The 57,671-nt window shown below is 52.6% G+C and carries 51 protein-coding genes (1 of these 51 running past the window's edge); 27 read left to right on the top strand and 24 right to left on the bottom strand.

All coding sequences use genetic code 11. From position 1 onward, the window contains the following. The first annotated feature begins 358 nt into the window (after positions 1-358). Positions 359-904 carry a TetR/AcrR family transcriptional regulator gene (locus tag ACO1NT_RS14150; RefSeq protein ID WP_449049360.1) on the top strand — a complete coding sequence of 182 codons (546 nt, stop codon included), beginning with the start codon at positions 359-361 and terminating at the stop codon, positions 902-904. Between the two features lie 119 nt (positions 905-1,023). Further along, positions 1,024-2,733, top strand: a complete 1,710-nt coding sequence (locus ACO1NT_RS14155; RefSeq protein ID WP_449049362.1) for a glycoside hydrolase family 3 protein — start codon at positions 1,024-1,026, stop codon at positions 2,731-2,733. Positions 2,734-2,738: 5 nt separating this feature from the next. Here ACO1NT_RS14155 and ACO1NT_RS14160 read toward each other — a convergent pair whose 3' ends face one another. Genes ACO1NT_RS14160 through ACO1NT_RS14170 form a run of 3 tightly spaced genes read right to left on the bottom strand, consistent with a single transcriptional unit; the run spans position 2,739 to position 5,196 of the window. Further along, a complete protein-coding gene (locus tag ACO1NT_RS14160) occupies positions 2,739-4,298 on the bottom strand; it encodes a glycoside hydrolase family 10 protein (protein WP_449049363.1) in 1,560 nt (519 codons plus the stop codon). A 54-nt stretch (positions 4,299-4,352) separates the two neighbouring features. Beyond that, the gene (locus tag ACO1NT_RS14165) at positions 4,353-4,697 is read right to left on the bottom strand and encodes a DUF2752 domain-containing protein (RefSeq protein ID WP_449049364.1); all 345 of its coding nucleotides are present in this window, start codon (positions 4,695-4,697) and stop codon (positions 4,353-4,355) included. Between the two features lies 1 nt (position 4,698). After that, positions 4,699-5,196, bottom strand: a complete 498-nt coding sequence (locus tag ACO1NT_RS14170; RefSeq protein WP_449049365.1) for a DUF5684 domain-containing protein — start codon at positions 5,194-5,196, stop codon at positions 4,699-4,701. A gap of 191 nt (positions 5,197-5,387) precedes the next feature. Between ACO1NT_RS14170 and ACO1NT_RS14175 the strand changes: the two genes are divergently transcribed. The 3 genes from ACO1NT_RS14175 (at position 5,388) to ACO1NT_RS14185 (ending at position 9,254) form a co-directional block, all read left to right on the top strand. Next, complete coding sequence (locus ACO1NT_RS14175) at positions 5,388-6,815, top strand: L-serine ammonia-lyase (protein ID WP_449049428.1); 1,428 nt, start codon at positions 5,388-5,390, stop codon at positions 6,813-6,815. A gap of 64 nt (positions 6,816-6,879) precedes the next feature. After that, positions 6,880-7,668, top strand: a complete 789-nt coding sequence (locus ACO1NT_RS14180; protein ID WP_449049367.1) for an MBL fold metallo-hydrolase — start codon at positions 6,880-6,882, stop codon at positions 7,666-7,668. A gap of 125 nt (positions 7,669-7,793) precedes the next feature. Further along, on the top strand, positions 7,794-9,254 hold the full coding sequence (locus tag ACO1NT_RS14185) for a S41 family peptidase (protein WP_449049368.1): 1,461 nt from the start codon (positions 7,794-7,796) through the stop codon (positions 9,252-9,254). A 6-nt stretch (positions 9,255-9,260) separates the two neighbouring features. On the opposite strand, the gene lipB is transcribed toward ACO1NT_RS14185, so the two are convergent. Together lipB and hflX are read right to left on the bottom strand one after the other, a co-directional pair. Further along, positions 9,261-9,956 carry a lipoyl(octanoyl) transferase LipB gene (gene lipB / locus ACO1NT_RS14190; RefSeq protein WP_449049369.1) on the bottom strand — a complete coding sequence of 232 codons (696 nt, stop codon included), beginning with the start codon at positions 9,954-9,956 and terminating at the stop codon, positions 9,261-9,263. A 71-nt stretch (positions 9,957-10,027) separates the two neighbouring features. Next, on the bottom strand, positions 10,028-11,242 hold the full coding sequence (gene hflX / locus ACO1NT_RS14195; protein ID WP_449049370.1) for a GTPase HflX: 1,215 nt from the start codon (positions 11,240-11,242) through the stop codon (positions 10,028-10,030). 264 nt (positions 11,243-11,506) lie between these two features. Between hflX and ACO1NT_RS14200 the strand changes: the two genes are divergently transcribed. The 3 genes from ACO1NT_RS14200 to ACO1NT_RS14210 are packed head-to-tail and all read left to right on the top strand — an operon-like array spanning position 11,507 to position 12,781. Next, positions 11,507-11,902 carry a group III truncated hemoglobin gene (locus tag ACO1NT_RS14200; protein WP_449049371.1) on the top strand — a complete coding sequence of 132 codons (396 nt, stop codon included), beginning with the start codon at positions 11,507-11,509 and terminating at the stop codon, positions 11,900-11,902. A gap of 26 nt (positions 11,903-11,928) precedes the next feature. Next, complete coding sequence (locus ACO1NT_RS14205; protein WP_449049372.1) at positions 11,929-12,276, top strand: DUF488 domain-containing protein; 348 nt, start codon at positions 11,929-11,931, stop codon at positions 12,274-12,276. A gap of 10 nt (positions 12,277-12,286) precedes the next feature. Beyond that, positions 12,287-12,781 carry a hemerythrin domain-containing protein gene (locus tag ACO1NT_RS14210; protein ID WP_449049373.1) on the top strand — a complete coding sequence of 165 codons (495 nt, stop codon included), beginning with the start codon at positions 12,287-12,289 and terminating at the stop codon, positions 12,779-12,781. A gap of 64 nt (positions 12,782-12,845) precedes the next feature. Here ACO1NT_RS14210 and ACO1NT_RS14215 read toward each other — a convergent pair whose 3' ends face one another. Then, on the bottom strand, positions 12,846-14,234 hold the full coding sequence (locus tag ACO1NT_RS14215; RefSeq protein ID WP_449049375.1) for an alkaline phosphatase family protein: 1,389 nt from the start codon (positions 14,232-14,234) through the stop codon (positions 12,846-12,848). Continuing rightward, a complete protein-coding gene (locus tag ACO1NT_RS14220; RefSeq protein ID WP_449049377.1) occupies positions 14,144-15,286 on the bottom strand; it encodes an alkaline phosphatase family protein in 1,143 nt (380 codons plus the stop codon). The genes ACO1NT_RS14215 and ACO1NT_RS14220 overlap by 91 nt, the downstream gene beginning before the upstream one ends. Before the next feature lie 189 nt (positions 15,287-15,475). On the opposite strand from ACO1NT_RS14220, the gene ACO1NT_RS14225 reads away from it, so the two are divergent. Continuing rightward, positions 15,476-18,859 (top strand): DUF7133 domain-containing protein, encoded by a 3,384-nt coding sequence (locus ACO1NT_RS14225; protein WP_449049378.1) that lies wholly within the window; start codon positions 15,476-15,478, stop codon positions 18,857-18,859. A 38-nt stretch (positions 18,860-18,897) separates the two neighbouring features. Here the strand turns inward: ACO1NT_RS14225 and pgl are convergent, their stop codons facing one another. The 3 genes from pgl to ACO1NT_RS14240 form a co-directional block, all read right to left on the bottom strand. Beyond that, positions 18,898-19,617 (bottom strand): 6-phosphogluconolactonase, encoded by a 720-nt coding sequence (pgl, locus tag ACO1NT_RS14230; protein WP_449049379.1) that lies wholly within the window; start codon positions 19,615-19,617, stop codon positions 18,898-18,900. A gap of 105 nt (positions 19,618-19,722) precedes the next feature. Then, positions 19,723-21,225, bottom strand: a complete 1,503-nt coding sequence (gene zwf / locus ACO1NT_RS14235) for a glucose-6-phosphate dehydrogenase (RefSeq protein ID WP_449049380.1) — start codon at positions 21,223-21,225, stop codon at positions 19,723-19,725. A 24-nt stretch (positions 21,226-21,249) separates the two neighbouring features. Further along, positions 21,250-21,735 carry an RpiB/LacA/LacB family sugar-phosphate isomerase gene (locus ACO1NT_RS14240; RefSeq protein ID WP_449049381.1) on the bottom strand — a complete coding sequence of 162 codons (486 nt, stop codon included), beginning with the start codon at positions 21,733-21,735 and terminating at the stop codon, positions 21,250-21,252. 202 nt (positions 21,736-21,937) lie between these two features. On the opposite strand from ACO1NT_RS14240, the gene ACO1NT_RS14245 reads away from it, so the two are divergent. From ACO1NT_RS14245 to ACO1NT_RS14265, 5 genes are all read left to right on the top strand, one after another. After that, positions 21,938-22,276, top strand: a complete 339-nt coding sequence (locus ACO1NT_RS14245) for a PadR family transcriptional regulator (RefSeq protein ID WP_449049382.1) — start codon at positions 21,938-21,940, stop codon at positions 22,274-22,276. Next, positions 22,273-22,947, top strand: coding sequence for a hypothetical protein (locus tag ACO1NT_RS14250; protein WP_449049383.1), 675 nt, complete (start codon positions 22,273-22,275; stop codon positions 22,945-22,947). The genes ACO1NT_RS14245 and ACO1NT_RS14250 overlap by 4 nt, the downstream gene beginning before the upstream one ends. A 205-nt stretch (positions 22,948-23,152) precedes the next feature. After that, the gene (locus tag ACO1NT_RS14255; protein ID WP_449049384.1) at positions 23,153-25,606 is read left to right on the top strand and encodes a TonB-dependent siderophore receptor; all 2,454 of its coding nucleotides are present in this window, start codon (positions 23,153-23,155) and stop codon (positions 25,604-25,606) included. Between the two features lie 9 nt (positions 25,607-25,615). Further along, a complete protein-coding gene (locus ACO1NT_RS14260) occupies positions 25,616-26,965 on the top strand; it encodes a PepSY-associated TM helix domain-containing protein (protein ID WP_449049386.1) in 1,350 nt (449 codons plus the stop codon). Then, positions 26,962-27,213 (top strand): hypothetical protein, encoded by a 252-nt coding sequence (locus ACO1NT_RS14265; RefSeq protein ID WP_449049387.1) that lies wholly within the window; start codon positions 26,962-26,964, stop codon positions 27,211-27,213. Before ACO1NT_RS14260 ends, ACO1NT_RS14265 begins: the two co-directional genes overlap by 4 nt. Here the strand turns inward: ACO1NT_RS14265 and ACO1NT_RS14270 are convergent, their stop codons facing one another. From ACO1NT_RS14270 to ACO1NT_RS14285, 4 genes are all read right to left on the bottom strand, one after another. Continuing rightward, positions 27,214-27,855 carry a bifunctional 4-hydroxy-2-oxoglutarate aldolase/2-dehydro-3-deoxy-phosphogluconate aldolase gene (locus tag ACO1NT_RS14270; protein ID WP_449049388.1) on the bottom strand — a complete coding sequence of 214 codons (642 nt, stop codon included), beginning with the start codon at positions 27,853-27,855 and terminating at the stop codon, positions 27,214-27,216. Between the two features lie 67 nt (positions 27,856-27,922). After that, the gene (locus ACO1NT_RS14275) at positions 27,923-28,915 is read right to left on the bottom strand and encodes a PfkB family carbohydrate kinase (protein WP_449049389.1); all 993 of its coding nucleotides are present in this window, start codon (positions 28,913-28,915) and stop codon (positions 27,923-27,925) included. Between the two features lie 82 nt (positions 28,916-28,997). Beyond that, positions 28,998-31,898, bottom strand: coding sequence for a PD-(D/E)XK nuclease family protein (locus tag ACO1NT_RS14280; RefSeq protein ID WP_449049390.1), 2,901 nt, complete (start codon positions 31,896-31,898; stop codon positions 28,998-29,000). Beyond that, complete coding sequence (locus ACO1NT_RS14285) at positions 31,895-35,194, bottom strand: UvrD-helicase domain-containing protein (RefSeq protein ID WP_449049391.1); 3,300 nt, start codon at positions 35,192-35,194, stop codon at positions 31,895-31,897. The genes ACO1NT_RS14280 and ACO1NT_RS14285 overlap by 4 nt, the downstream gene beginning before the upstream one ends. 194 nt (positions 35,195-35,388) lie before the next feature. Here ACO1NT_RS14285 and ACO1NT_RS14290 point away from each other — a divergent pair, with 194 nt between their 5' ends. After that, positions 35,389-36,273 carry a helix-turn-helix domain-containing protein gene (locus ACO1NT_RS14290; RefSeq protein ID WP_449049392.1) on the top strand — a complete coding sequence of 295 codons (885 nt, stop codon included), beginning with the start codon at positions 35,389-35,391 and terminating at the stop codon, positions 36,271-36,273. 47 nt (positions 36,274-36,320) lie between these two features. On the opposite strand, the gene ACO1NT_RS14295 is transcribed toward ACO1NT_RS14290, so the two are convergent. From ACO1NT_RS14295 to ACO1NT_RS14325, 7 genes are all read right to left on the bottom strand, one after another. Next, positions 36,321-37,526: a LicD family protein gene (locus ACO1NT_RS14295; protein WP_449049393.1), complete on the bottom strand. Its 1,206-nt coding sequence runs from the start codon at positions 37,524-37,526 to the stop codon at positions 36,321-36,323. Continuing rightward, positions 37,523-38,248, bottom strand: coding sequence for a 2-C-methyl-D-erythritol 4-phosphate cytidylyltransferase (locus tag ACO1NT_RS14300; RefSeq protein WP_449049395.1), 726 nt, complete (start codon positions 38,246-38,248; stop codon positions 37,523-37,525). Before ACO1NT_RS14300 ends, ACO1NT_RS14295 begins: the two co-directional genes overlap by 4 nt. 77 nt (positions 38,249-38,325) lie before the next feature. Then, a complete protein-coding gene (locus ACO1NT_RS14305) occupies positions 38,326-39,450 on the bottom strand; it encodes a hypothetical protein (RefSeq protein ID WP_449049397.1) in 1,125 nt (374 codons plus the stop codon). 155 nt (positions 39,451-39,605) lie between these two features. Next, positions 39,606-40,253, bottom strand: coding sequence for a hypothetical protein (locus ACO1NT_RS14310; protein WP_449049398.1), 648 nt, complete (start codon positions 40,251-40,253; stop codon positions 39,606-39,608). A 42-nt stretch (positions 40,254-40,295) separates the two neighbouring features. Continuing rightward, on the bottom strand, positions 40,296-41,540 hold the full coding sequence (locus ACO1NT_RS14315; protein WP_449049399.1) for a hypothetical protein: 1,245 nt from the start codon (positions 41,538-41,540) through the stop codon (positions 40,296-40,298). 96 nt (positions 41,541-41,636) lie between these two features. Next, a complete protein-coding gene (locus ACO1NT_RS14320) occupies positions 41,637-41,984 on the bottom strand; it encodes a hypothetical protein (RefSeq protein ID WP_449049400.1) in 348 nt (115 codons plus the stop codon). Positions 41,985-42,349: 365 nt separating this feature from the next. Further along, positions 42,350-42,766 (bottom strand): hypothetical protein, encoded by a 417-nt coding sequence (locus ACO1NT_RS14325; protein ID WP_449049401.1) that lies wholly within the window; start codon positions 42,764-42,766, stop codon positions 42,350-42,352. 279 nt (positions 42,767-43,045) lie between these two features. Here ACO1NT_RS14325 and ACO1NT_RS14330 point away from each other — a divergent pair, with 279 nt between their 5' ends. Then, positions 43,046-43,939, top strand: a complete 894-nt coding sequence (locus ACO1NT_RS14330) for a hydroxypyruvate isomerase family protein (protein ID WP_449049403.1) — start codon at positions 43,046-43,048, stop codon at positions 43,937-43,939. A gap of 106 nt (positions 43,940-44,045) precedes the next feature. On the opposite strand, the gene ACO1NT_RS14335 is transcribed toward ACO1NT_RS14330, so the two are convergent. Next, entirely contained in the window at positions 44,046-44,357 is a 312-nt protein-coding gene (locus ACO1NT_RS14335) for a SelT/SelW/SelH family protein (RefSeq protein WP_449049404.1), read from the bottom strand. A gap of 10 nt (positions 44,358-44,367) precedes the next feature. Further along, the gene (locus ACO1NT_RS14340; protein WP_449049405.1) at positions 44,368-45,429 is read right to left on the bottom strand and encodes an Mrp/NBP35 family ATP-binding protein; all 1,062 of its coding nucleotides are present in this window, start codon (positions 45,427-45,429) and stop codon (positions 44,368-44,370) included. 120 nt (positions 45,430-45,549) lie between these two features. Between ACO1NT_RS14340 and ACO1NT_RS14345 the strand changes: the two genes are divergently transcribed. The 3 genes from ACO1NT_RS14345 to ACO1NT_RS14355 all read left to right on the top strand — a co-directional run bounded on the left by ACO1NT_RS14345 (position 45,550) and on the right by ACO1NT_RS14355 (position 48,734). Next, positions 45,550-47,625, top strand: a complete 2,076-nt coding sequence (locus tag ACO1NT_RS14345) for a transglycosylase domain-containing protein (protein ID WP_449049407.1) — start codon at positions 45,550-45,552, stop codon at positions 47,623-47,625. A gap of 7 nt (positions 47,626-47,632) precedes the next feature. Then, positions 47,633-48,178: a hypoxanthine phosphoribosyltransferase gene (gene hpt, locus ACO1NT_RS14350; RefSeq protein ID WP_449049408.1), complete on the top strand. Its 546-nt coding sequence runs from the start codon at positions 47,633-47,635 to the stop codon at positions 48,176-48,178. A gap of 139 nt (positions 48,179-48,317) precedes the next feature. Next, positions 48,318-48,734 carry a CBS domain-containing protein gene (locus tag ACO1NT_RS14355; protein WP_449049409.1) on the top strand — a complete coding sequence of 139 codons (417 nt, stop codon included), beginning with the start codon at positions 48,318-48,320 and terminating at the stop codon, positions 48,732-48,734. 3 nt (positions 48,735-48,737) lie between these two features. Here ACO1NT_RS14355 and ACO1NT_RS14360 read toward each other — a convergent pair whose 3' ends face one another. After that, entirely contained in the window at positions 48,738-49,073 is a 336-nt protein-coding gene (locus ACO1NT_RS14360; protein WP_449049410.1) for an MGMT family protein, read from the bottom strand. 173 nt (positions 49,074-49,246) lie between these two features. Here ACO1NT_RS14360 and ACO1NT_RS14365 point away from each other — a divergent pair, with 173 nt between their 5' ends. The 8 genes from ACO1NT_RS14365 to ACO1NT_RS14400 all read left to right on the top strand — a co-directional run. Further along, positions 49,247-50,635, top strand: coding sequence for a 3-keto-disaccharide hydrolase (locus ACO1NT_RS14365; protein WP_449049411.1), 1,389 nt, complete (start codon positions 49,247-49,249; stop codon positions 50,633-50,635). Between the two features lie 54 nt (positions 50,636-50,689). Further along, positions 50,690-51,661 (top strand): DUF4271 domain-containing protein, encoded by a 972-nt coding sequence (locus ACO1NT_RS14370; RefSeq protein WP_449049413.1) that lies wholly within the window; start codon positions 50,690-50,692, stop codon positions 51,659-51,661. Between the two features lie 10 nt (positions 51,662-51,671). Continuing rightward, positions 51,672-52,445 carry a uroporphyrinogen-III synthase gene (locus ACO1NT_RS14375; RefSeq protein WP_449049414.1) on the top strand — a complete coding sequence of 258 codons (774 nt, stop codon included), beginning with the start codon at positions 51,672-51,674 and terminating at the stop codon, positions 52,443-52,445. 315 nt (positions 52,446-52,760) lie between these two features. Continuing rightward, positions 52,761-54,068, top strand: a complete 1,308-nt coding sequence (gene porK, locus ACO1NT_RS14380) for a type IX secretion system lipoprotein PorK/GldK (RefSeq protein WP_449049415.1) — start codon at positions 52,761-52,763, stop codon at positions 54,066-54,068. A 42-nt stretch (positions 54,069-54,110) separates the two neighbouring features. Beyond that, complete coding sequence (gene porL, locus ACO1NT_RS14385; RefSeq protein WP_449049416.1) at positions 54,111-54,908, top strand: type IX secretion system motor protein PorL/GldL; 798 nt, start codon at positions 54,111-54,113, stop codon at positions 54,906-54,908. A 41-nt stretch (positions 54,909-54,949) separates the two neighbouring features. Beyond that, positions 54,950-56,485: a type IX secretion system motor protein PorM/GldM gene (gene porM, locus ACO1NT_RS14390; RefSeq protein WP_449049417.1), complete on the top strand. Its 1,536-nt coding sequence runs from the start codon at positions 54,950-54,952 to the stop codon at positions 56,483-56,485. Between the two features lie 9 nt (positions 56,486-56,494). Next, the gene (locus ACO1NT_RS14395; RefSeq protein ID WP_449049418.1) at positions 56,495-57,469 is read left to right on the top strand and encodes a gliding motility protein GldN; all 975 of its coding nucleotides are present in this window, start codon (positions 56,495-56,497) and stop codon (positions 57,467-57,469) included. 171 nt (positions 57,470-57,640) lie between these two features. Next, a protein-coding gene (locus ACO1NT_RS14400; protein ID WP_449049419.1) for a cupin-like domain-containing protein crosses the window boundary here: on the top strand, positions 57,641-57,671 show its 5' end (the start). 836 nt of this gene lie beyond the right edge of the window; 31 of the gene's 867 nt are visible here — the first part of the coding sequence; it begins with the start codon at positions 57,641-57,643; its stop codon lies off the right edge, out of view.

Consider the following 57,671-nt stretch of genomic DNA (forward strand, 5'->3'; position numbering starts at 1 on the left):
ACCGAATCTTTGGCAGTTAACAACCTGATGTTGGCACCTTCGAGTCCGGTATGGGCAGCGCTATCTACTACCCTACCCTTCAGCGGCTGCTGGGCCATTGCCGATACCGTGAGAAAAAAGCCAACGGATAAAAGGATGGTCTTCTTATAAAGATCTTGCATGTATTAGTAACTGTGTTAGTATCTATTTGCATAAGATGACATAAAATACGGTTCGTTTAAATGTAAAGATATTATTACATGGGCGAAGTCAACATACCAATAACAGGGGTGTGTCACATCTTAGCCAAAAAACTTCCATTGCTTACTATTATGGGGTATTTTATCTAAGTTTGCAATTCATTTTTGTACGGACTACGATGAGACAGAAGGCAGAGAGCAGAAAGGAGAAAATCATGAGGGAGGCCCTCTTGCTGTTTGCTGAAAAGGGCTATATCGACACCTCAACCAAAATCATTGCGCAGCAGGCCGGTGTATCCGAAGCGCTTATTTTCAAGCATTTCGGAAATAAGGACAATTTGTTGTCCCATTTGATCAAATCTGGATACAGACGCGTATTGCAACATCACCGGGGCATGATGACCTACCGCGATGCCAAGAGTTTCCTTCAGAACATGATTAACCTTCCAAAAGAACTGGTGAACGAAGACCCGATATTCTGGAAAATGCAAGAACGACTATCGCACCACGGGTTTTCAAAGCAACAGCATGAGCTATTCATCAAGCCGGTCCACCCTGCAATCAACCGGGCCTTTACCGAACTGGGTTACAAAAACCCCGAGCTCGAAACGCAGCTTCTGCTATTGATTATCGAAATACTTTGGAAAAAGGAGGCTAGCGGCGAACTCCATGAGTCGGCAGAATTGGCTAAAATCCTTGAAGGCAAATACGGAATAGAAGGGTAAAGACGCAAAAAAACGCAACAATAACCGATAACACGCATTAACATGCAAAAAAATATGTTTAATATTGGAGGCAGTTCCGATGTTACATTATCGGTATTGTTATTGTAAGCTAAGCTATTATGCTAAAAAAGACCGTTTGCGTATCCATTTTAGTGGCTTCACTTTGCTTTGGTGCCGTTGCCCAGCAGCGTGAGGCGTTCATCCCTTTCATCAATAGCGAACACGCTTGGGTTGACTCCGTGTTTCGAACATTGACCGACCGGGATAAGGTAGCGCAGCTTTTCATGGTACGGGCCCACAGTAATTTGGGCCAGCATTATATCGATTCGGTAGCGGGCGTCGTTCAGCAGGAGCAACTCGGTGGCATTGTGCTTTTCCAAGGCGGGCCTATCCGCCATGCCCAAGTAATCAATCGCTATCAACAGCTTTCTAAGGTGCCCCTGCTTGTGGCGTTCGATGGCGAGTGGGGGCTCGGCATGCGGTTAGCAGATTCAACCATCTCATTTCCCTACCAGATGGCGCTGGGAGCGGTACAGAACGAGGCATTGATTTACCAGATGGGGCTCGAGGTTGCGCGGGATTTCAAGCGCTTGGGGATGAATGTGAATTTTGCACCGGTGGTCGATATCAACAACAACCCTCGCAACCCGGTCATCAATTACCGGTCATTCGGCGAGAACAAATACAATGTAACGAGCAAGGGATTGGCCTACATGCGGGGCATGATGGATGGCGGTATCGTCACGTCGCTGAAGCATTTTCCGGGACACGGCGACACTGATGTCGATTCGCACTACGACCTACCACAGCTCAACTTTACGGCAGGGCATTTGGATTCAATGGAGATGTACCCCTTTCGGGAATTGATCAAGGCCGGCGCCTCGGGCGTAATGGTTGCACACATGAGTATCCCTAGTCTCGACAATACCCCCCACCTGCCCTCCTCATTGTCGAAACACATCATTACCGGCATCCTCAAGGAAAGATTTGGATTCAAAGGGCTTACGTTTACGGATGCAATGGATATGAACGGAGTGGTAAAGCACTTTCAAAACGGTGAGGCCGATGTACGGGCCATCATTGCCGGCAACGACCTGCTTGAGCTCTCGCAAAATAGTGCGCGCGCCATAGACCTGGTACTACAAGCTATTAAACAAGGGCGATTGGCACAACAAGATATCGATGCCCGGGTCAAAAAAATACTGGCAACGAAATACTGGCTCGGATTAAACAACCGCCAGCCGGTCGAACTCACCAACCTATACCGCGATCTCAACCGGCAAAGCACACAAACCCTCAATCAGCGATTGGCGGATGCATCGGTTACGTTACTCCAAGGTGATAGCCTGATCCGGGCGATCAACTATAATCGCCGCACAGCGATTATCAGCATTGGACTCTCGGAATTATCGGAATTCCAGCGCATGTTGGAATGGCGTTTCGATAACCACATGCATTATGTGCTATCGGCAAACGCAACGGCCGATGATGTGGCTGCCGTGGCAACGGAACTCCGTCGATACAGTCAGGTCATTGTGGCCCTGCACGATGACCGCACGCGTCCCCGCAGCACCTATAACTTCAACAGTACGGTACGACTCTTCATCAACGAATTGGCATACCGGAATGCGATCTTCTGCATCTTTGCCAACCCCTACGGCCTCGCCGGGTTACCGGGCATCGAGCAGGCTAAATCCATCTTGGTATGCTACCAAAATGACGACGTTATGCAACGCGCGGCGGCAAAGGTCATCCTGAAAAGGCTGACCCCCTCGGGGCGGCTTCCAGTTACCGTCAACGCCTTTTTCCGGTACGGTGACGGCAAGTAGTGTGTTTATTCGATATATAGCTCACGGGTGTTCGAGGGTAGGCTTTCATTTTTGAGGCGGTCAATGGTGGTCACCACGTATCGGTAGTGCCCCTTCTTCCGCGTCATGTTATCCGTGTACTGCGTTTGGGTACGATCGTAGGTGATATGGAGGATATTCTGTGGGTTTTCCACATCCAGCGGCTCGCCCTCGTTGAAGCGGTATACCACGTATCCGTAAGGTGCTTCTCCATCGGCGGCAGGTGCCCCCGGCTGCCACTGCAAGATGACCGAGGTTCCATTTTCAGCTACCTGTGCCAACAGGCCGAAAGGTGGTTCGGGCGCTATACTATCTAACCAGGGCATCGTAGGGGGGAGCGATTTGTAACGATATAGGTTATATTGCAGCGAGTCGCGCAGGCCGACCACATTATTGGTGATGTGCTTGGCACTGTAATAAATGCTTCCTTGCGCACCTGCGTGTTGCCGTGCGTAGCGTACCTGGTTTGGGATTTGGCTGCGATCGCGCCAGCCGGCACCATTCTCGTCGGCCCGGTAGGCCGCATGCCCGATGTACAAATGGCGTCCGTTTGCATGCTCTCCCCACCAGTCGGCCAACACTTCATAAGGGGCGGATGCGTGGCCAAAAGGAAAATAAATCTGTGGGTTGATGTAATCAACCCAGCCTTCTTCCAACCACTTCAGCGCGTCGGCATACAACTGTCGGTACCCACTAAGGCCCGATGATGCTGAACCCTTCGGGTGGTCCTTCTTATTATCCCAAATACCGAAGGGGCTCACGCCGAATTTGATGTATTTTTTTTCGCGGTGTATGCTCTCTGAAATCATCTGGATGAGCATGTTCACGTTATTCCGCCGCCAATCGGCGATATTTTTAAAACCGTTTGGATATTTCCTGAATGTTTCCGCATCGGGTAAGGCCCTACCGCTCACCGGATAGGGGTAGAAATAGTCGTCGAAGTGGACACCATCGATGTCGTAATTCCGCACGATATCCGTCACAATCCCTACAATGTATTCCCGAACTTCGGGAATGCCGGGGTTAAAGAGTTTTTTTCCGCCATATACAAAAAACCAATCCGGCTTGCGGCGCGTAATGTGGTCACTTGTCGTGTTGGCAGCAACCAGGTCGAACGTAGCTCGATAAGGGTTAATCCATGCATGCAGTTCCATACCGCGTTTATGGGCTTCGTCGATTGCAAACTCCAAGGGGTCGTAAAACGGTTCCGGTGCCTGCCCGGGTTTGCCCGTCAGGAAACGGCTCCACGGTTCGCTGCTTTTGGCAAAGAACGCATCGGCGGATGGCCGTATCTGCAAAAGGATAGCGTTGATACCGGCACGCTGATGATTGTCCAGGTGCCGGATAAGCTCTTCCTTCTGCTGGGCCGTGCTCAAGGTGCTTGCCGAGGGCCAATCGATATTGACCACGGTAGCAATCCATGCTCCTCGAAGTTCCCGCTTGGGAAGCTTATCGCCAGGGGAGCCCGGCCCACCATATCCTACGGAACCAATAAATAGCAAGAAAAAAACAGCAACACAACCGAACCTCACGCGGGTATAACTCATCTCATTGTCATTGTCCGCGGTAAAGATAAAAATAAAATGTTTCCAAACGGCCGGCTATGGATGCGGGGCGTGCCACAATTTCATCACGTACGCACCCAGTACAAACCATCCGCACATGACGGCAAGGACCTTCAACACCGTGTCCCTCCGGTCCAAACGGAATGTATTCTTCAATATGATGTACAGCAGGAGCATGAGCAATGGCACGGTGGGTGGGTAGAGCCTGTAGCTTTCCTGCCATTGGCCCTGCAGCAACGCCAATAATGAGCGCTGGAACCCGCAACCGGGACAATCGATGCCGATCACGATTTTGATCGGGCAGGGCAATAACCACTCCTGCATCCTGGAAAATCCCTCCAGGCTGCACACCACCAACAACCACCGGCTGGCATAGGCCATGCTATACTGGCGGGTTCTGCGGCTTGTCCCTGTCGTCAATCGAATCTTTAAAATTATCGAGGTCCCGTTTCAAGTTACTGAAAGAATCGCCCCCCGTGGCTTCCGCGGCCGTTGGTCCGATATACCTGTCACTCCCGAAACCAATAATCGGAATGGTAACGAAGCCGAAGAACAGGGTCAGCACGGTCCACAGAGGTACTTCCTTACCGAAACTTTTCATCAGTAAATTCATCAGCCAGATACTGAACACGATATTGACGCAAGGCACCAACGCGGCAACAATACCCCACCATATGGGTTTCCCCACAATCTCCGCAATGATAATCATGTTGTAAATGGGAATGAGGGCTGCCCAGCCAGGCTTGCCCGCTTTCTCGAACATTTTCCAGAGACCGGCAATATACAACACAATAATCGCTAGGTAGAACAGCATAACGCCTATGCCCATACCGGCGAAAAAGCCACCGCCTACGGCATCATAATTTCCATAATTGTCCATGGTTTTTAAAATTTGAGTTATCAGTGAAACAGTTATTCAATTGGTATTTGCCTGTATTTCAATCAAAGATAAGGGTTAAATTGAAAAATGCAACACCCTTGTGGGATGAACGTATCACTATTCATACGCATCGCTGTCAAAGCACAAATAAAGCGGTATCTTTGTAACAGCGTTTTTAGTCCAAAATTATGATGATCAAGGAGCAGATTTCGGTTTTCGATATGTTTAAGATTGGCATTGGCCCATCGAGCTCACATACCTTAGGCCCCTGGCGTGCGGCGCAGCGCTTTACACAGCGCTTAGCCACCGGGGGATTGCTCGAAAAAACCGAAGCTATCAAGATTTTGCTCTACGGCTCGCTGGCCAAAACGGGTATTGGTCACGGCACGGATGTGGCGGTGTTACTCGGTTTGAGCGGCGCAGACCCCGTAACCATCGCGATTGACGATGTACCTAAAAAGGTGACCCACATCAAGCAGCAGCAATGCCTGCTATTGGGTGGCACCCACCAGGTGCCCTTCCGGTATGCGGACGATTTGCTGTTCCTATACAGCGAAAGCCTCCCCCTCCACCCCAACGCCGTGACCTTCCAAGCGCTGCTCAATGACGGGACGGCGGTGAGCGAGACTTACTATTCCGTGGGTGGCGGATTTGTGGTACAAGAGGGCGATGATGGTGGGGCACATGAGCCGCTGGACCTTGCGTTCCCCGTGCAGACGGCCAATGACCTCTTGGTGTGGTGCATGAATACCGGTCTAAGGGTCTCCGAACTGGTATTGGAAAATGAGCTGGCATGGCGCACGGAAGAAGAAACCGTACGCGGCATCCGCCAGCTATTCACCACCATACGCGATTGCATCTACCGTGGATGCCATACCACCGGCATGCTACCCGGTGGACTGCAGGTGGAGCGGCGTGCCTGCCGGCTCAACAAAAAGTTGGTAGCGGGGCATCCCTACACTGATTACCATAGCTGGGTAGCGGCCATCCGGGCGGGGGGCGACCATTTTCAATACACGTTGGACTGGGTAAGTTGCTGGGCATTGGCTGTCAACGAAGAGAATGCTTCCTTTGGCCGGGTGGTGACGGCTCCGACCAACGGGGCCGCCGGGGTCATTCCTGCGGTACTGCAGTATTACATTGTGTTCCATGATGGGCTGCAAGAAGATAAGATCATCCGGTTTATTGCCACGGCGTCCGAGATAGGCAGTATCTTCAAAAAAGGGGCTACCATTTCCGCCGCCATGGGCGGCTGCCAAGCCGAAATCGGGGTGTCGTCGGCCATGGCCGCCGGTGCCCTTACCGAATGCCTGGGTGGGTCGCAACGACAGGTACTGATGGCCGCCGAAATAGCCATGGAGCACCACCTCGGCCTCACTTGCGATCCCATAGGTGGTTTGGTACAGGTGCCATGCATTGAACGCAACACCATGGGGGCCATCAAGGCCATCACAGCAGCCCAACTGGCGTTGCAATCAAACCCTAACAAGGCAAAGGTGAGCCTTGATGCCGTGGTGCGGACCATGTGGGAAACCGCCCAAGACATGAACGTCAAATACAAAGAGACGGCAGATGGTGGCTTGGCGGTCAACATTCCGCTCAGTTTGCCGGAGTGCTGACGAACCATCGGATACCGTCCATTTTTTTGTTGCACTTCCTCCTTTTTTAACCGTACTTTGCACCATGCCTCTTTTCATCAGTTCAATCGCATCAGGCAGCAATGGCAATTGCTACTATGTAGGCAATGGCAATGAGGCTATATTGGTGGATGCGGGCATCTCCTGTCGCCAGATTGAGAAGCGCATGGCCAAACAGGGGCTATCGCTGCAAAACGTAAAGGCCATCTTTGTATCGCATGAACATTCCGACCACGTGAAGGGGCTCAGTGTGCTTGCCAACAAGTACCAGTTACCTGTTTTTCTCACCAACGGCACGCGGCGGTCTTGCAAGCTGGCTATCCCCGACCGCCTGCTGCATCCGCTTGCCGATATGCAACGCGTCGATGTCGGCGACTTGGCCATTACCTCCTTCCGCAAATACCACGATGCGGCAGATCCCCACAGCTTCCTTGTTGAGGGTGAGGGCTGTACCATCGGGGTTTTTACCGACATCGGCAGGGTATGCGAGCAGGTCATCCATTTCTTCGGCCGGTGCGACGCGGTATTTCTGGAAGCCAACTACGATGCGGATATGCTGATGCGGGGCCGCTACCCTATTTTTCTCAAAAACCGAATCCGGGGTGGCTACGGGCACCTTTCAAATGCCGAGGCGTTGGAGCTTTTCACCACCCACCGACCATCGAAGCTTAGCCACCTGTTCTTATCGCACCTCTCCCGCGACAATAACGACCCCGACTTGGTATACCAACTTTTCCACCCGCATCGTGGCGATACAGAAATCGTCATTGCGGGCCGATATACCGAAACGGCGGTGTATGAAGTTGGGGCAGTCCCGGTCGGGATAAGCCTATAAAACAAAATGGTCGCTATCCCAGGTTTTCTCGAACGAGGCATCCCAGATTACCAGTGAAATCTCGCAATACTTCACCACATATCAGATATTTTATCTAAGTTTGAATATAGATATACGCTGTACATATGATATTTGATCGCTTTTTACGTCCGACGGCTGGTTTTCTGTCGATAGTACTGTTTGCTTCACTGCTGGTTGTTTCATGTAAAAAGAAAGAACCAACGCCCGAACCACAAGGGGAGGTGACCAATGCCGAGATTAATCAGTGGATTCTCGACACCATGAACTACTATTATTATTGGAACAATGAAATACCCAATGAGGGAAGCTTGAACTTAAATAGTCGCCCTCAGGACTTTTTCGAAAATATTCTATATCGCCCAACGGACCGTTTTTCATGGATTCAGAATGCCACAGAACTTAAAGAACAATCATCGGGCATCATAAAGACGACAGGCTTGGGGATATACTTTGTTAAAAATGAGTATGGCCAAGTGGTGTTGAGCATACGTTATGTCCATAAAGGCTCGCCTGCGGATCTTCAGGGGGTGAAACGTGGAGACATGTTTGTAGGCATAAACGGCGAAGATTGGAAGGTGTCCGGAAATACCATCACCAATGCCGACCCACTGTTCGGAAACGACCCATTTACGCTCCAATACGGGATACTGGACGGGGATGAACTAACTAGTGGAGAAACGGTTTCCCTCACACCGGTTGAAGACTTTCAGGAGAATGCCATCCTTTTGGATAGCATCATCACCACATCAGACGGAACAAAGGTAGCCTACCTCTTCTACAACCGATTCCTAGTCAACCAACTTCAGGAACTCGTTGACGTGTTCAAAACATTTAAAGATGCCGGCGTGACGGAGTTGATTGTAGACGAACGGTATAATCTTGGTGGGCACGTTGTGGCAGCCAGCCTGTTGTCTGCATTGATCCACAAAAATTTCGATATCACCAGTCCGTTCATCCACTACGATATGAATAATAATTTTAAAGATGTGACGGAAACTTACGGCGAACAATTCGGGTATGAGAACGAAGATCTCGTGACACAAATCAACCTAGGGCTAAGTAGGGTGTTTATTTTGGCAACCAATAATTCCGCGTCGGCAAGTGAATTGCTGATTAATAACCTGAAACCATTTCTAGGCCCCAGTAATGTCATCCACATCGGCAGTACCACCATTGGCAAGGACGAATTTTCTTCACCCTTTGAAAGTTCTTCACCACGATTAAAAGCAAACGACGATACAGATTGGGGAATCCAGCCCATTATCGGAAAATATAAGAACGCCAACCTTGAAGGTGATTTCGAGGCGGGGTTGAAGCCCCAATATGATGTCCTCGAAAGTAATTACCCCTATGTCCCCATGGGTTCATCGGAAGACCACCTTGTGGCAACGGCGTTGGCCATCATCGATCCCAACATGGCAGCCCAGCTGAACAAGCAGATGAGTCTACAACCGCACCGCACAGGTGGTCGCGCACTAAAAGAGGTGAATGATCAGCTGCAAAAACCTTATAAACCACTTGAGGTTACCCCACTACATGAACGGAGACCAGTAAAATTACATTAGCTTATATTATAAAAACTCCATCCCGAATAAATCGGCAATATGGCTTTTTAACCGCGTTTTTACGGCCTCAATATCCTGCAACGCACCCAACTCGCGTTGCATCGAAGTCACGTCCTTGTCGTCTATGCCACAGGGTATGATATTGCTGAAATAATCCAAGCCGGCATTGACGTTAAAAGCGAAACCATGCATGGTTACCCACCGGCTTGCCCGTACGCCCAGCGCGCATATTTTCCGGGCCCGGTGGTTGTCGGCATCCAGCCATACCCCCGTGTTTCCCGGGTAGCGGCCCGCCTCGATACCGTAATCGGCCAACGTACGGATTACCGCCTCTTCCAGCGTACGTAGGTACAGGTGTATGTCTGTAAAGAAGTTGTCGAGGTCTAAAATGGGATAACCTACGATCTGTCCTGGCCCATGGTACGTAATATCGCCACCCCGGTTTATCTTGTAGAACGTGGCGTGCCGTTCCCGCAACCCACGTTCATCCAACAGCAGGTTCTCGGATTTGCCGCTCTTACCTAAGGTATATACATGTGGGTGTTCCGTAAAAATGAGGTAATTGGTGGTGGGCAGCGCCATCCCTTCCACCCTATTCTTCGTCTTCTGCGCTACCACTTCGGCAAATAGCACCTCCTGCCTGTTCCAGGCTTCCTGGTAATCGACCAGCCCCCAATCCTTGAAAACAACTTTTTTGTTCATAACCGTTTTTTTTTGCGGTCGCGTCTTTCTGTGTTTTAGATGGCCAGAGTAAACTAATAATCGAACTCAGGTTAATAAAGCAGGTTGTCATACGGATACCGTTTCGTATGCATATCAACGACGGTATCATACAGCAGTTTCCGGAATTCATCCACGTTGGTCTTGTCTATAGCGGATATGAATACAGCCGGACTGTTATGCCGGGCCATCCAACTGCGTTTAAAATCGTCCAATGAAACGGGTCGACGCTCCGTTTCCTCCTCCGCTTCATTATCTGACTCCACTCGTTCCACCGCTTCGCCACGGTACGCATCGATCTTGTTAAACACCGTAATCACGGGCTTATCCAACGCGCCCAGTTCCTTCAGCGTTTCGTTCACTGCGCGGATGTGGTCTTCAAAGCTCGGGTGTGAAATATCCACCACATGCAGCAACACATCCGCCTCCCTTACTTCATCCAATGTGGATTTGAAACACTCCACCAAATGGTGGGGCAGCTTACGGATGAAACCGACCGTATCGGATAGCAGAAAAGGCAAATTCCCGATGACCACCTTGCGTACCGTCGTATCCAATGTGGCGAAAAGCTTATTTTCCGCAAACACATCCGACTTCGAAATCATGTTCATGATGGTCGATTTGCCCACGTTCGTATAACCTACCAAGGCCACTCGTATCAATTGGCCCCGGTTTTTTCGCTGGGTTTCAGCCTGCTTGTCGATGGCTTTCAGCCGATCCTTCAATAAAGAAATCTTGTTGAGGATCATCCGGCGGTCGCTCTCAATCTGGCTCTCACCCGGTCCGCGCATACCGATGCCACCGCGTTGGCGTTCCAAGTGCGTCCACATGCGTGTCAACCGGGGTAGCAGATACTGCAATTGCGCCAGTTCCACCTGCGTTTTCGCTTGGGCGGTCTTGGCCCTGCGGGCGAATATATCGAGGATAAGGTTGCTGCGGTCGAGGATTTTCACCTTCAACTCTTTCTCGATGTTGCGGAGCTGCGAAGGCGTCAATTCGTCGTCAAAAACAACAATGTCTATCTCCTCGGCCTCCACGTAGGCCTTTATCTCATCCAACTTGCCCGAGCCAACAAACGTGGCACGGTCGGGATGTTGGAGCTTTTGGGTAAACACCTCCTTCACAATCCCGCCGGCCGTATCGACCAGAAATGCCAATTCCTCCAAGTACTCCTGTTCCTTCTCCTCGCTGTCCTGCGGCAGGATGATACCTACTAAAATAGCGGTTTCGGGTTGTATAGCGGTGTCAAAAATCTCTTGTCTTGCCATGTAGTAAAAATAAAAGTAAGCAAATAAAAATCATTCAGTACTCATCGAGCACCTAACACAACACGGTGATGCGGTGGGATATTACATGGCTTTTCGGTAATTAACAAAGTGCAAAGGTAAAGGTTTTTGCGAAAAACACGTAATTACATAAAATGAGGTTTGGAGGCAAACCTATTTAAGACAAATTTGTCTTAAATAGGAAGCTTTCGTATCTTTGGAAAATAGATTGGAGAATAGCCGTACATTAACGGCGAATGTGTTGGCATGGAAAAAAGAAAGGACATATCGGATATCGACGATATCAAGTTGTTGGTAAACAACTTCTACGACAAAGTGCGCGAAGACAACCTCTTGAAAGACATTTTCAACCATGTTATCCAAGACCGTTGGCCGGAGCACCTCGAAAAGATGTATCGGTTTTGGCAAACCGTGCTACTGGGCGACCACACCTACTTCGGCAGCCCCTTCGTGCCCCATGCCGAACTGCCAGTACAAAAAGACCATTTCGACCGGTGGATGAAACTCTTCACCGAAACGGTCGACACGTATTTTGTTGGCGAAAAGGCCGAGCGGGCTAAATGGCAGGGCAATCGGATGGCAGAAATGTTTCTTTACAAAATCGAATACTACCGAAACAACACCGCCAAGCCCCTATTATAGCACCGTATACCAACCATTGACAATTTATGAGTGGGTTCAAACTAAAACGCGTCTATGAAACGCCTTCCAAGGAAGACGGCTACCGCATATTGGTAGACCGGCTATGGCCCAGGGGTCAACGGAAGGACGCTGCCCAACTCGACGAGTGGAACAAGGATATTGCACCTTCACAGGCACTGCGCAAATGGTTCGACCACCAGCCGGAACGCTTCCCAGCGTTTTCGGTGCAATACCGCGAAGAACTTGTTGCCAAGGCCGCTGACCTCGACAGGTTGCGCGATATCGCCAAAAAAAAACAGGTAACTTTATTGTACGCGGCAAAAGACGAACGTCACAACCAGGCTATCGTACTAAAGCAAGTGTTGGATTCTTAACTTCACCACGATGACGAACCAAGCCAAGCCCTTAAAGAGAGACCCGCATCTCAAGGCGGTAAGCCGCGACCACCACCACGGTCTGTTGCTATGCTGGAAAATCAAGGAGGGTTTCAAACGGAACGTCGACGTTTCACGTATCAAGCGGTATATCGATTGGTTTTGGACAACCCACCTCGTCGACCATTTTGCTATCGAAGAAAAATACATCTTCTCCATCCTAGGAGACAACAACGAACTCGTAAAAAAGGCCCTCAGCGAACATCGCCGCCTGAAGCGGCTGTTTTCGGATGACACCGAGGTTTGGCGGTCGTTGAACCTCATAGAAGAAGAGCTAGATCGACATATACGCTTTGAGGAGCGGGTACTCTTCAACGAGGTACAAAAAGTAGCCAGCGCCGAGCAACTAGCATTGGTAGAGAAGCACCACAATCACCCTGCCTGCAACCACGACTGGGAAGATGAGTTTTGGGTAAGCCCCGCCGTGCCGACCGCTAAAAAGTAATCCGAGGGGCAAATCCCGGTTCAGATAAACACGACATCACTCACGGACAGGGAAAGCATCGCTTTTAAGATACCATTCCGCCCATCAGCGGATCGGTGGTGCTCGGCCTCCCCGTCTCCACATGGCCGGCGAAACGCCTGTAAAAGCCGGGGTAATCTTCCACCTCCACCATGATATCGTACCACCCTTGGGTAGCCGACAAGTCTATCGTAATCGGTTCCCCCGTAGCCCCTATCCGGTGGCTGGGTCTGTTATACGAGCCATCCCGTACGTGGAGCTTCAACTTACTTTCTGACGCGGTGCACACCACCTTTACGTCACCCGTATTTCTATCCCCCACAGCCTCTACCCGCAAATCCGGATCGAGTGCATTCCCTTTGAATTCGCAGAAAAATCCATTGGGCCCGTGCACCTGAAGGTGGTACACCCCTTCTGCAAATTCGGCCAGCGGCCAGCGGTATTCCAGCGATTCGCCCTCGCGGGCCACAAAATTCCACGTCCGGCCCGGAAGGGTTTCCAGTGAATAAGGGGTCGCAGCACGCACCTGAAAGGGTATCCCTATCGATTTTGTTTTCGCCATACTACCCATCGCCTCAAACCGCATGGTGAGGCGCTTACGGTCTCTATCCAATTGGGCCGTAACCTGGGGGTTGTATGGCAATGCGCACGCCGGTTTGGTGCCCGGTTCCTGCTGAGGCCATTGCGGATCGGCCGGGTCAACCAATTTGTAATTCCCAGGCAACCCCTTCTCCCGCGCCCGATAAATACGCTCGACATACGCGTCACGGCCAAGCGACTCCAATGATGGGGTGTCGACAGCCGTGGCCGGCCGGAAAACGGAGGTAAGGTCGCCACACACCAGCCGGCGCCAACTGCTGATGTTTGTTTCCTTCACCTGCTTACCGGTCTTTTTTTCGAGGAAGTGTTCCAGAAATTGCAAACAGGAGGTATGGTCAAACACTTCCGAATTGACCCATCCACCTTTCGTCCACGGTGAAGCGACCACCAAGGGTACCCGGAAACCGAGTCCAATCGGGCTATCCAACGTGGCTTCCGGATTATCGGTCCTGATTTTTTCCTGTACTGCGGTGACATAATCATCGCGGGTATCCACCCCCCGGGGTACGACACCCTCCTCAGGCCGATCTGTATGCGGTGGTACAAACGGTGGCATGTGATCGAAATAACCATCGTTCTCGTCATACGTGAGAATGAAAATCGTTTTTTTCCATACCTCCGGGTTTCGGGTAAGGATGTCCAACGCTTCAGACACATACCACGCACCAAACCAAGGTGCACCAGGGTGATCGGAATAGTTGCATGGCGCCACTAACCATGAAACGGCGGGCAACTTACCGTCATCTACGTCTTTGCGGAATTGGTAGAAGATGTCCCCTTTGGGCACCTGAACACTTTTCTCCCCCATCTCGTCGGTATAGTGGATGGTTTCCAATTCGTGATAATGCGGGTCATCGGTGTTGGTGGCGAACGCGCGTAGGTGGATTTCACGCTCCTGCCGAGACAGTGCTTCGAAGTTGGAGCACTATACCGTTCCATGTCCGCTTTCCATTGAGCGATCTCCTTTTTGGCTTTCGCTACAGTTTCCGTATCCTCAACCGGAAATTCAGCAATCGCTGCTTCCAGCTCATTGATACGTTTTTCCAGATAGGCACGGTGTGCCGGATGGAAACGCACGTGGTACTGCTTGTGAAATTCGAGGTTATTATCCGTGAAGTTGGCCAGCCAGTCTTCTTCCTCACCTTCAAAGCCAACAGGCAGGCTCAGCTCGTTTTGATAGACTTTCCAAGGGATGCCCGCCTCCTGCAACCGCTCGGGGTAGGTTTTCCATTTCACATCTTTGTAATTAATCTGCCCGTTATCCACATGGGCCACCGAATCGGGGTTGTGGGCTTCTTCGCGGATGGTACCCGACCAGAAATACGACCGATTGGCACTGGTACCGGTAAGGGAAGAACAGAAATGCTGGTCACATACGGTAAAGGCATCGGCAAAACCATAATAGAAGGGTATATCTTCCCGGTCATAATACCCCATCGTCAAAGGGATGTGCTGGTACTCCGGATTGCCCGCCTTCTTTGCTTCCAGCCACGTATCCATTTTGCCACCGTTGCGCGCATACACCATATCGCGCCATCCATGTGGCAAGGAACCCATCCAGGTGGCTTTCGTATTCTTGATATCCAGCCGGAAGGGGGTATATGTCTCGCCTTTGGCATTGGTTTGTGCCCAAACGGGCAGCCCGTTAGGCAGGGTGATTGCCCGCGGATCATTGAAACCACGGACCCCGCGCAGGCTACCAAAACAATGGTCGAACGAACGGTTTTCCTGCATCAGGAACACAATATGCTCGGCATCGAGATAAGTACTTCCCGCCGGGGCATCGATGGCGAGCGCCCGTTGGATGGAAGGAGGCAACGTATTGGCCGCCGCGGTCGCACCCGCGAGCAGTGCCGCCTTTTTCAAGAATGATCGTCTGGATTCCATTGTAGCTAATTTGCAAACGAAATAACGAAATATTCAGCTACTGCTCAATTAAAAAACAAATTTATGTCGTGGGCAGGGGCAATACTTCTTATATTTAGCCCAGCTAACCGATTAAGTGTTGGTTTTACGATTACCGCGTCCGGGCCCGAAAATGCACGGAACGTATAGTATGAATGAACATCCACATCAATGAAGAAGACCATTATCGCTGCCGCCGTCGCTATCCTCTTGTGGGGCTGCAAGCAAAAAACAGCCGATTTGCCGGCCAAGGAGATGGACCCCGCGAAAACCGCCGAACTGGCAGCCACGATTGAAGGCCAGGTAAATGCGGAGCTTGACAGTGGCCTTGCCCTGAAACTGTGGGGCATTGACTCGCTGGTCATTTCACCCATTGCTATCGACATCGATGACCATGGACGGCTGTTTTATACCACTACCGACCGACAGAAAAACTCCGAGTTCGACATCCGCGGCCATCGCGCCTGGGAAATCCCATCCATCGGCTTCCAGACCGTAGAAGATCGACGGGCATTCCTCCACGAGGAATTATCCCCCGAGAACAGCGAGCGCAATACATGGCTGGCCGACCTCAATGGCGACGGCTCGCACGATTGGCACGACCTCACCATCGAAAAGGAGAAAGTGTACCGGGTAGAAGACCTCTCTGGCGACGGGGTGGCGGACCGGTCGCAGTTGGTGGTCGACGATTTCCACGAGGAGATTACCGATGTGGCTGGTGGTGTTTTCGCCCATGGCGATGACCTGTACCTCGCCGTAGCGCCCGACCTATGGCGGCTCACCGATACGGATGGCGATGGTATCCCCGATAAAAAGACCTCCATTTCACACGGCTACGGTGTCCACGTCGGATTTAGTGGTCATGGCATGTCTGGTGTCAAGATGGGCCCGGATGGCCGCCTGTACTGGCAAATCGGCGATATCGGATTCAATGGCGTAGGGCCCGATGGCACAAAATGGGAGCACCCCAATTCGGGCGTCATCGCCCGTGCCAACCCCGATGGCAGCGATTTCGAGATATTTGCCCACGGCCTGCGCAATACCCATCAGTTTGTGTTTGACGAATACGGCAACATCATCAGCGAAGATAATGACGGCGACCACCCCGGCGAAAAGGAACGTTTGGTATACATCGTCAACGGGTCGGATGCCGGCTGGCGGAGTAACTGGCAATACGGGAAATACAGCGACCCCGATAATAACAGCTATAAAGTATGGATGGACGAGAAGATGTATCTGCCGCGCTTTGAGGGCCAAGCAGCACACATCACGCCCTGTATCAGCAACTTCGTAAGTGGCCCCGCCGGCGTCGTCTACAACCCCGGAACCGCCTTGGGCCCGCAATATAAACAGACATTTTTCGTGGCGGAATTCGTGGGCAATCCGGCGAGCTCGGGCGTGCATAGTTTCAAGCTGAATGCCAAAGGGGCCACTTTTGAGTTGGGCGAGCATAAGAAGGTCTTGGGCGGCATATTAGCTACCGGTCTCGATTTTGGACCCGACGGCGCGTTATATGTGGCCGATTGGATCGACGGGTGGGGTACCCACGACTATGGCCGTATCTGGAAAATGGATGAAGTGGATGCCGCCACACGTGCCATCCGCTCGGAAGTAAAGGAATTGCTCGCGGCCGACTTCAGCGGCAAAAGCGAGACCGAGCTGGGCGGCCTCCTTCAGCATGAAGATATGCGCATCCGCCAAAAAGCCCAGTTTGCCTTGGTAGAGCGGGGCAATAAAGGAATGGAAGTTTTCGAGCACGCGCTCGCACAAACCGACAACCAGCTCGCACGCGTACACGCCATCTGGGGTATCAGCCAATTGGCACGTGGGGATAAGCGGCATGCCGCTGCCCTCGTTCCCTTACTGCAAGACGCCGACCCGGAGATACGGGCACAAGCGGCCAAGTGGCTCGGCGATATCCGGTACGGAGAAGCGGGGAGCGACCTCATCCCACTCTTGGCCGACCCTCAGAGCCGTCCCCGTTTTTTTGCGGCCGAAGCATTGGGGCGTATCCAACATGGACCCGCCATTGCCCCGATTATCGCTATGCTCGAAGCCAACAACGATGAAGATGCTTACCTGCGCCATGCCGGCACACTGGCCTTGGCACGTATCGGCGACGCCCACCCCCTGCTGGCCCTGGCCGATAACCCCTCCAGGGCCCTCCGTATCGCAGCGGTGGTCGCCCTCCGGCGCATGGGCAACCCCGGTATTGCCCGTTTCCTACTCGATCACGACGAATTCGTGGTTACCGAAGCCGCCCGCGCCATCAACGACGACCTATCTATTGAAGGAGCGCTCCCCGCTTTGGCCGACCTCATCAACACAACACCTTTCTCCAATGAAGCCCTCATCCGCCGCGTCATCAATGCCAACCTCCGTGTAGGCAACGAAAGTAACCTTCAACAGCTTCTCCGGTTTGCCCAAAACGGCAGCCACCCCGCCCCTATGCGGGCCGAAGCGCTAGCTGCGTTGAGTACGTGGGCCAAGCCTTCCGTCGTCGACCGTGTAGACGGCAGGTATCGCGGTCGTATCGAGCGTGATGCAGATGCGCTGAAAAGCCACACCGCCACTGCATACATCGACCTGCTTACCGATCGGGAGCTCGCCGTGCGTCTCGGTGCCGCCAAAGCGATCCATAAACTCGGCATCCAACAGGCCGCCCCCGCCTTATTGGTGGGCTTGAAAGGCGACCGGGAGACGGCCATGCGCGTGGAATGCCTATCCGCGTTGGTGGCCCTCGAAGCGCCCCAGCAAGAAGAGGCCATCAAATTCGCGTTGGCCGACCGTGAAAAACCGTTGCGCGTAGCCGCACTCGACCTTCTTGAAAACATGGCCATCCCGAAGCCGGTGATGGTTGACTTACTGGCAGATGTCATCAACACCAAAACAACCGAAGAAAAACAAGCCGCTATCATCACATTGGGTAAAATACCCGTGGAGCATTCGGAAGCACTTTTCAATAAGCTACTTGATGAAATGGAAACGGCCCGTCTAAGCCCGGAGGTTTACCTCGAATTGGGTGAGGCCATCGACAGCACCCATACCGAGTTGCTAATCACGCGCTACAAAGCCATTACCCAACACTTCTCTCCGGACCAGCTCATGGCCTCGTATGCGGGCAGCCTACAGGGGGGCGATGTCCGGCGGGGGCGGCGGGTCTTCTTCCAGCACCAGCAGGCACAATGCATGAAATGCCATGCCTATGACGACCGGGGAGGCAATGCCGGACCGCAGCTCAACGGCGTAGCCGACCGCCTCTCGCGAGAACAGCTACTCGAATCGATTATCGAGCCGAGCAAGCGCATCGCGCCGGGATATGGCATCGTGATGCTTGTACTGAACAATGGCGAGCAGCTATCGGGTATCTTCCAAGGAGAGGACGCGCGCGGCGTAAAAATCAGGAAGGGGCAAGAGCCCGATCGGGTCATCCCCCACAGTGACATCAAGGAAAAGACGTTCTCGCCATCCAGTATGCTGGATATGAAGGATATCCTGTCCAAACGCGAAATCAGGGATGTGGTTGCCTTTTTGGCTACGCTGAAAGGAGGGTAATACGTAAAGTCGGAAAAAGCTGCCGCAAGCAGCTGCATTCACGCGTGTTGTGCGGCCGCTTCGTCAACAAACCACATCACGCGGCCTTCCTCACTCCGATCGATGAGCTGGGCGGGATATTGTTCGATGTTGTGCTCACCGTGCAGCACCTCATGCAGCGCTTCCGCCTTATTGGCGCCATAGGCAATTACCGCCACCTTGGCAGCTTGGTTAACGACCGGTATGGTTAGCGTAATGCGATACATATCCTGGGCTTCGAGGAAATAAGCGGCTACCCATTTGTCGTATTCATGGAGTACCCCGGTATGGGGGAACCACGACGCCGTATGGCCGTCTGCCCCCATTCCCAATAGCACCAAGTCAAAACGTCCGGCAGGTTGGAGATGATCGCGCAGCGTCGCTTCGTACACTTGCGCGAAATCACCCGGCGAGGTACGGTCGGCCCACATAGGGAAAATCTGTCCGCTCGGAACCGGCACATGGTCCAGCAAGGTTTCAAATGCCATCCGCGCATTGCTCCGGTCGTCGGTTAAGGGCACCCATCGTTCGTCGCCCCAAAAAACGAATACCTTTTCCCAGTCCACCGCCTCGCGATAAGGCGTCTTGGCGAGCATTTTATACAATTCTACCGGCGATGAGCCGCCCGTAAGGGCTACGGTAAATCGGCCATTTTTTTCAATCGCTTCGCTAGCCACTTCTATAAATAGTTTTGCCGCCGCTTCATTCAGCTGCGCCAAGTCGTTGAATTTCTTTACCATGATGTTTTTCGTTTTTTTGCTATTTGCCCATCTGCTTTTTTGCTATTTGCTTTTCAATCCACCGTCAAACCGACGGGCACGGGCAGATCGACCAAAGCATATTCCCTATGTATGGAGGTTCAACGCCCAGATATGCCCTTGGCGGGCAATCAGCGCTTCGGCGCTCTCGGGCCCCCAAGTTCCCGCTGCATAATTCGGGAAATCCAATGAATCGCGGCTTTCCCATGTTTCCAATATCGGGGTTATCACATCCCACGCCTCTTCCACCTGGTCAGATCGCATATACAACGTGGTATCTCCCCGCATCGCATCCAGCAGTAAGGTTTCGTAGGCTTCGGGGGTCTGTGTGGAGCAGGTGTCGTAATCAAACACCATTTCCGCGGGGTTCAAGCTCATTTCCAGCCCTTGTTTCTTGGCTGTAAAACGCAGCCTGATGTCCATCGTAGGCTGAATATTGATGGTTAACCGATTGGGCATCAAATTCCCCGCTTGCGACGATGAGAAGGTGGAGTGTGGCACCGGACGGAACTGGATGGTGATGGACGAGGTTTTTTCCTGCATCCGTTTGCCGGTGCGTAGGTAGAAAGGTACCCCTTGCCACCGCCAGTTGTCGATAAACAATTGAACCGCCGCATACGTCTCTACGTTCGATTTGGGATCTACCCCCGGCTCCTCGCGGTAGCCCGGCACCTGTTTGCCCCCTATCCACCCGGGGCCGTACTGCCCCCGAACGGCATATTTGTGCACCTCTTCCGGCTTCAGGCGCCGGATGGCACGCATCACATCCACCTTCCGGTTCCGTATCTCTTCGGCCTGGAACGAGATGGGCGGCTCCATCGCCACCATGCAAAGTACTTGCAACAGGTGGTTTTGTATCATATCGCGGAGCGCTCCCGAATTTTCGAAATAGCTTCCACGATCTTCCACGCCGACCTTCTCGGCGACCGTAATCTGGATATAGTCGATGTAATTGCGGTTCCACAAGGGTTCAAACAACGCATTCGCGAAGCGGAAGGCCAATATGTTCTGTACCGTTTCCTTGCCCAGGTAATGATCGATACGGTAAATCTGCTCCTCTTGGAATGTCCGCCCCAACAACTCGTTCAGGGCCACCGCGGTCTCTTTGTTGTAACCAAAAGGTTTTTCCACGACGATCCGGTCTGATGCCGGCACATCAGCGAGCTTGTACTTGTTGATGTTCAGGGTTGCCGACTCAATAAACTGTGGCGCTATCGACAGGTAAAACAACCGGTTGGCACGTGTCCCCCATTCCTTGTCGAGCGCATCAAGCTGGGCACCAAGCCCCTCGTATGCGGCCGGATCGTTGATGTTCGACTCGAAATACGAAATGGTGGTCTTGAATTGGTCCCATTGCGCATCATCGGGCTTGCCCTTCCGGGAGAACTCCACCAATCCGTTGTGCAGGTGCTCGCGGTACGTGTCGTCGTCGAGCTTGGTACGCCCCAGTCCGATGATGGCAAATTTCTCGGGCATCCATCCATCGATATATAGGTTGTAAAATGCCGGGATTAATTTTCTTTTAGTAAGGTCTCCCGTGCCACCGAAGATGACAATAATTGTGGGAGCCAGCTTTTTATTTGATTTCATGTTGATTGTAAATACACCTTATTCTCACTTGTTCACCGTTCGGCCATCACCGGGTTGCGCCAGCTGCCTTTCCAGTGCAATAACCTTTTGCAGCCGTCGTTCAAAACGCTCGCCGCCGTCATACTCCGCTTGTAGAAAAACAGTCGCCAGCTCCCAGATCAACATCGGGCCAATAACCCGTCCGCCCAAGCAGAGCAGGTTCATATCGTCGTGCTCTACCCCTTGGCGGGCCGAATAGGTTTCCGTAATCAATGCGGCACGCACACCGGGTATCTTGTTGGCTGCCACCGATACGCCCACACCGCTGCCGCACACCGCTATACCACGGGCCACCTCACGGTTGGACACGGCACGAGCCAATGGCACAATGATATCGGGATAATCGTCTGTTGGATCGTATGTCTTCGCACCATAATCGCGCACCTCATACCCGGCGTCGATCAGCTTGGCCATCAGCTGTTCCTTCTGCTCAAAACCGGCGTGATCTGCCGCTATACCTACTGTCATCATCAACGGGTAACCTGTTAATCTGCCGCTGGCGTCTTTACACCTTGCGAAACAGGCGATGAAGATAGCCAAAAAATCAATTTTCGATAACAAATATGCCGTTTTATTTTGAAAATGATTGTACCGTGTCATTTTCAGGCGATCATATATCCAAATCATCATACATAATTTTCTTATGTATGTCAGAAAGTTATATATTTGTAGCATGAGCTCGGCGAAGTTATTAAAAGGTACGCTCCAAACCATTATCCTGAAGCTACTTGAAGACCACGGCAAAATGTACGGCTATGAGATCACGCAAAAAGTGAAACAGCTAAGCAATAGCGAGTTCAAGCTTACCGAGGGCGCATTGTACCCGGCATTGCATAAGCTCGAAGCGGACGGCCTCCTCGAAACGAGTACCGAATTGGTTGACGGCCGGGTGCGCAAATACTATGCACTCTCGGTTGAAGGCAAAGGAGAGGTCAAAGAAAAAATGAGCGAGGCGGCCATTTTCATCGAGAAGCTGCAACTGGTGTTGAACCTTAAACCCACGGTATCATGAAACTCACCCCGCAGCAACTCGATTATATCCGAAGCTTTATCAGCAAGCGCGGATTCACCGCACTCGACCTCCAGATGGAGATTATCGACCATGTGGCCTGCCGGGTTGAAGACATGCTCGCGGCCGATCCTACCGTCGGCTTCGAAGAAGCAGTAGCCCGAACCCACCGCGAATTCGGTGTATTCGGATTCGCCACGTTAGAAGAAGCGATGATGAAATCACTGACCCGTAAATACCGCAACCAGTTCGCCCTTGAACTCAAGCAATGGTTTTCCTTCCCTACGGTGTTCCTCGTGGGCGGTTTTGCTTTCCTGTTGTATCAGCTTTTTTTTCTGGTTGCCACCAACTGGTTGATTGGCATCTTCGGCTTCATTTATCTGGCATTTGCCATAGGGGTAGTCGCATACCATTTCAAACTGAAGCGTCGGTACAAGCGGTTAATGATCATGCGGGTTACAAACAGTTTTGTTTTCCTTCCGACCATTATCTTACAACTTGGTATCCGTCTCCCCGAATTCCCCCAATCCACTTGGCCACTTTGGATACAGGCCGGCATGTTTACTGGGATTATTCTGTTGTTCGCCTTCCTATTCGTCGCGTTCTTCCGGCTCACCCGTTTCGCCATCCGGCAATGCCAGCAATTTGAAGAGCGTTACCCAACTATATCCTAAACCCGGCCTTCCTACAACAATTACATCATTTTAACCTTTGCCCTATCCGCATTCCGTATTGCCTTAAGGTCACGTCAAAATACAACTGTGGTACGACGCATGCCCCACATCCGTGACCTAGGGAGCTTACTTTTTCTTCTAAAGTTTTGATAATGGCAGTTTTTTATCTAAAATTGCATCTTATTTAAATTAAATCCAAATAATAATGCGCTATATTTATACCTTCGCCGTATCCATATTCTTTCTCATGTCGAGCCAAATCAGTTACGGCCAACTCCATGCTGTGGCCGGCCAAGTCCACGCCGCTCTCGACCAACAACCGCTGCCCGGGGTCACCATCCGGATATTGGGCATCTCCCAAGGTCAAGTTACGGATGAAAGGGGAGCTTTTTCGTTCGATGGCCTAACGGCAGGTTCTTACACACTCACTTTTTCCTATCTCGGATACGAGTCATCCAGACTTAACATCAACTTACCTTCGCCCAACAGCACTCGGTTGTCCATAGCGCTCACCCGAACCGAAAATCAATTGCAGGCGGTAGAGATTCTCGGCCGGAAAGAGCAGAGTTACAAAAATACCGCCTCTTTTGCCGGCACCAAAACCGAAACGCCCATCCGGTTTGTTCCGCAAGCCATTTCCTATGTCACTAAAGAAGTCATAGACGATCAGCAAGCGTTCAAGACAAGTGATGTGATCAAAAACATCAGCGGTGTCAATGTATTTTCGTTTTACAACAACGACTTCACCCTGCGCGGTTATCGGGCTAGCAATGCCCTGATCAACGGGCTGCGGAATCCTACCGGCAGTTGGTCGCAATCCTTACTGCCAAATGTGGAACGTATCGAAGTGATCAAGGGACCTGCCTCGGCATTATTCGCCAACACCGACCCGGGCGGAACGGTCAACACGGTCACCAAAAAACCGCTGGATGTTAATCGGCGGTCCATCAACTTCGCCACGGGAAGTTACAATACATTCCGCCTGTCAAGCGATTTCACCGGACCAATGAACAAGGAGAAAACACTGCTTTATCGGCTCAACCTTGCTTACCAAAACGGCCAGTCTTTCCGTGTGCTGCAAGGGGGTGAAGATATGGTCATTGCGCCCTCCATCTCGTTCATTCCCACCGATCGCACACAATTCAATGTCGACTTCGTGTATTCGAAAACGAAATCGCGGTTAGATCGCGGCCAACCGATTTTCGGTGCAACAGCCGGCACGGATCTTTACTCCACGCCCATCTCCTTCGCCATCGGCAAAGAGAATGACTACGCCAACGAACTCAGCTTATACACCACAGCCTCGCTACAACATAAGTTTACCGACCATATCTCTTTCAACGCTTCCTACATGAAATTCCTTTACGACGAGGATTTATTGGAGCACCGCACCTCCAACCGGTATGCTGTCGATGCCGATGGCGTCGAAATCCCTACGCTCATGGAGATGCAAACCATCCGGCGGAAGCGCAAAAACTACAACGATAACATCACGCTGTACCTCGTAAACGATTTCAGTACCGGACCGCTGGTGCATAAGCTATTGGTAGGATATGATTACATCCAGAACGTATCGCCCGTAGGCGGCTCCAATTACAACGCACGCGGATACCGTAACGCGGCGAACAATGGGGCCATCAACGCGTACGATCCGGCTAATCGCGACAGCTACCTCATCCGCGATAACCGACCGGTGCCCAATGTCCCCCATTTCGATCTCACCAATCCCGACTACTCCATCTCCGAAATATCGGGCTATTTCAACGTATCCAGCGCTCAGGCCGTGACCAAGTATTTTGTCAACGGCGTCTACGTGCAAGACCAGATCAGCTGGGGGCCGATACAGGCGCTGCTCGCGTTCCGGCAAGAATATTATACCGATATCCTCAACTATCAAAAAGAAGACGCCGAAGAAGTACAGCAGCAGGCGTTCATCCCCCGCTTCGGGTTGGTATATACACCCTTCGAACCCGTTAGCTTTTACGCCACCTATGCCCAGGGCTACCAACCACAGGGTGCGGGCACTATTGGCGACCCCGACCGCTACGGCGGGCCGTTTGATCCGTTGACCAGCACCATGTATGAGGGTGGCGCAAAGATGGAGTTTCTCAATAAGCACCTGGCCATTAACGCTGCTATCTACCAAATCGAGCAGAATAATATCCTCATCAATGCCAACGACCCGGAAAACCCCGACCGGTTGAGGCAGGTGGGTCAGCAGCGTTCACGCGGCATCGAACTCGACGTGTACGGCCAGCTACTCCCCAACCTAAGTGTTACAGCCAATTGGGCGGTCAACGAGACGATGATTACCGAAAGTGAAAACGAAGCCGAAGAAGGCAACATCCTGCCCAATGCCCCCAAAAACCAGGGCAGTATCTGGGCAAAGTACATTTTCACAAACCGTGTACTCCATGGCATTGGCATTGGTGTCGGCACGAATTACGTGAGTACCCGCACTACCTTCAGCGAAGTTCTCACCTTGCCGTCGTATGTCGTGGCTGATGCCGCGCTGTATTACACCATCGATAAGTTCAGGCTATCGGCCAACCTGAACAATGTGTTCAACAAAACCCACTGGGTTGGCGGGTATGATTTCAACCGGTTGTTCCCCGGCACGCCACGTAACTTCCTTGTTGGCATCGGATACACATTCTAACCCAAGCAAATGACCAAGGGTAACGATAAGGCTGAAACCAGTAAACGTTTTTTTTGGCGGCTCCACCATTGGGTGGGGCTGTATACCGGCATACTCATCGGTGTCCTCAGCATTACCGGCGCCTTGGCCGTATTCATCCCCGAGATCGATGCGCTGATCCAGCGGCATCATTACCATGCGGTCTCAACCGCTTCGACCACCGGCATCCCGCAATTCGGTCAATCGATCGACTCGATCGTTCGCCGTTTCCCCGACTACCGTTCGCTGGCCATCACCCTCCCCGACCAGCCACACCACGCCGTGCAGGTAGATCTGATTACATCTACAGCGGGTATGACTTCGCGTTACGATTTCTTCATCGATGGCGGTGCCGACCAGCTTCTCGGACAACGCAACCACCAGAATTCGCTGGCCAACTACCTCCGCCAGATGCATGTCCGGTTATATGAAGGATACTGGGGCCGCCAATTGGTCGGCATCGGTGGATTAGCCTTGGCCATCGTGGCCATCACCGGATTGGTTATTTACGGCAATTTCATGAAACGGCAGGCATGGCCGGCGGTAAGGAACCGGACCAACATACGCATTGTCATGGCCGACTGGCACAAGCTTATCGGTATCAGCGCGTTGGCCTTCAATTTGGTCATCGCATTGACGGGAGCTTGGCTGGGCCTCCAACCGTGGTTGATGCGATGGCTGGATATCGCAACACCCAACCAGTATACAGCCGCCGTTACGATGGAGCCGGCGGTGGACCGCGCTTTGACAATGGATTGGGCAGCGATGCTACACGCAGCACAGAAAGAATTCCCCGACCTGCAACCCCAGCGCATTGTTCCGTCGACCAACGGGTCGGGCACTGTTACCATTCGGGGCAATATACGAGGAGCCGTATACGAACGCGGCATTAACTTATTGGTGCTGTCAAAAATTGGCAACCGGCCGGTCTTCAAATACGATGTACGCCAACAGCCGTTTGGCCATAAATTTTATTTCATACAGGAAGCGTTGCATTTCGGCGATTTTGGAGGCCTGTGGTTGAAAGTACTCTATGCGTTGCTCGGCCTTACCAGTGGTTTTCTATCCATCAGTGGATTCGTCATCTATCTCTTCCGGCTGAAGAAGAAAAAGCCCCGTCGGGCCGATGCCTTGAAAACCACGTTCGTGTACAGCATGATCGCTATACTTTTTTTGGTAATCATCGCCCTCATCAGCCTGTTTATCGGCTATATGCAGGCATCACTCGTAGCCGGGATTATTGTTAATGTGCTATTGGCAGCACTGATCGGTTATGCGCTTGTACGCTACTTTATACGTATTTATAGCCGAAGAAACCACGTAGCATCGACACACCAATGAACAAACAGGCCGTCAAACAACATAGACTTATCGAGCACTACCTGGTGCCCACGGCGCTATTTGCACTCAACATCGGCCTGGTACATGTCATTTACGCTTATGCCAACGGTACCTGGGAAAATCATTGGCACCTTGCTGCATTGACCGGTTCTCCCGTCGTGTTGGGATTGGCGTTATTGCTCAAGCACCGCTTTCTACTGTTCTTTTCGACCGTCGGCTACCTTGCACTTCTCCTGTGCTGGCCGTAGCTACACATTCACCCAGCCCATCAATTCCCTGCTACGGTCGGCAAGCCAGTCGAACCCCGCTGCCCCTTCGGGCTTGGCAAATAGCTTGGAGCCTAGCCCCACGGCACTCACCCCGGCACCAAACCAACCCGCGATGCTCTCTTCCGTAGGGTTTACCCCGCCGGTGGGCATGAACCGCATGGTTGGGAACAGCGGCTTGACGGATTTGAGGAACCCCGCACCCAGCAGGTCACCGGGGAAGAGTTTCACCAATGGCGCCCCCAGATCTTCGGCCATGCTGATTTCAGTGGGCGTCATACAGCCCGGTACCCAAAGGATTCCCTGCTCAAGGGTCACCTCGGCAATCTCCGGCTTCACCACGGGGCTCACGATAAACTGGGCACCCATTTCGAGGTAGGCGGTGGCGTCCGCAGCGGTTTTGATCGTCCCGATACCCAGTAGCAGGCCCGGCCAGTGCGCTTGTTGGTGCGCTAATAGCCGCGAAAAGTTCTCCGGTGCCTGGTCGCCGCGGTCTACGAACTCAAAAACCCGGATACCGCCCCGGTAGCAGGCGTTTACCACCTCCATGCATGTATGGATATCATCGTTATAATAAACCGGCAATACCGGATATTTCAGGATATGATCAAGTGTATTCTTCATTTTTTGCTATTTGCTATTTTGCTATTTGCTGTTTTGCTATTTGCTGTTTTGCTTTCCTGCCTCTTGGCTACAAATCGCCGTTGCCGAAATCCCCTTTCACAAACAGTTTCTTGAATCCGGCAGCAGTTGCCGTATCCACGACGCCTTGCCCATCTTTCTCCGAAACCAGTGCATAAATCAGTCCAGCCATGAAAGCGTCGCCACTGCCGGTGCGGTCTACCACCACGTTGGTCTCGTGTATCGCTGATATAAAATCACCGGTACGTGTGTGGTAGGTGCCATATAATAGGTTATGGGTAGCCGAATCCATGAAACGGAAAGTATATGCCAGGTGTTTGCATTGGGGCAGGCGCTCGAACACCTCGCTTGCCGACTCCTTAGCGTGTTCAAAATACGTATCGGGCGGCGTATTCCGTCCTAATGTATCCATCACCGTCGTTCCCAACATCTTGTTGGCGGCCCAGATATTACCCATCACCACATCGCAGTCCGGAAGCAGTTCCGGCATCACCTCGATTGGCTGTTTGCCATAATTCCACAGTTTATTGCGGTAGTTGAGGTCTACCGACACCACCATTCCTTTGCGGCGTGCCGCCTCCAGGGCTTCCTTGCATACCGCCGCGAGCGATGCATTCAAGGCCGGTGTGAGTGCACTCCAATGGAACCATGTATAACCGTCGAGCACCCGATCCCAATCAATGGCACCCGGCTGCAACTGGCTGAAGGCCGAATATTTCCGGTCGTACACCACTTCGCCCTTGGTCAGTCCATTGGCCGATAGCAGGAAATACAGTCCCAGTCTATCCCCCTCCAATAAGGTGGTGGATACGTCAACGCCGAGTGCGGTCAATACCGCCAGCGCCTGCGATGCGAGTTCGTTGTCGGGCATCCGGCTTAGGTAGCTGCAGGGTACGCCCCACTGCGCCAACGATGCCACGACATTGGCTTCGGAACCGGCCGGGAAAACGGCCACGGGGCTGTCATTTTCCAAAAATGATGCGCCCGTTGAACTCAGCCGCAACATCAACTCGCCAAAAGAAAGTATACGATGTTTACTCATGGGATGCTAAAGTAGTATTTAAAGTATGAAACCGGAAACGCAGCGCACGAAATACGCTGCACAATCTACGCATACGTTTTCGTTACCCTTCTTCGTCCGCAGGGTATGGGCCGATAAACTCACGGTAAGGATCGTCTGGATACCCTACCGCATCGCCATTATGCCGGAAAGCGATATCGGGGTTAAACAACTCTTCCAGCGTATGGCGCAGGAATTCCACGAACCTGGCTTTGGTATCCTCCAACCCCGCCCCCTCCACGACAAACCCACTACGGCCACCCATGTAAAACAGCGAACCTTCGTTACGGAGTTTCCGGGCTACGTAAAGGTTCGGTTCCACGCCGGCGGCGCCCGTTACCTGTTCATACAACAACGTATAAAACAAGGTTTGTATCATTGCCTTGTTGCTCTTGGCCGATGCCGGGGCGAACAAGGTGTCATAACCGTTGAACTTCAGTTCGTCGCGACCTGTCTTGTAGTCCACGATCCGTGTTTTGCCCGCAACCACATCCACGCGGTCTATGATGCCATATAGGCAGACGGTCTTCGTTTCGCCCGCCACGGTAATCGGGAACTCGATGGCATAATCGCGCTCGTTCTCCAACTCCACGATGTGCAATGGAGCCACCTCGCTGGCATCATGCCGCAGGAATACGGCCGCATACTCCGTGGCGATTTTCAGGAGGATACGTTGCATGCTGTTGGGTGCGAGGCCCTTGCCGGCCGGCATTTTCAGTTCTTTGGCCAGCGCATCGAGGCACAACTGCGGCAATTGGTGGATTTGCTGCCGGATGTGCGCGGCCTCGATGGTGTCGTGCTGGGCACGCAGCCGTTCGTATACCGTTTGCATGGCGCCGTGCACCACGGAGCCCAGCTTATTCAGTTCGAACTCCTCCGAGAGCTTCGGGGGTTCTTTGATTTCGGCGATATATTTCAGGAAGAACAACAGAGGCGACTGCAGGTAGGTGGTGAGGCCCGAGGCCGACAGCCGCAGGCGGTCGGGCGCATCCACATCCACATAACGTTGCATCTTCCGCCACACGGCACCGGTTTTGGCTACGGCCACCGGATCGGGTGGCGACACGGTACGCACCGATTGCCGCTGTACCCGATGATGGCATGCCCAGCTGCTTTCGAAGGTCAACTGCCGCACAAACCTGCTCACCTCACCGCTGTTGCGCTCATCGACCACTTGGTTGTACACTACCGTGACCCGTTCCGGGTGCTGTAGCAGGCGGTAGAAAAGATAGGCCGAAAGGGCGTCCTGGTTTTCGAGCACGGGCAGGCCGTGCGCGCGCCTGATGGAATCGGGGATAAATGTGGGGGCCGCGGTGATTTTAGGCAATGCACCCTCATTGGCACCGATAATGAACACCTCATCGAAGTCGAGGCAACGGCTTTCCAGCAGGCCCATGATCTGAATGCCATTCAACGGTTCGCCTTCGATGGGTGCGCTGACGCCTTGCAACGCTTTCTGGATCAACGAGCAGGCGAAGCCTACCGAGAGATCGGGGTGGCCAGTTAGCCCCTCTTGCAATAGGTTGAGTGCCTTTTTGGTAGCCATCAAGAGGGCTGCCTCGATGTGCTGTAAGGCACTGTCGCGTTGGCGGCGCTCCAGCACACCGTCGAGCAGCCCATGCAATGCCTGCATGAGCGCCCCGCTATTCTTCCGTTCGGCAAAAAACGCCGGGTAACTGCCGGAGCCAAGCGATAGCCCGCTGGCCGGTATCTCCAGCCATTGGTTTGTATTGATCTGCTGTTGGATGCCCCGTCGTTCTTCGGCCGCCACCCCGCATAGCGGGTGGGTCAAGGCAGCTTCCACATCAAGGTGGTGCACCGTACCGCCACCGTGGGTGGCGTAGTGCTGCTGGATGCGCAGCCAGAGGTCGATGTAACCGAAGAGCGTTGACTGCACCAAGGGGTAGCCCACCGTCACGTTGAAGTCGACACCCTCCGGTAGACTCTGCAACAGCGGTATCAGCAGATGCTCGTCGGCCAGGATAATGGCCGTATGGGTCGGCGAAGCCGTACCGGCTGCCGCTGTGGGCAACCATTGGGACAGCATCTTGGCCTGGGCCACCGTGCCCGCGGCTGCGATCACATCCAATCGGCCCTTTTTCGCCGCCAGTACGGACGGAAAATCACCCAATGCATTTGTCAGTCCATACTGCCCCACATTCCTTCGCATGAACAAGCCCGCTTCCTGTAAGTCGTCATCCACATAATAATGGTCGCCATCGAAATAGAACAGGGCTTTACCTTCCCCTTGCCACCGGGCAAAAAGCTTCACCTCGCAACGGCTGAGGGCATTGAAGCCCACAAATGCCACCTGTTGATATACATCGATAAACTGCGGGTTGGCGGCACGCCCCTCCGCGAGGTCGCGGTAGACCGTTGCCGAGGTGGTAAGTCCCTGCCCGGCCAGTTCTGCCTTAAACTGCCGATACAACCGCGGCAATCGCCCCCACAGCTGCAGGAACTTCTGCTGTATGGCCGTTTGTTTACCGACGGAAAACGACTCCCAGAATTGCCGCATGAAACGCTGCTGCTCGGCAGAAAGGTTCGGAAAACGTTGCTGGAGGAGGGCAATGTCGCGCAGCTCGGCATACACCTCGCCGGGGTCCACCAGGTCGTAGTCCAGTTGGGCAAAGTCTGCCAGGATGGTTTCCGCCAGCGGATAGAACTCGTCCGGCGTTTCCTCGGGCAGGCCTTCGTCGCGCAGCAATTGGTTATGCAGGCGGTGCAGGATGAAAAACTGGGCAAGCGCGCTGCCTTGTGGGCGGGTGGACGACTGGGCGAAAAACTCCTGTATGGTGAAAAAGGCCGGGCTCCACAGCGGCTTGCCGGCCAAGTCGGCCAGGTGCTTGCGCAGGAAAACGATGGGCCGTTTGTTGGTGAGCACCACGGCCACGTCTTTCAGGTCGTCGCCGAACCGCGACAACAGATCTGCCGCTACTTGTCGGAGAAAAGGCCCGTTATTCATATGGCAACCAGTTTATTCAACGTTCCGTAATACACGTACCCTTTTACGTTGGGCATACCCAGTTGGCGGAGTACCAGTTGGTAGTCGGCCACCTGTTTGCGGTGGGCATCATCTTCCTGCTGGGTGAATTTAAAATCGAGCACAATGGTTTCCCCGTTGCCTACAAGCACCTTATCCGGGCGCAGGGTCCGCCCAGTGGATAGGATAACGCTTCGTTCGTTCCAATGCTGGTAGTCTCCCCCATACCACGCCTGCAATTGCGGATGTTCCCATGTGGCCAGGGCGAGGGACCGCAGCTCCGCACGCTCTTCACCCCGTACCAGGCCCTGTGCCTGGAGGCTGTCCAGCGCAGCGTCCAGCCCGGCCACGCCCGTAACGGTAGCCATCAACTCATGGAGGAGCTGCCCATTGCGCCGCGCCGCCTCGCGCCGTACCATATCCAGCTCGGCACGCATTTCGGGGCGCACCAACTCCGCTTTCAACCGGCCCGATGTAGGGTAATGGTCAAACGAGAGGCTTCCTTCCGGGCTTTCCGAACTCCCACCGGGGCGTTTGGCCGATGGCCTACCCAAACGGATCCCGTGGTCAAACGCCACACCCAGCTCGCCGGCATGGCCCTGCAACACCTCCCGCAACAGGTCGCCCGCCACCAACGAGCTAATCTCATCTGCGCCTTTTATACCGGGTGCGGTGATATAAAGGTGTTCCCGCGTGCGGGTGGTAGCCACATAGAGCGTATTGAGCGCATCCATGTAGTTGAAAAGCATTTCCTCAAAGTAAGCCTTATATAAGGAAGACCTACCGAGGTCACTTTTATACTTTACCGGGGTTTTATGGAGCAACGCATAGGGCGTGTCCGTGGTATCCACCCAGAAATGACCATTCGGTTTGCCATCTATTGCCCATGCACAAAAGGGGATCATCACGACGTCAAATGCCAGCCCCTTCGATTTGTGTACTGTAATCACTTCCACGGCATCTGCATCGGCGTTGGCGGGCAGCGCCTTGTCTATGCCCTCCTCTTCCCAATACGCTAGGAACGCCGGTATGCCGCGCTCGCCGCCCGCGGCGAAGCCCGCCACGAGATCGCGGAACGCGAAGATATAGGGTAGATGCTGGGGCAGTGCGTGCAGTCCATAAGCGCCGATCAGGGTTTCAACCCCTTCAACCAGTGGCAACTGCACCCACATCGGGGCCTGCTCGCAAAGCGGTTCGGGCAGCAAGCCCACCAGACTGTCCAGGCCGCCCGTGCAGATGTGCAGCCACTCATCGGCAGCTACCGGTTTGCCATGCAGTTGGTTGTACAGCAGTATGCAGTTGGCCCGGTAGAGCGCCGCGTCCGAGGCACCCCCCACGAGCGCCCGCAGCGTATCGACCAGCAGCCGTATGGCCGGGTTGTTGGCCAGCGTCAGCGCTTCGCCGGAAATCACATCAAAAGCAACGCCGGTCTCACGCTGCCGGTCGAGCAGGAACTGGATAACCTCCCGGGCCTCGTTGTTGGTACGAACGAGGATGCCCACTTGGCGGGGCGCATATGTTCCGGTGGCCAGCCATCCGGTCAGCGTATCGGCCATGCGGGCCAGCGCCTCCTCTTTCACCGCACTCGGGCGGTGGCTGTTGCTGTTTACTTCGATGAAGTCGACCTGTACAGCCCCCCCCGCCCGGTCGGCTTGGGGCAACCGCTGGTTACTATCGTGGTACGCGCGGATGATGGTATCGTGGTTGCCGGACGGTTGCCACCATTGCTCATACTGCTCCGTACCCAGTTCCTTCAGCACGCGGTCGTTCAAGCGTTGTTGCAGCCATGCCGGCGCATGTTCAAAAACCAGGTTATTGAAGGCGACGATGCGTTCATGGCTGCGGTAATTGGTATCCAGCGTTTCCTGTCGGATCAGCGATGCCGTGTCGGCCACGTTGAATGCCTGCCCGATCTGCCGCTCGGCGCGGTCGAGCAGGATACGCCAGTCGCCATTGCGCCAACGGTAGATACTTTGTTTCACATCGCCCACCACGAGGTGTTCATGGTGCCGGCCTGTAGCGTTGCCCATGGCGTTGATCAGCAGGGGCCGCAGGTTATCCCATTGCCTTTTCGACGTATCCTGGAATTCGTCGAAAAGGAAATGCCGGAAACGGTTACCCGTTTTCTCCCAGATAAATGTGGGGTCGCCTGATTCGTTGGTGCCGATACTGCCCAGGAGGATCTGCGCATCGCTGATAAGTTGTGCCGCATTGTCGTGCCGCCACTCGGCCAGCAGCGCACTCATTTCCTTGAGCAGGCGAAGGTAATACAGGTTTTCGTCGATCGCCTTGGCAAGGTAATAGTCGGGCGCCTGTTCGGCATACAGCGCTTGCAACTGGTGGAGCAGCGGGTTCAGCGCATCGTAAAGCACTGCCATGCTGCCATCCAGCCCCCCTTTTTGCCATTCGTTGGGTTCATGGACGTATTTCCCCAGTTTTTTTATCGCATCTGCGGGGTCTTCTGCCGAAAATCGATCCAGCTTACCGAGATAGTTGCGCGATTTACCGGCCATGTCCATCACATCCACCCCCGATTTACTGAAAGCGTCGGCTGCGGCCTTGAGCAACTGCCCGAAGGCATCTTCGAATTGCTTGATAGCTGTTTTACAATAGCGGTCGAGGTTAGTAAAAAGCTCCTGCCCCGGAATCTGGGATATGGCCTTGTCGAAGTCCTGGAAATCCTCCTTGAAGATCTCTGCGGCCAGTTCGCTGAGCGCCCAGCGGTAGTTCCAGTTTTCATCGCGGTCGATCTTGGCCTGCGCATAGTCCATGATCCATTGCAGCAAGTCGGGTCGCTCGTCGAGCAACCGGTTCAGGCGCAACACCAGGTCGGCCTTCACCTTACGGATATTCATCTCGAGTTTATACCCGGCATCGATACCCAATTCAAAGGTAAATCCGCGGATCACCTTTTGGGTGAACCCGTCGATGGTACTCACCGCAAACCGGCTATAGTCATGCAAAATTTTGCGATACGTATCCACCGCCCGCTGCTGCAAGATGCCGGCATCCCATTGGGGGTAGGCAGCCAGCAGCATTTCCCGGTATCCACTGGCGGCATCGCTCGTACGCCCGTCACCCGTGGCCAATGCTGCCAGCACTTCCAGTATACGGCCTTTCATTTCGGCAGTCGCTTTATTGGTAAAGGTAATGGCCAGTATCTCGCGGTATTTATGTTCACCGGCAAACAAAAGCGTAAGGTATTGCGCCGTGAGGCTGAAGGTCTTGCCAGACCCGGCGGATGCTTTGAGAATTTTTAGCGGCGGAACGGCAGGCATAACGCAAGTTTTCAGGGGTGAAGATAGGGAAATCTGAGCCGAAAAGAGAAATGATGGGAGCTGTAAAAATTAAAAATTGCTATCTTACCACCATTCGATAACTACCTATTTGAAAAGATGCCCGAAAAAACCTGTTCCACCAATGGCGGGAGACGGTTTCGTCAAGGCCTAGCGCGAAGGATTCCTTCCGTGGGATGCACCTAGCGGTGTTGCAGCAGGCCATGCGGCGGAAGCTCGACCAACAGTTGTCGCTCATCCAGTTCGAAACCCACGACTTCATCCTGTGCGAACTGAAAGGCCTGCCATCGGAGATGATGGCCTTTGCCCTGCCCGCCATGCAAACGGACATACTTTGGCTCTGCCTGCAATTCCACGGCAAGCTATCGTTTCCCGATGGCCACATAGGCCAGCCCGAAACGCTGTTTTCTTTTGCTACCGGTGCGAACGATTATCCCCTTACACTGGCTGCCGAAAAACAATGGGTCCTGCTGCTGGGCCTATCGGGGTCCTCCCGCCAGCTGTTACTGGCCGAGTTGGCCCCGCTGCGGGAGCTGCTCGATAGGCCGGAAAACGCCAGGCCGGCCCACCCTATCACCTTTGCCGACCGGCGCCAGCTGGACGCATTTTCCAAATTATCGTTTGGCCCTTTCACCACCCCTCACCATATCGGCCAGCTACTGGCCCCCCTATACGGGGCCTACACCCAACAACTCGTGAGGCCCCGAGATCCGGGCGGGGAGCAAGCGCTCATCCTGCTGTACCACCGGGCCGTTGCCTATATCCAGCGACACTACATGGACGAGGGCCTGAACCGGGAGACGGTCGCCGCGGCATGCAACTGCTCCGTCAGGCAGCTAACCCGCGCTTTTGAAGGCCGGTCGGTTACCCTCAATACGGCCATTCGCACGTTGCGCCTGCACAAAGCAAGGGAGCTGCTGCGAAAAAAGCCCGAGCAATCGATAGAGGAAATTGCGGTGAGCCTCCATTTTACCGATGCTAAACATTTGGCTAACCAATACCGAAAACAGTTTCACCGGTCGCCCCGCGAAGAGCGGAAAGCGATACGGCCGCGCAAATAGCTTTTTCAGGGTACCACTCACGGGGTGGTCAAACCTGTCCGGTACACCTACAGCATCCTCCCTGTTTCATCTACTTCAATCGCGAGGCTCATTGGCTTGAAAACACTCGCCTTTACCCGATGGGACCACACATAAACTTTGATACGGGTTTTCCACCCCTTGTATTTGATATCCAATATCGTTTTGTAATTATTGGGCAATTTCAACCGGCACCCCTCAAACACAATCGGCTTTGGTGGGAAAAAAGTTGCATGGCTGAGAAAATAGCCATCGCACGTTTCTACCTTTCCATATCCCTTGTCGAAAAAAACCCAAATATCTACGAACGGAAAAAGATAAGGGAATCCCTCAGCCTTTTGCCCAGTTTTGAACCAAAATTTATAATAGGTTTGATTGGTTTTGGGCCACGTCCACGTGCAGGATTCCACATACCCTTCTTGCTCCACCCGCTCCATAAAGGCATCGATATCGGCGGCGTTCATCATCAGGTCGATATCATCGTCCCAAGGCATGATACCGCCGTGCCGAACGCCACCAAGCAAAGTACCCGCATGCAGGAATAAATCGACACCCATCTCTTCCGCAACGTCCGAAAGGTATTTCATAATCGCCACCGCATCTCTTTTTGTTTCTTCTGACCACGCTGAATGCTTAAATATGGCCTCCCTAACCGATCGATTACGCGCAAGGTAACTGGGCGACTCCGACTCATCATATTCAAACCAATCGGTTTTGGAGAAACTGGTATTAATATGACCAGAAAACGACTGGCGTACCAACTCTTCATCCACGGGTTGAATAATCGTATCTAAAGCAATCATTTTTTGGACTCCGCGCCTATGCATGATATAACAATAGCTCCCCCAGAAAAAACCGAATTTGCTGGCGCTGACCTCCAAAACGTCTTTCCTTCCGTCGGCAGAAACTTTGTCGTACGGGAAAAACACATCCCATTCATCACCCATGTCTGCAAAATAGGCTTCGAGGTCTTCTTCACTGATATTCATATGCACCCCTTCTTCCATGACCATGCACACTTCTTCTCCAGAGCCCATGAAATGATGCCACACATTGAAGTGCGCTTGGTAGTTATCGATTTCATAATCGGTTATCCGTACACCGTACGTACCACAGAAAAAATCGTGATCGACAGTCTTAATAGGAATGTTCGGAATAACCGCTTCTTTAGCGGAGGTCTTTATAAATGGGACGGGATGACTGGCTCCGTCTCGCCTGATAACATAATTATTCATTGGCTGGTATACTGTTGTTGTTTCTCAAACATCATCGGATATAGCACCTCTGCCAAAGCCAAGTCTAGGGGATACGTGATTTTGATATTTTCCCGGTTGCCATTGACCACGTGAATTTCTACACCCATATGTTCCACAGCTACTGAATCGTCTCTGAACGTTTCTTGGTATTCCTGATCAAACGCCTTTTTAAGTATTTCATACTTAAAAACCTGAGGTGTCTGAACGATATGTATGTCGGATCGACTATACGTGCGGTCGAGTGCCACGGAACGACCATCGTTATATAAACGTATAGGATTAACCGTAGAGACCGCCGGCACTACCGCGCCGTGTTCCCTCGCTTTTGCATAAGCATTGATGACCACGTCTTGTGAAACGAATGGACGTACACCATCGTGGACTGCTACCAATACATCGCAGTCTTCGGGAATAACGGCCAATGCATTTTTTGCGGAATGGAACCGTTCCTTACCGCCCAAAACAACGGTATGCGGCACGTCGAAATCGTGCCGTTCTACGAGTTCGTGCCAAATCTCAACATAATCGCGATGAAGCGAAAGGATAATCGCTATATCGAGCGGGCAATGATGAAATACGCTCAACGTATGCATCAGAACGGGCTTACCGGCCACCTCGCTAAACTGTTTGGGGAGGCTTTCCTCGAATCGATTGCCCATACCACCCGCAAGGATGATGGCGTAATGCTTTGGTTTATCCATGGCTTGATGGTTGGAATATTTTCTTTAAAACAATATGTTATCCCGCGTTTGGCTCTATTACAAGTATTTCCTTCCCGCTACCACTTATCATTCCGGTATTTAATTGTATCTAGCGATAGGATATTCCCCTTATTGTCTTTACTGTAAAAAATTGTCATTCTTCTCCAACTCATCATTGGACGGCCATTTTGTATTGGAGAAGACCATAGGCATGAATGGCGTTTAATGGCGTTTAATATGCTTTCGTGGTTAGACCTATCCGCGCTCACAGATTTAAGTCCTCCAAGCATTCCTGCCTTAGTCACGACAAATTGAACATTTATGGAATCCGAGACAACTGGCATTAGTGGCTTCACTGCGTAAATCCCCATCGTCGCTCCCAGCTTTTTTAGGTAGACTTTCTCGTTTGGATAAGGTTCGGAATCAATTTCTGTACTAACGAAGATATTCGGATCGTTTGTGTTAAAATCTTCTATGTAACACGGACATGCCGTATCGATTGCCAAGGGCTCTTCAAAAACCATTTGAACCTTACCAGGGGTATACCACTTGTCTTTTTTAAGCACGCCTTGCCTATACTCATTATAGCCCTTCTTATACCGCGAATCTAATAAATGAACGACATAATGTTCCTCGTCAGCAAGTCGAATACGATCAATTTCACCTATGCTCAAACTTATTGGATCAAAGTGGTATATAGAATAATGACCATAGATTACGGTGCCTGTATCAGACTCCCCATAATTACCAACACCGCGCCAATCAACGACAACCTGTTCAAGAGGTAAATCAATATGTTTCTTCAGGAATTCGGATAACGTGATACGCTTAGAAAAGAAATCCTCATCCGTATCGACCTGTATAACGCCCTTATACCGTTTTCCGCCAATTACGGTATCACCTATCGATTTTTCGATCTTATTAAAGAACCTCGGCTTTGACGATCTGATGTCGTATGGGCTAACCTGCCTGCCATTGATGAAGTAGGCAGGATCATCGGCATATTGATCAGACGACACAGGATGCTTCGATGTGTGAAGATATACTACACCAAGATAATCATGTCCTTGAATTGTAGTTGTATACGGAAATATCTTATATATCTTTGCCCCTTCTAGGTCAATTAAATCATCCTTCTCAATGATTTTTCCATCCACTTCAAATGCATAATTCTCAAACTTACCATATCTTATCTCCGACATAATGTCTTTATCAGCACTACGACGTTCGATGTTTTGCCAACATGACTGGATAGCAGGCAATGCCGAAAAAAGAAGAAAGGCCAAATATCTCATGGTTTACTTGATCACAATAAATTATACTATCGATTAATTATACAATTCCTAATTTATCCATTTCAATAGTACACCTTTTTATAGTAAACAATGTCATTAGGATTTTGTGGCTGGTAGTTTTCATTATTATTCGGATCGATATCATCATTGTACGGTTGATAAAACTCGGCTAATGTCATGCCGGTACGAATATAGTATTGCGACCCACCTCCTTTGGCATCATAGGTGTCCGTGGAGGGATTATAAGCCCCTGCATGAGAAACTTCGCTGCCATTATAAATTACAACTAAACTGGCTTGCGATTTATCACATCGTACATAACCAAACTTTTCTTCGATTATATCTTCGTTAATATCAAGAACAATATATTCACCATCCATCAAAGCATAACCTAAACAATTCGATATTGCATTTAGGTCGCTAGGTGGTATAAATTCTTGAGTAATCGGGTCCCTTATTATCTGACCAAATTGATCACGCACGCCGACCGCTTTGTGCACGACTGTAGTCTGTCCATCTGCACCGGTAAATAGATATTTTTCTAGTACCAGGTTGTCACCGTAGTAGGAATAATCTTCTAAAATACCGGTAGCCTGCATCGGCCCATCACTACCCCCACCATGAAAGCCACCCTTTAATGCATAAAGCTCCGGGCCTACAATAGACTCCAATTCATCAGACAGTTTAAGAATGTTTAGTTGATTTTTCATAATTAAATTTCTATTTGGTTTTTATTATGTTACCGCTTGGTATTATTCATCATATCGATATTCAAGGTCATCCAACGAAACTATATTGCCGTTTGGGTCTTTACTGTATATGATGGTCATGTTACGTTGTGTCAACACCGGCCGTCCACTAAACATACCGCGTGACCACGAACAGGAATACCGTTTGATGGCTTGCAATATTTTTCCATCGGTTGGTGAAGGAGAGCCTATCGCTTGGAGCTCGGCGAGCATGCCCGTGCGGGTCACGATAAACTGTACCCGCATCGAATCCCGAGCTGCAGGATTGGCAGCTTTACCAGGTAATCCTAAAAGACGTGATAACTTTTCCAAGTATAATGCGTCGCCTCCGTAGGGCTCCGGTTTTAGTTCCGTCAATTGGAACACATCATCGCCGTTCCGAACAAAATTCGCAACATAGCATGGGCAAGCCGTATCAATTTCCAACGGATTCTCAAAAAGTAGCTGAGCTTTATCACTGGTCCACCTGTTTGTTCGCACTCGCCCCTCTTTATCAATCAAATCACTTCGGCGATAGCCGTGGTCGGCTATGTGAACCACGAACTTCTCATGATGGGCAAACCGGACACTATCAATTGCGACGGCACGAATGCCGGAGGGTTTGATATGGTAGATCGAAAAATGATCTTGGATGATGCGGCCACCATCCTTCTTGCTTCCACTATGCCAATGAACGATTACATCTTGCAATGGCAAGTCCGTATATTTTTCAACGGCTTCCGCGAAGGTGATACGGTCGGCAAAAAAGTCCTCATCGGTATCCACATGCACGGAACCATGGTATCGCATCCCGTCGATGACGGTATCTTTGGTGGATTTTTCAAGCTTGTTGTAGGATTCCGGTATAGACCATCGAATATCATACGGACTCACCTGTATACCATTGACGAAATAAGCCGGGTCATCGGCATAGGGTTCAGGAAGCGCGGACTGTGGGGTATGGAAAAGCACTGCCCCACTGTAGTCACGGCCTTGAAGCGTGGTGTCGTAGGGAAATACCGTATGCAGTGATGCCCCCGCGTAACGGGATAATTCCTCTTGGTCAATGGCTTCTCCATCCAGCACAAAAACGTAATTCTTGAACGCGGATCGTTCGATTACGGTATCTGGCTTTACCGAACGCCTATTCTGGTCATCAGCTGGCGTACTTTGAATGACCGATTCTTCATACCGGTTATCGGGTTTTATTTGTTGGGAGCATGCTAGGAACCCGAATGAAATTAGAAAAAAAAATAGTGGGTATTTCATAATCTTTATCGAGTAGGGCCACCATCGCCGATGATTGTCTCCAGTTCATCAGACAGTTTAAGAATGTTTAGCCGCTTTATCATAATTAGTCAATCCTTAAAAAGCTAGTTTCGGTTTTTGGTTGATTGCCATTTTCAGCATCCGGCTATCGATGATTTTCAGCCAGCCATTCATGAGATGATCCAAGTGCACCAAAAAGGATTTTTTCCATTTATTCATGACCTTTTTGAAGTTGAATGCGGCTGTAGCCAGCATAATATTGATGTCATCGCCAAAGATCCTTTTGTAAAAGTTCCGGTTTACACGGTGGTCCGCTTTAAGGTGGTCGATGACGGGTCCTATCGGAGCCCTTTTGCGGTGGGCTTTCCTGAGTCGCTGTTGCTCGTATTTGCTTTGCCTGGGATTGAACGGCTTGGGTAGCTGTGTCTTCGTATTCCCTATCATTGCCTTCCCTCGGTACCCCCCTGTTCCCAAACCCGTATTCCTTATGTCCCTTCCCTTTGGATATGCATGGCACATCGGGCTCATGCAGGGAATAGATTCCTTTCCTGCACCGTGGTGTCCACATTCACATTGGGAAATGTCTTTTTTCCGGGGTATCATACAAAACAGATTGCAGGATTCATGGCCGGAATATAAGAAAACACGCAATATAAATCAAGGATTTATATACGTAGATTCCTAATAAACAAATGGTGATGTGATTTTAAGGGCTAACTAAGTAGTTACTTATAGCCTCACTGCTAGTTCCGGTGTTGGGGTAGGGAAACTGGTTATTTTGGTCTTTGTGGCCTCCGTGGTAGAGGGGCTTAGACATCCCCTACATGGATTCGGCTGAACCGGAGTATGGATAGCCTAAACCGGAGTACGGATGGCCCAACCCCTACATGGATTCGGCTGAACCGGAGTATGGACAGCCTAAACCGGAGTACGGATAGCCCAACCTCTACATGGGTTCGACTGAACCGGAGTACGGACAGCCCTGACCGGAGTACGGATAGCCCAACCTCTACATGGGTTCGACTGAACCGGAGTACGGACAGCCCTGACCGGAGTACGGATGGCCCAACCCCTACATGGATTCGACTGAACCGGAGTACGGATAGCCCAACCCCTACATGGGTTCGGCTGAACCGGAGTACGGACAGCCCAGACCGGAGTACGGATGGCCCAACCCCTACATGGATTCGGCTGAACCGGAGTACGGGCAGCCCAAACCGGAGCACGGATGGCCCAACCCCTACATGGATTCGACTGAACCGGAGTACGGATAGCCCAGACCGGCGTAGTTAAATGGGTAAAACTAGTCGCTCTCAATCACGACTGTTTTTGGATTACGAGGATTACAGTATAGCGGAGGACGAATGAAATGGATGCCTTGATCGACGATTTCACGGACTTGAGTAACCGCGTGGATGCCTTTTATCATAAAGTCGATGAATTTGATCGCGATCTGTTCTAACCAGCCTCCTTTCTATTTCCGCTATTTTACGTAGGTTTATGGCATGAAACTCGCCCCCAAACTTTTCTCTAGAAGAACCGCCCTGAAAGCGGTGGCGGCCGGCACCACGGCCGTCATGGCCACCGGCATGTTCGCACGCAGCGCTGCCGCACAAAAAGTCGCCGAAAAACCGCTGAAAGGCCGCATCAACCATTCGGTGTGCCGCTGGTGCTATCCCGACATCCCGCTCGCAGACCTCTGTACCGCCGCCAAGGAAATCGGCATCACGGCGATCGACCTGGTCGGTCCCAAAGAGTGGCCCATACTGAAGCGATACGGATTGCATGCGGCGATGCCACATGGCGCGGGGAAAGGGATTACCGAAGGGTTCAACGATCCCTCCCTGCATGACGAGCTGGTGGCCAGCTACGAGGCCCTCATCCCACAGGTGGAAGCGGCCGGATACGACCAGCTCATCTGCTTTTCGGGCAACCGCCGGGGGCTGGACGACGAACAGGGTATCCGCCATTGTGCCACCGGCTTGAAACGCCTCATGGGTACCGCCGAAAAACATGGGGTGACCCTGGTGATGGAGTTGCTCAACAGCAAGGTAGACCACCCCGACTACCAATGCGACCATACCGCGTGGGGTGCCGCCCTATGCGATGCCGTGGGGTCGGAACGGTTTAAGCTGCTCTACGATATCTACCACATGCAAATCATGGAGGGCGACGTGATTGCCACCATCCGCAAGTACCACCCTTATATCGCCCATTACCATACGGGCGGCGTACCAGGGCGCAATGAAATCGACGAAAGCCAAGAACTTAACTATCCCGCCATCATGCGGGCCATTGTCGAAACGGGGTTCAGGGGATATGTGGCGCAGGAATTTATTCCCAAGCGGCCAGAGCCACTCCGGTCGCTGGCGCAGGCGGTTGCGCTATGTGATGTGTAAAGGCAAAAAAAAGATCTCCAAACGGGGAGAATGGAGACCTTTACTAACCAATTATAAACCTAAATTATGATAATGCAAAGGTAGTGTATTTTTCACACTTTGCAAATTATTTTTCATCTTTCCCTGAATCGGGCTTTGCATGCACCCGATCGGAGTGGCCAAGCGATTTATCAGGCGCCACGCGGTCGCGCACCAGTCGCTTCAAAGCCGTGATTTCGGGGAACCCACCCGCAGCTTTACGGTCCACCAGCGGCTCACCGTCAATCGAAATACAGAATTCGCCTGCCGTCTCCGCGGGTTTCAGCAGCACGCCGTTGAGCTCGTCGGCAAAGGTGGTGAGTAGCTCAGTGGCCATATAAGACGACCGCAGCAGCCAGCCGCATTTGGGGCAATACGTGATCGTGATGGTCGGTTTCATATACAGTACGCTACACCGCCGCTTGGTTGATAGCCAGCCGCTGGGCTACCTTGCCGGCAATGTCGAGGAATGCGGCCCGTGCCGGATTATCTTCATCCATCATCACGGGCAAACCATTGTCGCCCGAGTCGCTGATGCTTTTCACCAGCGGGATCTCGCCGAGGAACGGGGCACCGAACCGTTCGGCCAGCCGCTTTCCCCCATCCTTGCCGAAGATGTAATACTTATTGTCGGGCAATTCGGCCGGCGTGAAATAAGCCATGTTTTCCACCACACCCAGCAAGGGGATATTGATGGAGTCCATCAGGAACATGCCGATGCCACGTACCGCATCGGAAAGCGCTACATTTTGTGGGGTGGTGACCACAACTGCGCCCGAGATGGGGAATCCTTGAGCCACGGTGATGTGTACATCGCCCGTGCCCGGCGGCAAATCTACCACCAGGTAATCCAATTCGCCCCATTCGGCATCATTAAACAGCTGCTTAACGGCCGTACTCACCATGGGTCCACGCCAAGGCACCGGCTGGTTAGGGTCGGTAAAGAACCCTATCGACAATAATTTCAGCCCATATTTCTCTATCGGTTCGATTTTTGTCTTGCCATCTTCGGTTTTGGTGGCCTTGGGCCGGGCACCTTCCACCCCAAACATAATGGGGACGGAAGGCCCGTATATATCGGCATCGATCAGGCCGGTTTTGGCGCCCTGGGCTTGCAAAGCCAATGCGAGATTGGCGGCTACGGTCGACTTGCCCACGCCCCCCTTACCCGATGCGACAAGGATGATGTTTTTGATATTAGGCAATTGGTTACTCTGCATCCCGACTACCCGTGAGGTCATGTTGATATCTACGGCAATGTTTTTATCGACAAAAAGTGCGATGGCATTGCGGCAGGCATGCTCGATGTGCCCTTTCAGCGGGCAGGCCGGCGTGGTAAGCACCACGTCAAACCGGATGGCCGACGGGGTGATTTCCACATGCTGGATCATATTGAGGGTCACTAAGTCTTTTTTTAGATCGGGATCATCCACATGGCTCAGTGCATGCAGCACCTGTTCTTTCGTAATCATCGCTCCTATTCACTATATATTATACTGTTACAAAACTAGCGAAAGCCGAACACAAACTTGTCATATCTTTGTTTTTAATCATAATTATCCCTTACTTAGGTCCCATTTAAATCAGTTTTGGTGGCAATCGATATCATTAGGCAATTTTTAAAAAGGATTACCCGGAGGCAGCTTATCATCGGCGGCGCAGTGATCGGCGTATTGGTGGTTGCTGGCATCATCGCCGGGGCCATCGCCTACCATAAGCGGGAGGCATTGTTGGCGGCTACGCTGGCGCGTATCCAATCCAAACTGGCCAACGAATACCAGATCGACCTGGAAGTGGGCAGTGCCCGTTTCTCGGGTCTCACCACCGTAACATTCGAACAGCTGGCCGTGACCCCACGCGGCCGGGACCAGCTGGCCGGAGTCGAAGAGTTGGCGGTTGGCATCAAACTTTGGCCGCTGCTTACCGGCGACGTCCGGTTCGGACGGTTACGGGGGCACAATGCGAAGGTGCAACTCATCAAAAAGGACAGCATCAGCAATTACGACTTCCTATTCCGCGGAACCGATACCCTGCAAGCCCCTCCCGAGGCCGTGGAGAAACCCGCCGACGAACCGGCGGTGAACCTGGCACAGGCCGCAAACCAAATGCTCAACAACGTGCTTTACAAAATCCCGGAAGACATGGATCTACGCGATTTCATTGTGACTTACCGCGACGACAGCACCGAGCAGCGGATCAACGTGCCGCAGGCCGATATCGATAATGGCAACCTTACCGCCTCGGTTTTCCTCAATGACAATGAAGCCGCTTGGCAGGTGTCGGGCAAGCTGAATCCCGACCGGCGCCAGCTGTATATCAAGGTACATGCCAACGGCGAACGGATTGCTTTGCCACTATTGGAGCGCAAGTTTGGCCTGAAGCTCAGCTTCGACACCATCGAAACCCGCCTGCGGGAGGTCTATTGGACCCACAACGAGCTGCTGCACATCAAAGGCGAATGGGCCGTCAAAAACCTGCACATCAACCATTGGCGTATCGCCCAGGAGGATGTGGCGGTACCCGACGCACACATCGATGCCGAAGTCATCGTCGGCGACAGCCATGTGGAGCTATCCAATGCATCCACCGTCACCGTGGAAAAGCTGGTGGTCCATCCCTTTATCCGCTACACCACCCAGCCCAACAAAACGTACGCCTTGGGCTTGGAAACCCCCGAGATGGATGCCCAAGATCTGTTCGACGCCTTTCCGAAAGGGCTTTTCGAATCGCTCGAAGGGATTCGGGTATCGGGCCGCATCAAGTACAAGCTCGACGCATTCCTGGATACGGCCAACCCCGATAGCGTGCAGTTCGACTCGCGCATGGAGCAACACGACTTCCATGTGAATGCTTGGGGAAACGCCAACATCCCCAAAATCAACACCACCTTCACCTATACGCCCTATGAAGACGGACAGCCCGTGCGCGACATTGTGGTGGGCCCCGAAAATGCCAACTTCGTACCCTTGGCCAAGATATCGCCCTACCTCAAAAATGCCATCCTCACCACCGAAGACCCTTCCTTTTTCAGCCATGACGGCTTCGTGGAAGAAGCCATCCGGTCATCCATTGCCATCAATTTCAAGGAAAAGGCCTTCAAGCGCGGTGGCAGCACCATCTCCATGCAGCTGGTCAAGAACGTATTCCTCAACCGCAACAAAACCATCGTGCGCAAGCTGGAGGAAATCCTTATCGTATGGTTGATGGAGAGCACCCAGGCGGTGAGCAAAGACCGCATGTATGAGGTATACCTCAATATCATCGAATGGGGCCGTAATGTGTACGGCATCTCCGAGGCCGCACGTTATTATTTCAGCAAACACCCCTCACAACTCAATCTCGGCGAAAGCATCTACCTGGCCAGCATTGTCCCCCGGCCGAAAACAGGCCTGTATTCCTTCGATTACGAAGGACAGCTCAAACCGTACATCGCCTCGTATTTCAACTACATCGGCAATATCATGGCCCGCCGGGGGCTAGCCCCGGCCGATTCATCGGGCAACTACGGGTTCTACGCCGTGAGCCTGCGCGAGTCGCTGCGCCCCGATAGGCCGGCAGCCGATACGCTACAGCTCGAACTGCCGCCCACCGATTTCGAAAAGGACCTCGAACAGGTACGCGGCCTGCTGAACCGCATCTTCAACACCTCGAACAACGAAAACCCCTGATATACCGATGAAGATAACGATCAATCAGAAGCAATTTGAGCGCATCATAGACTATAACCAGATTAAGAAGCGCATCCGGCTCATCGGCATACAGCTCAACGTGGCCTACGAAAACCAGCACCCCATTTTCATCGGGGTGCTGAATGGCTGCTTCATGGTCATGGCCGATCTGATGAAGCAGATCCATATCGCCAGCGAGATTTCCTTCGTCAAACTTTCCTCTTACGAAGGTACCACCCGCCGTGGCCAGGTAAGCGAACTCATCGGCCTTGAGGGCAATCTGGAGGGCCGCGAGGTCATCATCGTCGAAGACATCGTGGATACCGGCCATTCGCTCAAGCACACCTTGGATGCGGTCCACGCGCAAAAACCGGCTTCCGTGGCCGTTTGCACCCTCCTTCTCAAACCCCAGGCCCTGCAATACACCTTTGACAACATCGCCTACGTGGGCTTTGAAATCGACAACGATTTCGTGGTGGGCTATGGGCTGGATTACCAAGGCATCGGCCGCACCTTACCGGATATCTATCGCGAGATTCCCCCGGCGAAATGACCAACATCACTTTCGTCCCTGCCTAGCCTCATACCCTTTTTCGGCGCGCATACGTTTCTTTGTAGAAAATTTTATAAACCACTGTTTAACAAAAAGTGGAATAAATATTGTATGCTTTCACGATAACGAAAATAGCGCAATGAGCAAAAACCGCCTAATTAACGACATTGTACGCAAAACCGCTTTCACCGTACCGCCAACCGCATACCTCAGCGAAGTTTACCGGCTCATGAAAAACCGATCCCTTGCCCATGTCACCGTACTTGAAAACCATGAAATCGTGGGTATTATCAGCCGCAAGGCCATCAAACAATTGGGGTTCGGCTACGAATTCGATGGCCATGACGATGTCGAAACGGGCATGTTCGATATGTTACAGGCCAACCAGGTGATGGAGCGCAATCCTCCGCAGATTGCCCTGTCGGCCACCGTCGGAGAGGTGGCGGCGCTGATGGCCAAAGGCGCATACACCGCCTTGCCGGTGGTCTACGAAGACCAGCCGGTGGGCATCATCGACATCAACGACATTGTACTTTTCCTGCTGGAGACGCCTTAACGATCAATCATCCCATACGAGCTGCGGATCCCAAAACACCCGCTCGAAATCGACCACCTTGTCATCAACCACCACGACCCCTTCATTGGCGAGCAGTTGCTCCATCATCGTAGGGCTTCCAAATGCCCGTTTGCCACTAAGCAACCCCACGCGATTCACCACGCGGTGGGCCGGCACCGGTGGGTGTACGCCCGCCGCCGCCCGCATGGCGTAGCCGACCATGCGCGAGGAGCCGCCCGCGCCCAATGCGCGTGCTATCGCGCCATAGGAGGTAACACGCCCCTCCGGAATCTGCCGTACGATGCCATACACCAGCTCGAAAAAATTATCGCCCTTCATGGCCGCCAACGCCTCCTTACGATATCGTTTTCGTAAAAAAAGAACCTCGAATCAATATCCATACCTATAAAAACCGTATAATTGGGTGCAAAATCAATGACACAAAGCTAACGGTTTTGGATGAATACGACCACCCGACTTGTTTTTGCCGCGTGTCTACCAATGACAATATGATGGAAATACGTACAACGACAACATCCCGCGCGCCGCTGGCCGCCCTGCTCATCGGTCTCGCCTTTACCGCGTGCAACACGACCCCGGCCGACAACTGGACACCCCTATTCAATGGTGAAACCCTCGAAGGGTGGAAAGTGGTTGGCGGCGAGGCTCCCTACACCATCGAAGAGGGCGCCATTGTGGGCACGATGACCGCCGGCACCCCCAATTCCTTTCTCATCACCGAACAGGAATACGGTGATTTCATCCTCGAACTGGATGTGAAGCTGGAGGGCGAAACGACCAACTCGGGCATACAGACACGCAGCCACCTCGACCAAGCGGCCAATGAAGGCCGGGGACGCGTGTATGGGCGGCAGGTAGAGATCGATCCCTCCCCGCGCGCATGGACAGGCGGTGTTTACGACGAGGCCCGCCGGGGCTGGCTTTATCCGCTCGATCTCAACGAGCAGGCCAAAACCGCCTATAAAAAAGAAGACTTCAACCACATCCGCATCGAAGCCATCGGCAATGAAACCAAAACATGGGTAAACGGCACCCCCGTGGCATATGTGGTCGATACGCTCGACCCCTCGGGTTTCATCGGCCTACAGGTGCACAGCATCGGCGACGAAGCCCTCGCCGGCAAGAAGGTGTATTTCAAAAACATCCGTATACAGACCGAAAACCTGCAACCGCAGGATTTCCCCGCAGGCATCTATCCGGTCAACCTCACCCCGAATAGCCTGTCGGCCTATGAAGAACAAAATGGCTATAAGCTGCTCTTCGATGGAAAAAGCAACGCCGGCTGGGTAGGCGCCTACAAAGATACGTTCCCGGCCCAGGGATGGGAGATCAAAGACGGCACCATTACCGTGCTGCCCGCCGATGGTGGCGAATCGACCAATGGCGGCGATATTGTCACTACCGACCAATACCGTGCATTCGACCTCTCGTTCGAATTCAAACTTACCGAAGGCGCCAACAGCGGCGTGAAGTATTTCGTTACACTCGGCGAGCACAACACCGGGTCGGCCATCGGCCTGGAATACCAGATCTTGGATGATAAACGGCACCCCGATGCCAAGAAGGGCAAAGACGGCAACCGTACGCTGGCTTCGCTGTACGACCTCATCAAGGCCAACAAGACCAACCGGGCACAACGAAAAATAGGCGAGTGGAACAAAGGGCGGCTCGTGGTGCAACCCGATAACACCGTAACCCACTACCTCAATGGTGAAAAAGTGCTGCAGTACGAACGCGGCTCGGAAGCCTACAAGCAGCTGGTAAGCGAAAGCAAGTACAAAGATTGGGATAACTTCGGCCAAGCAGACAGCGGCCATATCTTGCTGCAAGACCATGGCAACCGCGTGAGTTTCCGCAACCTGAAAATTAAGCCCCTATAGAGGCCGTGCAAACATGCGATTTTGCCTACCTTTACCCGCTCATTGAGTAGGTAGATGAAGCATTGGATATTACTGGTTGCTGGGCTATTGCTGTTGGGAGGCGCCGCGCAGGCGGCATCCACGGGCATGGCCGTGCAGCAGCCCCGCTACCGTTCGGTGCAGGATTCGATCCGCCAGGCACAGCTGGCCGAAAAGATACGGCGCGCCGACTCCATCAAGCGGGTGGGCGATTCGCTCGCCATGCAATACATCGGCCTGCCCGACCCCAATAGGCCCAATGCGTTTGCCGACAGCATCCGCAAGCGCGTCATCGTGCAAAACGGCGACTTCATGGCGTGGATGGCATTTGCCAACGAGCTGGAACAAAGCATGGAAACCGATGCCGAACGGCCCAAGCGGGAGGCCTGGGTCCTTGCCGCCATCGGGCTGCTCCTGCTCTTTCTCGGACTGGTCCGCGTAGCCTTTCCCAACCAGGTGCTCTCCATCATCCAGGCATTCTACAATGACCGCATGCTGCTCCAGGTCAATAAGGAAGATACCCTTTACAGCTCATGGCCCTTTGTTTTCCTGTATATCCTATTCGGGTTTGCTGTCGGCCTGTTCATTTACCTATGCAATGCCCATTATGCCGTCGGCTATAGCGGCATCGAGCGATTTCTCGGCATTTCGCTGTTCGTGATGCTGCTGTTCATCCTCAAAATCATCGCCACCCGGCTACTCGGTTTCATCTTCGACCTGCAGCGCGTGGTGCGCGAATACGTATCCATCCTATACCTCAGCTACTTCAACGCCGCATTGGTGTTCCTCCCGATCATTTTGGTGTTGAGCCTGGTGCCCCAGGCGTACGTGGTGTGGGTTGTCCCGGTGGCGCTCATCGCCGTGCTCTGCCTATTCGTGTTCCGTTTCGCGAAGACCGCCCGCAACCTACTAACCAACTATCCGTTTTCAAAGTTTTATTTATTTACGTATCTTTGCTGCCTCGAAATCGCACCCATACTTATCTTGGTAAAAGTATTGGGCAATTAACGTAAGAAACATGCAGGTGCCAGAAGCAGACAGAGCAAAGAAAGTAAAAAGCATATTAGTAACGTTACCGAAGCCAGAGAATGAGAAATCGCCTTATTTCGCTTTGGCGCAGAAGTACAATCTCAAACTCGATTTCAGAGCCTTTATCCATGTGGAAGGGGTATCGGGGCGCGATGTACGCAAAGAGCAGCGGATCAACCTTGCTGATTTCACAGCGGTGATTTTCACCAGCCGCAATGCGGCCGACCATTTCTTCCGCGTATGCGAGGAAATGCGTTACGAAGTCCCGGCAGACCTCAAATATTTCTGCCTTTCGGAAACCATAGCCCTCTACCTGCAGAAATACATCCAATACCGCAAGCGCAAGATTTTCTTCGGCAAGCAGACGGCACAGGACCTTTCCGACATATTGAAGAAGCACGCCAAAGAGAAGTTCCTCTATCCCTGTTCCGATGTGGCCAACGAAGAGACCTACAATTGGCTTCAAGATAACGGATACAATGTTACCCCGGCGGTACTTTTCCGCACCGTCGTCAGTGACCTGTCTGACCTGAAAGACGTATTTTACGACATCATCGTCTTCTTCAGCCCCTCCAGCGTACAATCGCTCTTTGAGAATTTCCCCGATTTCAAGCAGAATGACACGCGGCTCGCCGCTTTTGGGCCTACCACCCACCAGGCGGTATTGGACCGTGGGCTGCTGCTCGATATCGCCGCCCCCACCCCCGAGGCGCCAAGCATGACCATGGCTGTGGAACAATACATCAAGTTATCGAACAAGTAATCGTTATTTTTTCAAATTTCCATTCCTTTTTTCACTAATTACTGTTTCTTTTGATAATTTTAAGGCCGCTTTCCGCCAGTGGATCGTTTCCACGTGAGCCATCTACCCGCGGAAAAAGCGTTGTTTTAAACGATTGTAAGAGATAATTAGTAAGTTTGCTGTCCGTATATATGGTACCGGGAAAGACTTTTGGTCTGAAATTTGCTGCCGTAACGGGTTATTAATCACGGGCTTTAACGAAATACAACGGGCGCGCGCCATACCATCCGCGAATAAGGCCCGCTGCGGGGCGTTGCTAGCTAAAGATAGAACTAAATGAATAGAGCATATTTACCTATAATATTGGTTGGTATATCTTCGATGTTACTTTCGGGTTGTTCCAAGTCGGGCGGCGGGGAGTTGGTCGGCGTCAAGCGGGCACACCTCAAAACCAGCCGCGTTCCGCATGGCATGGTACTGGTGCCCGGAGGCACTTTCATCATGGGGCAGTCTGACGAAGACATCACCTTTTCACAGGTTGCCCAAAACAGGCAGGTTACCATTTCGTCGTTCTATATGGATGAGACCGAGATATCCAACAGCGAATACCGGCAATTTGTCAATTGGGTGCGCGACTCCATCCTCATCTATAATTACCTGCAAGACGACAGCTATTTCGTAGAAGTAGAAGGCACCAACGAACGGTACATCGACTGGTCTAAGGTAAACGGCAATAAGCGCTCGCTATGGAACTCCAAGGACCAGGATGTAAGGGAGCGCACCCGCCAGATGTACTATCAAGGCGAAGATCGCATTTTCGGCAAAGATGAGTTGGATGTACGCCTATTGCGTTACCACTACGACTGGTATGACCTGCGTGCGGCCACGGCCGCAAAGAACGACCCTACCAAAGTACGGTCCGACTTCATACGGCGCGATACCATCTTGGTATACCCCGACACCACGGTATGGCTAAACGATTTCAGCTATGCCCAGAACGAGCCGATGGTCGAAGGTTATTTCTCGCATCCCTCATTCGACGAATATCCGGTGGTGGGTGTCACGTGGCGGCAGGCACAGGCATTCAACACCTGGCGTACACGCCTCTTCGAAAACCACCAGCGCAGCCGCAAAACCAATAGCCGTGAAATCCGGCAGCCTTATATGCTGCCTTCCGAGGCAGAGTGGGAATATGCCGCCCGTGGCGGCCGCGTGGGCACGCAGTACCCTTGGGGTGGCCCATCCGCACGCAACGCCAAGGGCTGCCTGATGGCCAACTTCAAGCCCGGCCGCGGCAATTACCTCGACGATGGAGCCGCCTACACGGCCCCCGTGTATTCGTACTTTCCCAATGACTTTGGCCTTTACAACATGGCCGGCAATGTGGCCGAGTGGACCTCTTCTTCGTTCAACGAGTCGGCATCGTCGTTTGTACACGACATGAACCCCACCTACCGCTATGACGCGGCCGCAACCGACCCCGAGTCGTTGAAGCGCAAGGTGGTGCGCGGCGGCTCATGGAAAGACATCGGTTACTTCCTACAGAACGGTGCCCGTGCCTACGAATACCAAGACACCTCCAAGTCGTACATCGGTTTCCGGAGCGTGTCCGCCTACCCGGGTGTAGACCCGATGAATAATTAACATACAACCATTTACGAAACTCACAAGCACAACAGCAATATCATGGCAGAGAAACGCAAATTCAAAATCGGTATCAACAACATCGTCTCCTGGGGAGCTACCGTGGTGATCATCGGCCTGATGGCCAAGTTGCAACACTGGCCGGCCGGCGACTGGCTCATCGTTGTAGGTCTCGGCACCGAAGCACTGCTTTTTTTACTACTCGGCTTCCAAACGGAAGAGAAAGACGTGGACTGGACACGGGTATATCCCGAGCTGGCCGACGATTACCAGGGCGAACTGCCAAAAGCCACCGTACGGCCAGCGGCCAGCACGGGCCATACTGCCGCACTGGATAAGATGCTGGCCGATGCACGCATCAGCCCCGAATTGATCGGCAACCTGGGTGACGGCCTCCGCACCTTTGGCGATAAGGTAGCTGCTATTTCCAACGTATCCGATGCCTCCCTTGCCACCAACCAGTTCACCGATCGGGTGAAGGGTGCAACGGGCAGTGTCGACAAACTCAACGCCGCCTTCGAAAAGGCCTCCAGCGACCTCGCGGGCATCAGCGCCGGAGGCAGCGACGTAACGGCATACCACGAGCAGGTACACAAACTGGCCAACAACCTGCAACACCTCAACTCCGTTTATGAACTGGAGTTGCAGGATACCGGCAAGAAACTCAAGGCCATCTCCCAACATTACGACAGCATTGCCCATACCCTGCAGCAGTTCAACGACTCGGCCGCAGGTACCCGGCAGTTCAGCGAGCAGGTGGCCCACCTCAATAAGAACTTGGCTTCGCTCAACGCCGTGTACGGCAACATGCTGGCCGCCATGAACCAACCGCGTGTATAATTTCTTTAAGATACTGACACCTTAACGAGCAGCAATACAGCATGGCAGCAGGCAAACAGACTCCGAGGCAACGAATGATAGGTATCCTATACCTCGTGTTGTTGGGATTGGTGGCAATGAACGTGAGTGATTCCGTGCTCGACGCCTTCAAGAACCTGGCAACAAGCCTCAGTACTTCTACCCAAAACACCCAAGAGGGGATAGACAATATGTTTAGCGCCTTCAGGGCAACCAAATTGAAAGACGAGCCCGAACGGGCTAAACCCATCCTTGACCGGGCCGAGCAAGCAAGCCAATTGACCAGCGACCTGTCGGGATACATCGACTCGCTCAAGGCCGTGCTCGAAGCAGAGGGCGGTGGGCAAAACGAAACCACGGGCGACGTACGCAAGCGCGATAACCTCAGCATCTGCCCCCGCATGATGATCAAGCAGAAGGAAGACGGGATGAGCCGGGCGGAACAGTTGCGGAGCCGTATCAATAGCACACGCGAGCAGCTCCTGGCACTGGCAAACAATGAAGTATCCTTTTCATTGGATGCCCAGGACCCCCCTTCACGCGCCGGCCGAAAGAAATCGTGGGAGCAGGCAAACTTTGGCGACGGCATCCCGTTGACCGCCGCCATGACCGCTTTGGAAAAAATCAAGGCCGACGTGAAGAACGCCGAGGCCGTGGTGGTAAAACACATCTTCGGCGAGATGGATATGGCCGTGGTAAACCTCGATCGGTTTGCGGCCGTGGCCGTGGCCCCTTCTTCCTACGTTATCCAAGGGCAGCCTTACACGGCCAAGGTATTCCTCACAGCTTATGATTCGAAGTCGACACCCGAGATATCGGTGGGCGGCAACACCTTGCCTGTCACCGATGGGCAGGCCACCTATTCGGTTAATACCTCCAGCGAGGGGGTATTCAACTGGACGGGTACCATCCGCGTGAAACAGACCGATGGCACCGTGAAAGAGTACGTCACCGAGCCGCAGACCTACCAAGTGGCGCGCCCGTCGGCCGTGGTCTCGCCCGATGCGATGAACGTGCTGTACATCGGTGTGGACAACCCCATTTCGGTATCGGCGCCGGGCATCCCTAAAGAGAGCCTGCAGGTGAGTGGCAAGGGCGTGAGCATCTCCGGCTCGGGGGGCAAGTATGTGGCACGGGTAAGCCAGCCCGGCACGGCCAGCATCCATGTATCGGCCCGCATCGGGGACCAGACGCAGTCGCTCAGCTCCACCGAGTTCCGCGTAAAGCGGATTCCCAAGCCGCAAGCCCGTGTGGCCGGGCGGTCGGGCGGTACCGTTGCCGCGGCGCAGATCCGCGGGCAAAACCGCATCTTCGCCGCATTGGAAGATTTTGAGTTTGACGCCAAATTCAACATTTCGCGGTTTTCGATGTTGATACAGAAACCCCGGGTAGACCCCATGGGCCCCTATCAAGGCACCAACGGCACCTTCTCGGGACCGATGCAGAATGCGCTCAGCGCCGTGTCGCCGGGCTCGTTCGTATTTTTCTATAATATTATCGCCGTGGGTCCGGATGGCCTGCAGCAGGAACTGGACCCGATTTCATTCCGGGTCGATTAATTGATAACGATGAAGGAGGTAACGATGAAAGTGTATGGATTTTTGGTCATGATGGGGGTCGGGCTGTCTGCGTACGCCCAACAAGAGAACCTATCCAATAGTACCACGCCGATCCCTGCGGAAGAGCCGCCGGTAGACGGCTATTACGTCAAATCCGACATACTGGATCGCGAAGTCGTACCCTATGCGAATATCCGCCCCACCGATGTGGCCTATGTGAAGCGTATCTGGCGCGAGTTCGACGTGCGCGAAAAAATGAACACGCTGTATGCCTCGCCCAAATCGCGGCTCATCGACGTAATCATGGAAGCGGTAATGGCCGGCGAACTGACCGCATACGACCCTACGCCCACGGAAGACGACCCCACGGGAGATAGCTTCAAGACGCGCCTCTCGCCCGACCAGGTATTGGGCCGCTTCGGCTCAGACAGCACCCTGGTGGAAGAATATGACGAAGAGGGCAACGTCATCGCCTCACACTTCGAAGCCACGGCATTCAACCCCGACGATGTGGTCCGTTTCCGCATCAAGGAAGACTGGATTTTCGACAAACAACGCTCTGTATTCGAACCGCGTATCATTGGTATCGCCCCCTTGGTAACCCCGCAGATGGATGAAATCACGGGCGAGGCACCGGCAGGCATGGAAGGCATGGATGCGGTAGAAGACATCGCTGGGCTCGACATTGCCGGCAACACGCCCTCCATCGCTGCCGACGCGTACCCCGCCTTCTGGATCTATTTCCCCGAAGCCCGGCACATCTTCGTTAATAAGGAAGTCACCTCAAGGCACAACGACGCCACCGGCTTGAGCTATGACGATGTTTTCATCAAGCGCCTGTTTTCCAGCTACATCGTCAAACAATCGAACCCCGATGACCTCCGTATCAAAGATTACATAGACAACGGCCTGGACCGCCTGTATGAGGCACAGCGCATCAAAAAGACCCTCGTCGATTTCGAACAGGATCTGTGGTCGTATTAGCCACAAAAAAGATTTTCGTCAGGCCGTCGAATTTTTTGTTATTTTGGCACGTAAATCGTTGTATGCCTATTTTATAATGCAAATGTAAAAATGACTTACAACGTATGGGCACATACGAAGATTACGTAAGTTTGCATATGCATAATTAACAGTTCAATTAGCTATTTAGTCGTGCAACTCAAAAAAGTTAACAAAATCTCCG

The organism is Parapedobacter sp. (genome assembly GCF_053550995.1).

Bases quoted from the DNA above. Each gene is read 5' to 3' on its own strand.
- ACO1NT_RS14370 (WP_449049413.1), top strand. From the start codon at position 50,690: ATGAAGCATTGGATATTACTGGTTGCTGGGCTATTGCTGTTGGGAGGC.
- ACO1NT_RS14165 (WP_449049364.1), bottom strand. From the start codon at position 4,697: ATGGCCTATGCCAGCCGGTGGTTGTTGGTGGTGTGCAGCCTGGAGGGA.
- porK (WP_449049415.1), top strand. From the start codon at position 52,761: ATGAATAGAGCATATTTACCTATAATATTGGTTGGTATATCTTCGATG.
- ACO1NT_RS14155 (WP_449049362.1), top strand. From the start codon at position 1,024: ATGCTAAAAAAGACCGTTTGCGTATCCATTTTAGTGGCTTCACTTTGC.
- ACO1NT_RS14340 (WP_449049405.1), bottom strand. From the start codon at position 45,429: ATGATTACGAAAGAACAGGTGCTGCATGCACTGAGCCATGTGGATGAT.
- pgl (WP_449049379.1), bottom strand. From the start codon at position 19,617: ATGGTAAAGAAATTCAACGACTTGGCGCAGCTGAATGAAGCGGCGGCA.
- ACO1NT_RS14260 (WP_449049386.1), top strand. From the start codon at position 25,616: ATGACCAAGGGTAACGATAAGGCTGAAACCAGTAAACGTTTTTTTTGG.
- ACO1NT_RS14265 (WP_449049387.1), top strand. From the start codon at position 26,962: ATGAACAAACAGGCCGTCAAACAACATAGACTTATCGAGCACTACCTG.
- ACO1NT_RS14250 (WP_449049383.1), top strand. From the start codon at position 22,273: ATGAAACTCACCCCGCAGCAACTCGATTATATCCGAAGCTTTATCAGC.
- porL (WP_449049416.1), top strand. From the start codon at position 54,111: ATGGCAGAGAAACGCAAATTCAAAATCGGTATCAACAACATCGTCTCC.
- ACO1NT_RS14180 (WP_449049367.1), top strand. From the start codon at position 6,880: ATGCCTCTTTTCATCAGTTCAATCGCATCAGGCAGCAATGGCAATTGC.
- ACO1NT_RS14255 (WP_449049384.1), top strand. From the start codon at position 23,153: ATGCGCTATATTTATACCTTCGCCGTATCCATATTCTTTCTCATGTCG.
- ACO1NT_RS14285 (WP_449049391.1), bottom strand. From the start codon at position 35,194: ATGCCTGCCGTTCCGCCGCTAAAAATTCTCAAAGCATCCGCCGGGTCT.
- ACO1NT_RS14300 (WP_449049395.1), bottom strand. From the start codon at position 38,248: ATGGATAAACCAAAGCATTACGCCATCATCCTTGCGGGTGGTATGGGC.
- ACO1NT_RS14275 (WP_449049389.1), bottom strand. From the start codon at position 28,915: ATGAGTAAACATCGTATACTTTCTTTTGGCGAGTTGATGTTGCGGCTG.
- hflX (WP_449049370.1), bottom strand. From the start codon at position 11,242: ATGGCAAGACAAGAGATTTTTGACACCGCTATACAACCCGAAACCGCT.
- ACO1NT_RS14200 (WP_449049371.1), top strand. From the start codon at position 11,507: ATGGAAAAAAGAAAGGACATATCGGATATCGACGATATCAAGTTGTTG.
- ACO1NT_RS14270 (WP_449049388.1), bottom strand. From the start codon at position 27,855: ATGAAGAATACACTTGATCATATCCTGAAATATCCGGTATTGCCGGTT.
- ACO1NT_RS14335 (WP_449049404.1), bottom strand. From the start codon at position 44,357: ATGAAACCGACCATCACGATCACGTATTGCCCCAAATGCGGCTGGCTG.
- ACO1NT_RS14170 (WP_449049365.1), bottom strand. From the start codon at position 5,196: ATGGACAATTATGGAAATTATGATGCCGTAGGCGGTGGCTTTTTCGCC.
- ACO1NT_RS14185 (WP_449049368.1), top strand. From the start codon at position 7,794: ATGATATTTGATCGCTTTTTACGTCCGACGGCTGGTTTTCTGTCGATA.
- ACO1NT_RS14175 (WP_449049428.1), top strand. From the start codon at position 5,388: ATGATCAAGGAGCAGATTTCGGTTTTCGATATGTTTAAGATTGGCATT.
- ACO1NT_RS14355 (WP_449049409.1), top strand. From the start codon at position 48,318: ATGAGCAAAAACCGCCTAATTAACGACATTGTACGCAAAACCGCTTTC.
- zwf (WP_449049380.1), bottom strand. From the start codon at position 21,225: ATGAAATCAAATAAAAAGCTGGCTCCCACAATTATTGTCATCTTCGGT.
- ACO1NT_RS14225 (WP_449049378.1), top strand. From the start codon at position 15,476: ATGAAGAAGACCATTATCGCTGCCGCCGTCGCTATCCTCTTGTGGGGC.
- ACO1NT_RS14220 (WP_449049377.1), bottom strand. From the start codon at position 15,286: ATGGAATCCAGACGATCATTCTTGAAAAAGGCGGCACTGCTCGCGGGT.
- ACO1NT_RS14290 (WP_449049392.1), top strand. From the start codon at position 35,389: ATGCACCTAGCGGTGTTGCAGCAGGCCATGCGGCGGAAGCTCGACCAA.
- ACO1NT_RS14310 (WP_449049398.1), bottom strand. From the start codon at position 40,253: ATGAAAAATCAACTAAACATTCTTAAACTGTCTGATGAATTGGAGTCT.
- ACO1NT_RS14295 (WP_449049393.1), bottom strand. From the start codon at position 37,526: ATGAATAATTATGTTATCAGGCGAGACGGAGCCAGTCATCCCGTCCCA.
- hpt (WP_449049408.1), top strand. From the start codon at position 47,633: ATGAAGATAACGATCAATCAGAAGCAATTTGAGCGCATCATAGACTAT.
- ACO1NT_RS14360 (WP_449049410.1), bottom strand. From the start codon at position 49,073: ATGAAGGGCGATAATTTTTTCGAGCTGGTGTATGGCATCGTACGGCAG.
- porM (WP_449049417.1), top strand. From the start codon at position 54,950: ATGGCAGCAGGCAAACAGACTCCGAGGCAACGAATGATAGGTATCCTA.
- lipB (WP_449049369.1), bottom strand. From the start codon at position 9,956: ATGAACAAAAAAGTTGTTTTCAAGGATTGGGGGCTGGTCGATTACCAG.
- ACO1NT_RS14315 (WP_449049399.1), bottom strand. From the start codon at position 41,540: ATGAAATACCCACTATTTTTTTTTCTAATTTCATTCGGGTTCCTAGCA.
- ACO1NT_RS14305 (WP_449049397.1), bottom strand. From the start codon at position 39,450: ATGTCGGAGATAAGATATGGTAAGTTTGAGAATTATGCATTTGAAGTG.
- ACO1NT_RS14320 (WP_449049400.1), bottom strand. From the start codon at position 41,984: ATGATAGGGAATACGAAGACACAGCTACCCAAGCCGTTCAATCCCAGG.
- ACO1NT_RS14365 (WP_449049411.1), top strand. From the start codon at position 49,247: ATGGAAATACGTACAACGACAACATCCCGCGCGCCGCTGGCCGCCCTG.
- ACO1NT_RS14330 (WP_449049403.1), top strand. From the start codon at position 43,046: ATGAAACTCGCCCCCAAACTTTTCTCTAGAAGAACCGCCCTGAAAGCG.
- ACO1NT_RS14150 (WP_449049360.1), top strand. From the start codon at position 359: ATGAGACAGAAGGCAGAGAGCAGAAAGGAGAAAATCATGAGGGAGGCC.
- ACO1NT_RS14245 (WP_449049382.1), top strand. From the start codon at position 21,938: ATGAGCTCGGCGAAGTTATTAAAAGGTACGCTCCAAACCATTATCCTG.
- ACO1NT_RS14280 (WP_449049390.1), bottom strand. From the start codon at position 31,898: ATGAATAACGGGCCTTTTCTCCGACAAGTAGCGGCAGATCTGTTGTCG.
- ACO1NT_RS14160 (WP_449049363.1), bottom strand. From the start codon at position 4,298: ATGAGTTATACCCGCGTGAGGTTCGGTTGTGTTGCTGTTTTTTTCTTG.
- ACO1NT_RS14210 (WP_449049373.1), top strand. From the start codon at position 12,287: ATGACGAACCAAGCCAAGCCCTTAAAGAGAGACCCGCATCTCAAGGCG.
- ACO1NT_RS14240 (WP_449049381.1), bottom strand. From the start codon at position 21,735: ATGATGACAGTAGGTATAGCGGCAGATCACGCCGGTTTTGAGCAGAAG.
- ACO1NT_RS14205 (WP_449049372.1), top strand. From the start codon at position 11,929: ATGAGTGGGTTCAAACTAAAACGCGTCTATGAAACGCCTTCCAAGGAA.
- ACO1NT_RS14375 (WP_449049414.1), top strand. From the start codon at position 51,672: ATGCAGGTGCCAGAAGCAGACAGAGCAAAGAAAGTAAAAAGCATATTA.
- ACO1NT_RS14395 (WP_449049418.1), top strand. From the start codon at position 56,495: ATGAAGGAGGTAACGATGAAAGTGTATGGATTTTTGGTCATGATGGGG.